The 55,515-nt window shown below is 64.2% G+C and carries 51 protein-coding genes (1 of these 51 only partly in view); 29 read left to right on the top strand and 22 right to left on the bottom strand.

What is annotated here, in order from left to right; all coding sequences use genetic code 11:
- On the top strand, positions 1-62 hold the end of the coding sequence (locus tag ACTRWG_RS07265; protein ID WP_462829181.1) for a glycosyltransferase family 4 protein. Its footprint begins 1,132 nt before the window's first position; the window shows 62 of its 1,194 coding nt (coding positions 1,133-1,194); its start codon lies off the left edge, out of view; the stop codon is at positions 60-62.
- On the opposite strand, the gene ACTRWG_RS07260 is transcribed toward ACTRWG_RS07265, so the two are convergent.
- Complete coding sequence (locus ACTRWG_RS07260) at positions 47-952, bottom strand: sulfotransferase family protein (RefSeq protein WP_462829170.1); 906 nt, start codon at positions 950-952, stop codon at positions 47-49. The two genes, ACTRWG_RS07265 and ACTRWG_RS07260, sit on opposite strands and share 16 nt — an antisense overlap.
- 18 nt (positions 953-970) lie before the next feature.
- Positions 971-1,870, bottom strand: a complete 900-nt coding sequence (locus ACTRWG_RS07255; protein WP_462829169.1) for a glycosyltransferase — start codon at positions 1,868-1,870, stop codon at positions 971-973.
- 538 nt (positions 1,871-2,408) lie between these two features.
- Between ACTRWG_RS07255 and ACTRWG_RS07250 the strand changes: the two genes are divergently transcribed.
- Together ACTRWG_RS07250 and ACTRWG_RS07245 are read left to right on the top strand one after the other, a co-directional pair.
- Complete coding sequence (locus tag ACTRWG_RS07250) at positions 2,409-3,095, top strand: sugar transferase (protein ID WP_027236010.1); 687 nt, start codon at positions 2,409-2,411, stop codon at positions 3,093-3,095.
- Positions 3,096-3,199: 104 nt separating this feature from the next.
- Positions 3,200-5,347 carry a GumC family protein gene (locus ACTRWG_RS07245; RefSeq protein ID WP_027236011.1) on the top strand — a complete coding sequence of 716 codons (2,148 nt, stop codon included), beginning with the start codon at positions 3,200-3,202 and terminating at the stop codon, positions 5,345-5,347.
- 98 nt (positions 5,348-5,445) lie between these two features.
- Here the strand turns inward: ACTRWG_RS07245 and ACTRWG_RS07240 are convergent, their stop codons facing one another.
- A complete protein-coding gene (locus ACTRWG_RS07240; RefSeq protein ID WP_027236012.1) occupies positions 5,446-5,736 on the bottom strand; it encodes a hypothetical protein in 291 nt (96 codons plus the stop codon).
- Between the two features lie 324 nt (positions 5,737-6,060).
- Between ACTRWG_RS07240 and ACTRWG_RS07235 the strand changes: the two genes are divergently transcribed.
- From ACTRWG_RS07235 to ACTRWG_RS07215, 5 genes are all read left to right on the top strand, one after another.
- Positions 6,061-8,181 (top strand): YjbH domain-containing protein, encoded by a 2,121-nt coding sequence (locus tag ACTRWG_RS07235; protein WP_084299543.1) that lies wholly within the window; start codon positions 6,061-6,063, stop codon positions 8,179-8,181.
- Positions 8,182-8,216: 35 nt separating this feature from the next.
- Positions 8,217-8,819, top strand: a complete 603-nt coding sequence (locus ACTRWG_RS07230) for a YjbF family lipoprotein (protein WP_245597367.1) — start codon at positions 8,217-8,219, stop codon at positions 8,817-8,819.
- A gap of 25 nt (positions 8,820-8,844) precedes the next feature.
- A complete protein-coding gene (locus tag ACTRWG_RS07225) occupies positions 8,845-10,224 on the top strand; it encodes a polysaccharide biosynthesis/export family protein (RefSeq protein ID WP_027236015.1) in 1,380 nt (459 codons plus the stop codon).
- A gap of 211 nt (positions 10,225-10,435) precedes the next feature.
- Positions 10,436-12,625 (top strand): dehydrogenase E1 component subunit alpha/beta, encoded by a 2,190-nt coding sequence (locus ACTRWG_RS07220; RefSeq protein ID WP_462829168.1) that lies wholly within the window; start codon positions 10,436-10,438, stop codon positions 12,623-12,625.
- On the top strand, positions 12,622-13,656 hold the full coding sequence (locus tag ACTRWG_RS07215) for an ACP S-malonyltransferase (protein WP_260002306.1): 1,035 nt from the start codon (positions 12,622-12,624) through the stop codon (positions 13,654-13,656). The genes ACTRWG_RS07220 and ACTRWG_RS07215 overlap by 4 nt, the downstream gene beginning before the upstream one ends.
- A 256-nt stretch (positions 13,657-13,912) precedes the next feature.
- On the opposite strand, the gene ACTRWG_RS07210 is transcribed toward ACTRWG_RS07215, so the two are convergent.
- The 3 genes from ACTRWG_RS07210 to ACTRWG_RS07200 all read right to left on the bottom strand — a co-directional run bounded on the left by ACTRWG_RS07210 (position 13,913) and on the right by ACTRWG_RS07200 (position 16,581).
- Positions 13,913-15,487 carry a DUF427 domain-containing protein gene (locus tag ACTRWG_RS07210; RefSeq protein ID WP_260002305.1) on the bottom strand — a complete coding sequence of 525 codons (1,575 nt, stop codon included), beginning with the start codon at positions 15,485-15,487 and terminating at the stop codon, positions 13,913-13,915.
- Between the two features lie 127 nt (positions 15,488-15,614).
- On the bottom strand, positions 15,615-16,316 hold the full coding sequence (locus tag ACTRWG_RS07205) for a winged helix-turn-helix domain-containing protein (RefSeq protein ID WP_260002302.1): 702 nt from the start codon (positions 16,314-16,316) through the stop codon (positions 15,615-15,617).
- Positions 16,288-16,581, bottom strand: coding sequence for a hypothetical protein (locus ACTRWG_RS07200; protein WP_260004281.1), 294 nt, complete (start codon positions 16,579-16,581; stop codon positions 16,288-16,290). Before ACTRWG_RS07200 ends, ACTRWG_RS07205 begins: the two co-directional genes overlap by 29 nt.
- A gap of 170 nt (positions 16,582-16,751) precedes the next feature.
- Here ACTRWG_RS07200 and ACTRWG_RS07195 point away from each other — a divergent pair, with 170 nt between their 5' ends.
- From ACTRWG_RS07195 to ACTRWG_RS07180, 4 genes are all read left to right on the top strand, one after another.
- Entirely contained in the window at positions 16,752-17,270 is a 519-nt protein-coding gene (locus tag ACTRWG_RS07195) for a hypothetical protein (protein WP_027236021.1), read from the top strand.
- 101 nt (positions 17,271-17,371) lie between these two features.
- A complete protein-coding gene (locus ACTRWG_RS07190) occupies positions 17,372-17,989 on the top strand; it encodes a ribonuclease HII (protein ID WP_027236022.1) in 618 nt (205 codons plus the stop codon).
- Between the two features lie 107 nt (positions 17,990-18,096).
- Positions 18,097-19,200, top strand: coding sequence for a site-specific DNA-methyltransferase (locus tag ACTRWG_RS07185; RefSeq protein ID WP_027236023.1), 1,104 nt, complete (start codon positions 18,097-18,099; stop codon positions 19,198-19,200).
- A 191-nt stretch (positions 19,201-19,391) separates the two neighbouring features.
- Positions 19,392-20,783: an adenylate/guanylate cyclase domain-containing protein gene (locus ACTRWG_RS07180; RefSeq protein WP_027236024.1), complete on the top strand. Its 1,392-nt coding sequence runs from the start codon at positions 19,392-19,394 to the stop codon at positions 20,781-20,783.
- Positions 20,784-20,786: 3 nt separating this feature from the next.
- Here ACTRWG_RS07180 and ACTRWG_RS07175 read toward each other — a convergent pair whose 3' ends face one another.
- Entirely contained in the window at positions 20,787-21,920 is a 1,134-nt protein-coding gene (locus ACTRWG_RS07175) for an alkane 1-monooxygenase (protein ID WP_027236025.1), read from the bottom strand.
- 84 nt (positions 21,921-22,004) lie between these two features.
- Entirely contained in the window at positions 22,005-23,069 is a 1,065-nt protein-coding gene (mutY, locus tag ACTRWG_RS07170; RefSeq protein ID WP_027236026.1) for an A/G-specific adenine glycosylase, read from the bottom strand.
- An 84-nt stretch (positions 23,070-23,153) separates the two neighbouring features.
- Between mutY and ACTRWG_RS07165 the strand changes: the two genes are divergently transcribed.
- Both ACTRWG_RS07165 and ACTRWG_RS07160 read left to right on the top strand, forming a co-directional pair.
- A complete protein-coding gene (locus tag ACTRWG_RS07165) occupies positions 23,154-23,681 on the top strand; it encodes a DUF721 domain-containing protein (protein ID WP_027236027.1) in 528 nt (175 codons plus the stop codon).
- Entirely contained in the window at positions 23,678-24,349 is a 672-nt protein-coding gene (locus ACTRWG_RS07160; RefSeq protein WP_027236028.1) for a DsbA family protein, read from the top strand. Before ACTRWG_RS07165 ends, ACTRWG_RS07160 begins: the two co-directional genes overlap by 4 nt.
- A gap of 95 nt (positions 24,350-24,444) precedes the next feature.
- On the opposite strand, the gene lpxK is transcribed toward ACTRWG_RS07160, so the two are convergent.
- The 5 genes from lpxK to ACTRWG_RS07135 all read right to left on the bottom strand — a co-directional run bounded on the left by lpxK (position 24,445) and on the right by ACTRWG_RS07135 (position 30,523).
- A complete protein-coding gene (lpxK, locus tag ACTRWG_RS07155) occupies positions 24,445-25,446 on the bottom strand; it encodes a tetraacyldisaccharide 4'-kinase (RefSeq protein ID WP_462829167.1) in 1,002 nt (333 codons plus the stop codon).
- Positions 25,433-26,626: a 3-deoxy-D-manno-octulosonic acid transferase gene (locus ACTRWG_RS07150; RefSeq protein WP_259967713.1), complete on the bottom strand. Its 1,194-nt coding sequence runs from the start codon at positions 26,624-26,626 to the stop codon at positions 25,433-25,435. Before ACTRWG_RS07150 ends, lpxK begins: the two co-directional genes overlap by 14 nt.
- Positions 26,627-26,739: 113 nt before the next feature.
- On the bottom strand, positions 26,740-27,543 hold the full coding sequence (locus tag ACTRWG_RS07145; RefSeq protein WP_462829166.1) for an inositol monophosphatase family protein: 804 nt from the start codon (positions 27,541-27,543) through the stop codon (positions 26,740-26,742).
- The gene (locus ACTRWG_RS07140; RefSeq protein ID WP_462829165.1) at positions 27,530-28,876 is read right to left on the bottom strand and encodes a TldD/PmbA family protein; all 1,347 of its coding nucleotides are present in this window, start codon (positions 28,874-28,876) and stop codon (positions 27,530-27,532) included. The genes ACTRWG_RS07145 and ACTRWG_RS07140 overlap by 14 nt, the downstream gene beginning before the upstream one ends.
- Positions 28,877-28,999: 123 nt before the next feature.
- Positions 29,000-30,523, bottom strand: coding sequence for a DUF2125 domain-containing protein (locus ACTRWG_RS07135; protein WP_462829164.1), 1,524 nt, complete (start codon positions 30,521-30,523; stop codon positions 29,000-29,002).
- 135 nt (positions 30,524-30,658) lie between these two features.
- On the opposite strand from ACTRWG_RS07135, the gene ACTRWG_RS07130 reads away from it, so the two are divergent.
- Genes ACTRWG_RS07130 through ACTRWG_RS07120 form a run of 3 tightly spaced genes read left to right on the top strand, consistent with a single transcriptional unit; the run spans position 30,659 to position 32,699 of the window.
- Positions 30,659-31,408, top strand: coding sequence for an SDR family oxidoreductase (locus ACTRWG_RS07130; protein WP_027236034.1), 750 nt, complete (start codon positions 30,659-30,661; stop codon positions 31,406-31,408).
- The gene (locus ACTRWG_RS07125; protein WP_462829163.1) at positions 31,405-32,016 is read left to right on the top strand and encodes an enoyl-CoA hydratase/isomerase family protein; all 612 of its coding nucleotides are present in this window, start codon (positions 31,405-31,407) and stop codon (positions 32,014-32,016) included. The genes ACTRWG_RS07130 and ACTRWG_RS07125 overlap by 4 nt, the downstream gene beginning before the upstream one ends.
- Complete coding sequence (locus tag ACTRWG_RS07120) at positions 32,013-32,699, top strand: VOC family protein (protein WP_462829162.1); 687 nt, start codon at positions 32,013-32,015, stop codon at positions 32,697-32,699. Before ACTRWG_RS07125 ends, ACTRWG_RS07120 begins: the two co-directional genes overlap by 4 nt.
- On the opposite strand, the gene ACTRWG_RS07115 is transcribed toward ACTRWG_RS07120, so the two are convergent.
- On the bottom strand, positions 32,696-32,989 hold the full coding sequence (locus tag ACTRWG_RS07115; protein WP_027236037.1) for an HNH endonuclease: 294 nt from the start codon (positions 32,987-32,989) through the stop codon (positions 32,696-32,698). The genes ACTRWG_RS07120 and ACTRWG_RS07115 overlap by 4 nt on opposite strands.
- Before the next feature lie 68 nt (positions 32,990-33,057).
- Between ACTRWG_RS07115 and ACTRWG_RS07110 the strand changes: the two genes are divergently transcribed.
- Entirely contained in the window at positions 33,058-34,257 is a 1,200-nt protein-coding gene (locus ACTRWG_RS07110; RefSeq protein ID WP_462829161.1) for a TIGR03862 family flavoprotein, read from the top strand.
- On the opposite strand, the gene ACTRWG_RS07105 is transcribed toward ACTRWG_RS07110, so the two are convergent.
- The 5 genes from ACTRWG_RS07105 to ACTRWG_RS07085 all read right to left on the bottom strand — a co-directional run bounded on the left by ACTRWG_RS07105 (position 34,230) and on the right by ACTRWG_RS07085 (position 39,562).
- Positions 34,230-34,820 carry a glutathione S-transferase family protein gene (locus tag ACTRWG_RS07105; protein ID WP_027236039.1) on the bottom strand — a complete coding sequence of 197 codons (591 nt, stop codon included), beginning with the start codon at positions 34,818-34,820 and terminating at the stop codon, positions 34,230-34,232. The genes ACTRWG_RS07110 and ACTRWG_RS07105 overlap by 28 nt on opposite strands.
- Positions 34,821-34,896: 76 nt before the next feature.
- Entirely contained in the window at positions 34,897-35,925 is a 1,029-nt protein-coding gene (gene holA, locus ACTRWG_RS07100; protein ID WP_435661173.1) for a DNA polymerase III subunit delta, read from the bottom strand.
- Positions 35,922-36,437, bottom strand: a complete 516-nt coding sequence (gene lptE, locus ACTRWG_RS07095; RefSeq protein WP_260028806.1) for an LPS assembly lipoprotein LptE — start codon at positions 36,435-36,437, stop codon at positions 35,922-35,924. The genes holA and lptE overlap by 4 nt, the downstream gene beginning before the upstream one ends.
- Positions 36,424-38,988, bottom strand: coding sequence for a leucine--tRNA ligase (leuS, locus tag ACTRWG_RS07090; RefSeq protein WP_027236042.1), 2,565 nt, complete (start codon positions 38,986-38,988; stop codon positions 36,424-36,426). Before leuS ends, lptE begins: the two co-directional genes overlap by 14 nt.
- Before the next feature lie 88 nt (positions 38,989-39,076).
- The gene (locus ACTRWG_RS07085) at positions 39,077-39,562 is read right to left on the bottom strand and encodes a DUF3576 domain-containing protein (RefSeq protein ID WP_027236043.1); all 486 of its coding nucleotides are present in this window, start codon (positions 39,560-39,562) and stop codon (positions 39,077-39,079) included.
- Positions 39,563-39,861: 299 nt separating this feature from the next.
- On the opposite strand from ACTRWG_RS07085, the gene ACTRWG_RS07080 reads away from it, so the two are divergent.
- Both ACTRWG_RS07080 and ACTRWG_RS07075 read left to right on the top strand, forming a co-directional pair.
- Entirely contained in the window at positions 39,862-40,866 is a 1,005-nt protein-coding gene (locus ACTRWG_RS07080) for a porin (protein WP_027236044.1), read from the top strand.
- Between the two features lie 123 nt (positions 40,867-40,989).
- Positions 40,990-41,640 carry a YggS family pyridoxal phosphate-dependent enzyme gene (locus ACTRWG_RS07075; RefSeq protein WP_027236045.1) on the top strand — a complete coding sequence of 217 codons (651 nt, stop codon included), beginning with the start codon at positions 40,990-40,992 and terminating at the stop codon, positions 41,638-41,640.
- A gap of 58 nt (positions 41,641-41,698) precedes the next feature.
- Here ACTRWG_RS07075 and ACTRWG_RS07070 read toward each other — a convergent pair whose 3' ends face one another.
- Positions 41,699-42,208 (bottom strand): L,D-transpeptidase family protein, encoded by a 510-nt coding sequence (locus ACTRWG_RS07070; protein ID WP_027236046.1) that lies wholly within the window; start codon positions 42,206-42,208, stop codon positions 41,699-41,701.
- A complete protein-coding gene (gene ribA / locus ACTRWG_RS07065; protein ID WP_027236047.1) occupies positions 42,208-43,296 on the bottom strand; it encodes a GTP cyclohydrolase II in 1,089 nt (362 codons plus the stop codon). The genes ACTRWG_RS07070 and ribA overlap by 1 nt, the downstream gene beginning before the upstream one ends.
- A 173-nt stretch (positions 43,297-43,469) precedes the next feature.
- Here ribA and ACTRWG_RS07060 point away from each other — a divergent pair, with 173 nt between their 5' ends.
- The 5 genes from ACTRWG_RS07060 to ACTRWG_RS07040 all read left to right on the top strand — a co-directional run bounded on the left by ACTRWG_RS07060 (position 43,470) and on the right by ACTRWG_RS07040 (position 47,379).
- Positions 43,470-44,156, top strand: a complete 687-nt coding sequence (locus ACTRWG_RS07060) for a response regulator transcription factor (protein ID WP_027236048.1) — start codon at positions 43,470-43,472, stop codon at positions 44,154-44,156.
- Between the two features lie 234 nt (positions 44,157-44,390).
- Positions 44,391-45,179: an exodeoxyribonuclease III gene (locus ACTRWG_RS07055; protein WP_027236049.1), complete on the top strand. Its 789-nt coding sequence runs from the start codon at positions 44,391-44,393 to the stop codon at positions 45,177-45,179.
- A gap of 416 nt (positions 45,180-45,595) precedes the next feature.
- On the top strand, positions 45,596-46,522 hold the full coding sequence (locus ACTRWG_RS07050; RefSeq protein WP_027236050.1) for a thioredoxin family protein: 927 nt from the start codon (positions 45,596-45,598) through the stop codon (positions 46,520-46,522).
- A gap of 27 nt (positions 46,523-46,549) precedes the next feature.
- Positions 46,550-47,194 (top strand): LON peptidase substrate-binding domain-containing protein, encoded by a 645-nt coding sequence (locus tag ACTRWG_RS07045; protein ID WP_027236051.1) that lies wholly within the window; start codon positions 46,550-46,552, stop codon positions 47,192-47,194.
- Positions 47,191-47,379, top strand: coding sequence for a Trm112 family protein (locus ACTRWG_RS07040; protein ID WP_027236052.1), 189 nt, complete (start codon positions 47,191-47,193; stop codon positions 47,377-47,379). Before ACTRWG_RS07045 ends, ACTRWG_RS07040 begins: the two co-directional genes overlap by 4 nt.
- 334 nt (positions 47,380-47,713) lie before the next feature.
- Here ACTRWG_RS07040 and ACTRWG_RS07035 read toward each other — a convergent pair whose 3' ends face one another.
- Positions 47,714-48,940 (bottom strand): FAD-dependent monooxygenase, encoded by a 1,227-nt coding sequence (locus ACTRWG_RS07035; RefSeq protein WP_462829160.1) that lies wholly within the window; start codon positions 48,938-48,940, stop codon positions 47,714-47,716.
- A 111-nt stretch (positions 48,941-49,051) separates the two neighbouring features.
- Here ACTRWG_RS07035 and ACTRWG_RS07030 point away from each other — a divergent pair, with 111 nt between their 5' ends.
- The 4 genes from ACTRWG_RS07030 to ACTRWG_RS07015 all read left to right on the top strand — a co-directional run bounded on the left by ACTRWG_RS07030 (position 49,052) and on the right by ACTRWG_RS07015 (position 55,493).
- On the top strand, positions 49,052-50,383 hold the full coding sequence (locus tag ACTRWG_RS07030) for an amidase (protein WP_462829159.1): 1,332 nt from the start codon (positions 49,052-49,054) through the stop codon (positions 50,381-50,383).
- Positions 50,384-50,492: 109 nt separating this feature from the next.
- Entirely contained in the window at positions 50,493-51,671 is a 1,179-nt protein-coding gene (locus tag ACTRWG_RS07025) for an aminotransferase class I/II-fold pyridoxal phosphate-dependent enzyme (RefSeq protein WP_462829158.1), read from the top strand.
- A 116-nt stretch (positions 51,672-51,787) separates the two neighbouring features.
- Entirely contained in the window at positions 51,788-54,829 is a 3,042-nt protein-coding gene (locus ACTRWG_RS07020; protein ID WP_027236056.1) for a DNA translocase FtsK, read from the top strand.
- A 79-nt stretch (positions 54,830-54,908) separates the two neighbouring features.
- Positions 54,909-55,493 carry a LolA family protein gene (locus tag ACTRWG_RS07015; protein WP_027236057.1) on the top strand — a complete coding sequence of 195 codons (585 nt, stop codon included), beginning with the start codon at positions 54,909-54,911 and terminating at the stop codon, positions 55,491-55,493.
- Positions 55,494-55,515 lie beyond the last annotated feature (22 nt).

Genomic DNA, 55,515 nt, shown 5'->3' with positions numbered 1-55,515 from the left:
CGGACCCGCTTACCATGGGGCGCCACCTGGACCGGCTGAATACGGTCTACGAGGCAATCTGATCCCGGGTGCGGGAGGGTGCCGGGCTTGCTTCGATATGCCGGCGCAAAAGCGCGATGTCTTCCTCTGCGAAGGCCGTGGTGTTCTTTTTGAACCAGACCTTTTTGATCATTCGCTTGAGCTTGATAGGCAAGAACTGCCGCAGCCGGTTTTTCCATCCTGAGCGAAGCAGCCAGACGTTGAGCCGTTCAAAGCGGACGGAATCGCCTGCGTTTTGCTCGTCCACGCTCAGATCAAACTTTTCTGGGTCGATCCCGAGGAAAGCGGCCACCTTGGCGAGCGCAGCTTCGGTATCCGCCACCATCTCCTCAAAGGTCATTTCGAGGATGTTTTCGGCAGGAAAGATGTTTTGGTAGTGCGCAATGGCGGCGTCATAGCGGCTCTGGCGGATCAGGAAACGCCCCGGCAGCGGCGTGGTGCCGTTGACCTCAAGCTCGATTTCTTCCCGCAAGCTGCGGTCCGATTGTCCCGAGCGCGTCGCCAGTTTGTAATGCGACAGCGCGCGGCCCACCGGATTTCGGGTCTGAATGATCAGCTTGGCGTCCGGGGCATACTCAAAGATCCTCTCCGCCGCGCCATCGCAATGCATATAAGTGGTGGAGCCATCAAGGCGGTAGCGCGCGTTGAGCCCCTGGAAGAGATATTCGTAGTGCGCCTGTTCGCGGAAAATCGCAAACTGCATCCGTTTGGCGGACTTGCGCGCCACATATGCCGCCGGGTCCACATCGTTAAGGTGGCGCATGGCCACGAAGTCCTCGGGGTACTCGTGCTGAGAAAAGAAATTCGGCTCTTTGATCGGGGGAATGTCAACGTCGGGATGGGATGCAAGCAAAAATGCCAGCTGAGTGGAGCCAGTGCGCGGGGCGGCGATCAAAAACAGGTTCGGTTTCATAGGTTGGGTCCGTAAAGGTTATGCAGCAGTCTCAGAGGAGGCCGCTTTTGAAAGGGCGGATTTCCGCAGGCCCGATCCGTAAAGGCGTGCCTGTAAGCTGGAAGGCATCATCCGGATCAAAGCCCGGGCAATGGCGTAGAAATATGCGGGGCTGGCCAGCCCGCGCTGAGAACGCACCGCGCGGGAATACCATTTCAATTCGGCGAGGCCGCGCCTGAGCGATGTGCGGCGCGCGTAGAAATTTGGGCCCAGCCGCCAGCTGAGCAGTCTGTCCGGGCAATTGCCAACATGGATGCCCGCCTCAAGCGCGCGCACCAAAAAGCCCAGATCTTCGGTGAGATAAGCCTCGGGGTACCGGATGGACGGGATGCGCAGCATCGCGCGGCGCATGCAGTACGCCGGATGCAGGATCGGGTTCATCTTCACGACAACAGTCTCGACGCTGGTCTGATCAATCGGAAAATCGCGTTCGCCGGTCACCGCTCCGGTCTCGTCAATGTCCCAGGCCTGGCATCCGATGAGGTCGAGGGTCGCATGGGCCTGCATATAAGCGATCTGCGCGCGGAACCGGTCCGGGTGGCAGATATCGTCGCCGTCCATGCGAAAGACGAAATCCTCGTCTTCAAGCCGCTCTATCAACCGGTTGAGCGACTTGGCGAGGCCAATATTTTCCTCGTTCCGCACGACCAGGTGAAAGCGCCAGTCGTTTTCCGACAGCCAGGTCTCATGCTCTTTGGGCAAGGGGCCGTCACAGCACAGGTAGATTCTGATCTGATCGCGCCGCAACCCGTTCTGGGTTTCCAGGCTGGCAAGCGCAAGATCGAGAAAGCTCAGATTGTCCGCCTTGTAGAGTGTCGTGATAACGGCAACTGTCACTCCCTCCAGCGTGGCAGTGTCTTGGTCGGTCTGTCCTGTCAAAGCGCTCTCCAATACCGGGGGCGGGCCTGAACGGCCGCGGGGAAATAAACAACACGAAAAGGTCTTCTGGATGATCAGCCCTAACTGGGCTTTCAACCCTGGTTGTTAATGCATGTGAGTTCGGAGTTCACCCCGTTTCAGGTCTGGTTTTCTGCGATGCTTTGGGAATCGGCGTGGAGTTGCTGCCAGCGCGGGCCTCTTGACCTGCCGGCGGATACTAAGGGGTGCCGAGAAAAGCTGGAGGCGCGGCGGATGACCGCCGGCGTGCGCCCATTTCCGGCCTGCGCGGCTATCCGATCCAGCCCTTACCCCTAGCCGCAATCAGTGCGGGATGGCGGCATCCTCCCTTGTCGGAAGCGCCCTGCAGATGCCTCCGGACCGGTGGTCTGGTGGCTCTGTAGTCACAAAGGTTAAAGAAGTCTCAAAAGTTCCGAAAATACTACTTAAGTTTATTACAACTTGGATGTAGGGAACCCATACCTATCCCATTTGTCGGGTGGGTTTTGGTTAAGACGTTTAAATCTCGGAGTGTTTGACGATGCAAGATTTTGCACTGACCGCGTACTCCATCGATGGATCTGTTGAATATCAAGGCCCTGGCTATTCTTCGCCGGGCTACTACTCCAGATCGGGTAAGCGGATTTTTGATATACTTTTTGCCCTTTTGCTGCTGCCCGTCCTTGTGCCTGTCATCCTTATTTTGTGGGGTGTTGTGCGCTTGGACGGCGGACCGGGATTTTTCGGGCATACCCGGGTGGGCCAGGACGGCAAGCTGTTCAAGTGCTGGAAAGTCCGCAGCATGGTGGTCGATGCCGAATCGCGGCTGCAGGCCCATCTGGACACCAATCCTGAGGCCGCCGCGGAATGGGAGCGTGACCACAAGCTGACCAACGATCCGCGCATCAACCGGCTTGGCCGGATCCTGCGCAAGACCAGCCTGGATGAACTGCCGCAGATCTGGAATGTGCTGAAGGGCGAGATGAGCTTTGTCGGCCCGCGCCCCATTGTCACCAAGGAGCTGCGGAAATACGGCAGCAGCGCGTCGGCTTACCTGGTTCAAAGGCCTGGAATCACCGGGCTTTGGCAGATCTCCGGCCGCAATGACATCAGCTATGATGAGCGGGTGGCGCTGGATGTGGCTTACCTGTACCGGCGCGGCTTCTTCAAGGATCTGAAAATCATCCTCCGCACAGGTGCAGCAGTGCTGGGCAGAACCGGCCGCTGAGCCCTGCACCGGTCCGCCGGACTTTCTTCTCAAAGCCCCTGCGTGTATGCGGGGGATGATGCGCGTGTGCGGCGCGCATCAATCAGTACGGTACTTGGGTATTCATGAAACAGACGCCTTTGAATGAAGCTTCCTTCCCTGTGCAGCGCCCCTCGCCCGCCGAAACTCCGGAAGACGATGCCATTGACCTTGGCGCCTTGTTCGCCACCCTGTGGCGCGGCAAGTGGATCATGCTGCTGGCGGCCATGGCGGCGATTTTCCTGGGGGGGCTTTACGCCTTTGTCGCAGCGGTGCCGCAGTACACCTCCAGCGCTGTGGTGATGCTGGAAACCAAGCAGCAAAGCGTGGTTGATCTGCAAAGTGTCGTCAGCGGCCTCTCGGGCGATTACGCCGAGGTCAACTCCGAGCTGGAGGTGCTGCAATCGCGCGGGCTGATGAACAAGGTCGTGGACGAGCTCTCCCTGATGGAGGATCCGGAGTTCAACGGGACTTTGGTTGAACCTTCGGCCCTGAGGACGCTGGTCTGGACGGTGAAATATCAAATCAAATCGCTGCTGGGACTGCACAAGCCGCCGGTGGAAATGTCCGATGAGATGGTGGAGCAGCTCATCCGGGACAGCGTGGTTTCCGCCCTGCTGGGCAAGGTTTCGGTGCGCAATGTTCCGAACACGCTGGTGTTCCAGGTCACGGTGCAGACCGAATCCGCCCGCAAATCCGCGCTGATCGCCGATACCATCGCGGATCTCTATATCCTCAATCAGATTGAGGTGAAGTTTGAGGCCACCGAGCAGGCGACAACCTGGCTGGCCGGCCGGGTGTCGGAGCTGCAAGCGGAGCTGGAAACCGCCGAGGCCAAGGTCAATGCGTTCAACGCCGATACCGCCCTGATTTCGCCGGAGGCCCTGCAGGCGCAGGAGGTGCAGCTGAAGGACCTGCGCGAGCGCATCGCTCAGGCGCAAACCGCCGAGCGCACGGCGCAGGCGCGCTATGAGGCGCTGCGCGCCGCCGAAACCCGCGAGGCGCAGGCAGAAGCTGCCCAGGACCGGCAATTGCAGCGCCTGCTGGCGCAGTCCGGAGGCACCGCCTCGGGAGAGGCCGCTTTTGACACCGCGTTCCAGCGCGTGCTGGCGCGCGCGGCACTGGAAGCCCGCCGCGCCGCGCAGCAGGTGCAGACGCTGGTGCAATCCGAAGCGGAACTGACTGAACAGACCGCACAGCAGAGCGCCGATCTGATCACCCTGCAGCAGCTCACCCGCGAGGCGGAAGCTGTGCGGTTGCTATATGAGTATTTCCTGACCCGCCTCAAGGAGACCTCTGCGCAGGAGGGCATCCAGAAGGCTGACAGCCGCATGCTGTCACAGGCGGTGATCCCGCTCCGCCCCTCGGCGCCCAGAAAATCCCTGATCCTCGCCATGAGCGGAGTCCTGGGGCTTATGACCGGGGCTGGTATCGTGCTGCTGATGGAAGCACGGCGCCGGGGCTACCGCGCTGCCCGGGAGCTGGAGCGCAAGACCGGCTACAGCGTGCTGGGGCAGATCCCGGTGTTCCCAGCCAGCGGGCGCCGCAAGGTGCTGGAGTATCTTGCCAGCAAACCGTCCTCGGCAACGGCGGAGGCGGTGCGGAATCTGCGCACCTCTCTGATGCTGTCCAACGTCGACCACCCGCCGCAGGTGGTGGTGATGACCTCTTCGCTGCCGGGGGAAGGCAAGACCACCAACGCGCTGGCGCTGGCGCAGAACTTCACCGGGATTGGCAAGAAGGTTCTGCTGGTCGAAGGCGATATCCGGCGCCGGACGATGACCGCCCAGCTCAGCAATGTGCCGCCGCAGGGCATTGTCTCGGTGCTGGCGGGAGACGTGCCGGCGGGGCAAGCCATCTTCCAGGATCCGCTCCTGGGCTGCGACATTCTGGCGGGGGAGAAGACCTCGGCCAATGCCGCCGACCTTTTTGCGTCGGAGCGCTTCCGTGACTTCCTGGAGGAGATGCGGCAGCGCTATGACGTCATTCTGATCGACACTCCGCCGGTACTGATTGTCTCGGACGCCCGGCTGATCGCCCGCAATGCGGACGCGGTGCTGCTGACGGTGAAGTGGGACGATACTGCCGAACAGGATGTGGCGGAGGCCCTGCGGTTGTTCCACACCGACAACCAGCGCCTGACCGGCATGATCCTGGGCCAGATCAATACCCGCCGGATGAAGCAGTATGGCTACAGCTATGGCGACTATGGCTCAAAATACTATGCCAACTGACGCTGCGATGCAGGAGAAACCGGTTTAAAAAATAACGGCGCGCTCCTGCTGGGCGCGCCGTTTTCCATTGCGGTCTGCGGGCCGCGGTTGCGGGTGCCTCAGTTGGTGCTGACGGTGCTTGTGGTGGACGGGGTCGAGCCGCCGCCTGCCGCGGCTGCAAGTCCGGCGGCAGCAGCGGCTGCCCCCAGCGCCGGTGCCACCAGCGGCACAAAGCCGGTGACGCCTTCCGCCTCTGCTGCGGAGGCAGCGTCTGCCAGCGCTGCCAGGCACTCATCATCGTCGGTGTTCTGTGTGTCTTCGCAGTCGTCCCGGGCGGTTGCAGGGCTGACACTTTGGGCAGCAGCGCCGGTCGCGGAAAGGGCCAGGGCCAAAAGGGTAATCCGGATCATCGTCAATCTCCTAAACCTATTCGCCGCCAAGCTATCATGCTCCGGGAGCTCTGCAAATGCTGCACTGCTGCAAAGCCGCTTTTGTGTGTCCTGAACCAGCATTTATTTGCTGCCTCCTTGCGCGGCCAGGGCCGCTGAAAACAGCAGTGGCCGCGCAGCCGGCTGTTTTGCGCCGGCAAGGGTTGCACTGCCGTCTCAAACAGGGAAAGAGACAGGCAGATTCGCCACAGCAGAAAGACATTTCCGGTCTTTCTTCCAGCCTGCGGGACAGTCCGCCGAAAAACGGATAAAGGGGCCGCAGGCCTGAAGTACATTTTTGATGGTATGACAAATTTGAATTTCCAGGGACGGCAATGGCTTTTGGCAGCCCTTACGGCTGCGGCCCCGGCACTGGCCCAGGCGCAAAGCACGTCGACTTACGGCACACCGGGATTGATCGAAACTCCTACGGCCGAAATGTATCCCGACGGCACCCTGGCTTTTACCAGCGGTATGCTGGATCAGACCCTGCGGGCCACCATGACCTTTCAGCTGCTGCCTTGGGTGCATGGCAGTTTCCGGTACGCGGTTATCGAGGATTTCGACGGTGACGGTGCCAACAACCGCTACGATCGCAGTTTCGACCTCCACTTTCTGCTGCGCGAGGAAGACGCGCGTGCTCCGGCCCTGGCCCTCGGCCTGCGCGACTTCGGCGGCACCGGGATCTACGCATCAGAGTATATTGTGGCCACCAAGACCATTCGCGACCGGCTGAAACTGACCGGCGGCATCGGCTGGGGCCGCATGGCCGGACGAGGCAGTTTTTCGAACCCGCTGGGGGTGCTGTCCAACCGGTTCAAAACCCGTGCAGATTCGAATGCCGGCGGTATCGCGGAAACCGGGCAGCTGGATTTCGGCAATTGGTTCCGGGGCGATGCGGCGCTGTTCGGCGGGGCCAGCTGGGCCTACAGCGACCGCTTGACCCTGCTGGCGGAATATTCACCCGACCTTTACACCAAGGAGCGGGACCGCATCGGTTTCGAGGTCAGCTCGCCGTTCAACTTTGGCGCCCAGTACCGTTTGAAGAACGGAGCGCAGCTGACCGCGGCCTATATGTATGGAACTACCCTGGGGCTCAGCTACAGCTATTTCATCGACCCGCGTCAGAGCGTGACGCCAGGCGGGCAGGGCGCCTCGCCGCCGCCGCTGCTGCCGATTGACCGAGTGGCGCTGGCCAGCTGGAACCTGCCTGATGCCGCCGCTGCACCGGACCGCCGGCAGCAAGTCCTGACGCGGACGCTGGAGCAGGAAGGGCTGCGGCTGGTCTACCTTGAGGATGCAGGGCAAACCCTGCGGATCGGGGTTGAAAACGGCACCTACGGCCAGGCGGCGCAGGCCATCGGGCGGGCGGCCCGGGTGCTGGCCAACACCCAGCCCGCTCATGTGCAAAGCTTTGATATCGCGCTTATGTCCAACGGTGTGCCGCTCAGCTCCGTGCGTATCAACCGCCAGGACCTCTATGAGCTGGAGCATGATCCCGACGGCGCCTGGCGCAGTTTTGCCCGGGCTGAAATTTCCGACAGCATCCCGCTGGCCGAAGGCGGTATTGCAAGCGGTGCCTATCCCCATTTCAGCTACCGGCTTGGACCCTATTTGCAGGCCTCTTTCTTCGATCCGGACGCCCCCCTGCGCTATGAAATCGGGGCCCGGCTTGGTCTCGATTACACCATTGCCCCGGGCCTCAGCCTGTCTGCCGGGCTGCGCCAGCCGGCTGCGGGCAACCTGGACGACAGCCAGCGCGAGTCGAATTCGGTGATTCAGCGGGTGCGTTCGGACTGGGGCCTTTATGCGCAACAGTCGGATCTGCGCATGGAACATCTGACCGCCGAGTATATCTGGCGGCCCGGCACCGATCTTTATGCCCGCACCACGGCAGGTTATCTGGAGACCATGTATGGCGGCTTGTCAGCCGAGCTGCTTTGGTTTCCGCCCGGCAGCCGCCTGGCTCTGGGAGCTGAGATGAATTACGTCAGGCAGCGCGACTTTGACGTGCTGTTCGGGTTCCAGGACTACTCGGTAGCGACCGGCCATGTCTCGGCCTATTACGATCTGCCCGGCGACTACCACGCGCAGCTGGACGCAGGCCGCTATCTGGCCGGGGACTACGGGGCCACAGTCACACTGGACCGCGAATTTGCCAATGGCTTCAAGGTGGGCGCCTTTTTCACCCTGACCACGGTCAGCTTCGACGACTTCGGCGAGGGGTCCTTTGACAAGGGGATCCGGCTGGAAATCCCGGTCTCCTGGCTGACTGGCCGCCCGTCGCGCGACCGGCTGGCGCAGGTGATCCGCCCGGTGCTGCGCGATGGCGGCGCCCGGCTCAATGTGCGCAACCGGCTGTATGGTGTCACCCGCGAGGCGCGGGCCCAGCAGCTGGTGCGGGGATGGGGGAGGTTCCTGCGTTGAGGCTGTTCCGCAATGCCCTGATCTGTCTTCTGCTCATGTCCTGCGGTGAAGCCCGGGATGAGTTTGAGCTTTTGCGCGGCGCGCTGCAGCCCGACGCGCCCCGGTTCCACCCGCGCGCCAATGCGCTGGCGTCGGTGCGGCCGATCCCGCCGCGGCTGGAGGTCGGTTTTCCCAGCCGCGACCTTAGCGGTGTCATGCTCTTGGAAACTGAGCGCGCAGGCGTGCAGACATGGCTTACCGCTGATGGCGCCACGATCACCCTGGAGCAAGGTTTCCTTACCTCCGCCAAGGGGTTCGGCTCCGGCCTGGCCGCCTCGGATGTGCGTCAAAGCGCGGATCTGGTACTGGCCGGGCGGGAGGGGACGGTGGAACGGTTCCACAGTTTTCTGAACGGCAACGACCAGATCGAACTGCACGCCTACAAGTGCGCGGTGACGCGTCTTGGGCCGGAGAGCATCTTTCTGCGCGGTCTGCCGGTTACCGCGCAAAAGCTGCAAGAGCGCTGCCACGGGGTAGCGGAAAGCTTCACAAATACTTATTGGGTGCGGCAGGGAGTCCCTGAGATCGTGCAATCCTCGCAGTGGACCGGCAGCTTCCTTGGCAACCTCTTTATGAAGACGGTTCCGGATGAGATTTGAATGTAAGTTGATTGGAGGACGCATCGTGCGCCGCATTTCCGTTGCCATCAGTGCTATGGCCCTGGCTGGATTGGTATCCGGCTGCTCAACTGTCTATCGCAGCCCGGCCGTGAAGGCCGGCGTGTCGGAGGCGGGCAAGGTGCGGGTGGTGGCCGTGACCCCGGAAACCGTTCTGGTCGCGAACCGCGCTGCCTATCAGCCCAAGACCCTGCCTGCCGTCTTCCAGATCTCTGCAGGCTCCGGCACCGGCGCCAGCCCGCGCGGGGCCGGCACTCTGCCCAATCCGCCCTCCACCCAGGACGGCAGCCGCCAGGGGCTGCGCCTGGATCCGCCGCCTCAGGCGGACCCCGGCCCCTATACCATCGGCACCGGCGATGTGGTGGTGCTGTCCACCCCGTCGACACAAGGAACTGTGGCGGAGCTGTCAGGGCTGCTGGCGGCCCAGAACAGCCGCAATGGCTATACCGTGCAGGATGATGGCTCGATCAACATCCCGGACGTGGGCCGGGTGCGGATTGCCGGCCTCACTGTGGACGAGGCCGAGGCGCTGCTGTTCCAGCGGCTGGTGGAGAGCCAGATCGACCCGACCTTCAGCCTGGAAGTCTCCGAGTTCAACTCCCGCCGCGTCTCCATCGGCGGCGCCGTTGGCAAGCCCGGCGTGCTGCCGATCACCCTGACGCCCCTCACCCTGGGCGAGGCGCTGGCCGCTGCGGGTTCGGTCTCGGTTGCGGATATCGACGTGAGTTCGGTGCGGATCTACCGTGATGGCCGCATGTATCAGATCCCGCTTGAGGATCTCTATTCCCGTTCCGAGCTGCAGCGCCTCAATCTGCTGGCCGGTGACTCTGTGTTCGTGGACACCGACTACGACCTCAGCCGCGCCGAACGCTTTTTTGCGCAGCAGATCCAGCTTCAGCAGACCACTCTGGCGGGCCGCCGCGCGGCGATTGATGAGCTGACCGCAGCGCTGACGCTGCGCCGCGCCGATCTGGACGAACGCCGCGAGAACTTCGCCCAGGCGCTGAAGCTGGACGCGGTGGAGCGGGATTATGTATATCTCAGCGGCGAAGTCCGCACCCAGGGCCGCTACACGCTGCCGTTCGGGCACAAGGCCACGCTGGCAGATGCGCTGTTCGACACCGGCGGCGGTATCGCCAAGGAAACCGGCGATGCCTCCGAGGTCTACGTGCTGCGCGCATCTGATGACATCCGCGAATTCGGTGCCGTCACCGCCTGGCACCTGGACGTGCGCAACGCTGCGCATCTGCCCTTGGCGGCCAAATTTGAGCTGCGCCCCGGTGATATCGTCTTTGTTGCCGAAAACCCGGTCACCCGCTGGGGCCGCACCATCGACCAGATCACGCCGTCGCTTATCACCGCGCCGGTCAATGCCTTAAGTGATTGATGCGCATGCACCCCCGCATTTCCGCGTCGTGATTTAAGGGCGGAAACTCCACCGGCAGCCCAGGGAGGCTTGGGCTGCACGTTATGTGAAGGATCGGACTGATTGAGCTGCCTGTCATTCCATTTTGGAATGGCAGCAGAACGCAATCTCATTGGCGTTGCACCAGGGTTTCGCGGATAACTGCACGCAGCCAGTGTTCCAAGGAGGCCGCATGGACCGCGCCCAGATCGTGCATCAGAATTTCCTCGACCGGGTTCAGGCTAGGACCCTGCCTGCAGGCGCTGCGCCCGCTGGGCCGCTTGCCGCGGAGGCGGCCGTTGGCACGTTCCGCGCGCAGGTCCTGAGCCGGGCGCTGGACCTGACCAGCCGGGCAATGCAAAAGGCGGGAGAGGGGTTTTATACCATCGGCTCCTCCGGGCATGAGGGGATGGCGGCGGTGGCGCGGGCGCTGCGCCCGACCGATATGGCGTTTCTCCACTACCGCGATGCGGCGTTTCAGATCGCCCGTGCCGATCAGGTGCCGGGGCAGCGGATCGCCTGGGACATGCTGCTGTCCTTTGTCTGCTCCAGCGAGGATCCGACCTCCGGCGGGCGGCACAAGGTGCTGGGCTCCAAGGCGCTGATGATCCCGCCCCAGACCTCGACCATCGCCTCGCATCTGCCCAAGGCGGTAGGGGCGGCCTATTCCATCGGCGCGGCAAAGCGGCACCAGCCGGAGCATCAAGTGCTGCCGGAGGATGCGATTGTCATGTGCTCCTTCGGGGATGCGTCGGCCAATCACTCGACTGCGCAGGGGGCGATCAACACGGCAGGCTGGACCTCGGTGCAGTCGACGCCGCTGCCGTTGCTGTTCGTCTGCGAGGACAACGGCATCGGGATTTCGACCAAGACGCCGAAAGGCTGGATCGAGGCCTCGATGGCGGGGCGGCCCGGCATCCGGTACTTCAAGGCGGACGGGCTGGATATTTACAACGCCTTTGCGGTGGCGCAGGAGGCGGCGGAGTATGTGCGGACCCGCAAGAAGCCGGCCTTTCTGCATTTACGCACCGTGCGGCTGTACGGCCATGCCGGGGCGGATGTGCCGACCACCTACATGGCGAAGGCAGAGGTGGAGGCGGATGAGGCCAACGATCCGCTGCTGCACTCAGTGCGGCTGCTGGATGAGGCTGGCGCGCTGAAGCCAGCCGAGGCGCTGAAAATCTACCAGGAGACCTGCGCGCGGGTGGAGCGGATCCGGGCTGAGGCGGTGAGGCGGCCGCATTTGAAGACGGCTGACGATGTCGTGGCCAGCCTGATCCCGCCCAAGCGGGCGTGCGCGCCGACCAACGGCCCCAGTGCCGAGGCACGTGCAGAGGCGTTCGGCAGCGACATGCGGGCGATGGAGGAGCCGCAGCCGATGTCGCGCCTGATCAACTGGGCGCTGACCGATCTGATGCTAGAGCACGGTGAAATCGTCATGATGGGCGAGGACGTAGGCCGCAAGGGCGGGGTTTATGGCGTCAGCCAGAAGCTGCAGCAGCGGTTCGGACCGGACCGGGTGATTGACACGTTGCTGGATGAGCAGTCGATCCTGGGGCTGGCGATTGGCATGGGGCACAACGGGTTTCTGCCGATCCCGGAGATCCAGTTCCTCGCCTATCTTCATAACGCAGAGGACCAGCTGCGCGGCGAGGCGGCGACTTTGCCGTTTTTCTCCAACGGGAAATTCTCCAACCCGATGGTGCTGCGGATTGCCGGACTGGGGTACCAGAAGGGGTTTGGCGGTCATTTCCACAACGATAACTCACTGGCGGTGCTGCGGGATATTCCGGGGCTGGTGATTTCCTGCCCGTCGGACGGGGCCGAGGCTGCGATGATGATGCGCGAGGCGGTGCGGCTGGCGCGCGAGGAGCAGCGGGTGGTGGTGTTCGTCGAGCCCATCGCGCTGTATCCGATGAGGGATCTGCACGAGGCCAAGGATGGCGGATGGATGCGGACCTACCCTTCGCCGGACCAGCGTATTGGCTTGGGAGAGGTTGGCGTGCATGGGGATGGCACCGATCTGGCCATCGTGACCTACGGCAACGGGCGCTACCTCTCCACACAGGCGCAAGCGGAGCTGGCGGCTCAGGGCGTGGATGCGCGGATCGTGGACCTGCGCTGGCTGGCGCCCTTGCCGGAAGCGGCGCTGCTGGAGGCGGTGAAGGGCTGCGACCACGTTTTGATTGTCGACGAATGCCGTACCACCGGCAGCCAGTCCGAGGCGCTGATGGCGCTGTTTGCAGAGCAAAGCGATATCCCCGCGGCGCGCATAGCCGCCAGCGATTGCTTCATCGCAACCGGACCCGCCTATGGCGCGACACTGCCGTCGAAGGACAGCATTGTAGCGGCTGCAATGACGCTGGCAGGAGGCAAGAAATGACCCGCACCGCTGTTCTGATCTGCCCTGGACGGGGCACCTACAACAAGGCAGAGCTGGGCTATCTGCACCGTTATCATGCGGACAAGGCGGCGCTGTTTGCGGGATTTGATGCGCAGCGGCGCGATGCCGGGCAGGAAGAGGTTACAGCGCTTGACGGGGCCACCCGGTTTTCTGTGTCGAAGTATTCGCGCGGGGATATTGCCTCGCCGCTGATCTACGCCTCGGCACTGGCGGATGCGCAGTCGCTGGCCAAGGATATCGAGGTGGTTGCGGTCACCGGCAACTCAATGGGCTGGTATATCGCGCTGGCGGTGGCGGGGGCATTGAGCCCTGAAGGCGGCTTCCGGGTGGTGAACACCATGGGCACGCTGATGCAGGAGCAGCTGATCGGCGGCCAGCTGGTCTATCCCTTTGCCGGGCCGGACTGGCAGAATGATCCCGTGCGCAAGGCAGAGCTGCTGGCGCTGGCGGCAGAGATCAATGCGCGCGAGGGGCATGATCTGGCGCTGTCGATTGATTTGGGCGGGCTGCTGGTGCTGGCCGGGAACGAGGCCGGGCTGGCAGCGTTCGAGGAAGCAGTGCCGGTGGTCGAGGACCGCTTCCCGATGCGGCTGGCCAACCACGCGGCCTTTCATACCGCGCTGCAGGCGCCGGTGGCAGCGGAGGGGCGCAAGCGGCTGGGGGCAGACCTGTTCACCCAGCCGGAGGTGCCGCTGATCGACGGGCGCGGGCAGATCTGGTGGCCGGGTGCGACGGATACTCAGGAGTTGTGGGATTACACGCTGGGGTATCAGGTGGTGGAGCCCTATGATTTCACCCGTGCGGTGCAAAATGCCGCCTGCGAGTTTGCGCCGGATTTGTTCATCGTGACCGGCCCCGGCACCACGCTGGGCGGCGCGGTGGCGCAGTCGCTGGTGCACTGCGGCTGGCAGGGGATCTCCGGAAAGGAGGCCTTCAAGCTGCGGCAGGCCGAGGACCCGCTCCTGGTCTCGATGGGGGATGAGGCGCAGCGCGGGTTTGTGACCGCCTGAGTACGGTGCCGGGTGCGGCGCTGGGGGAAGCTCCCGCGCCTGTTGCCTGCATCGAAGATGCCGGCAAAGCAGCCTTGGGCGTGGCCCTGCCCTGCGGGCAGGGTGGAAGGGGTTCTGCTGAGAATGCTTTCAGGAGCAGGTTTGCCCTGAAGGCCGGTTTCCAGCGTGGTTGATTCTCCCCGCCTCAAGGGGAAACCGCGCCAAAGCGCGGCGGCTGCGCCGCCCTTGACCCGGGGCTGAACAGGCAGGGGGGAGGTTATTCGGCCGCGGCTTGCGGTTCGGTCCTGGCGGCGAGGGCATAGCAGGTCACCGGCTGGGAAACATTGTGCAGGCTGACAGCGCCCAGCGGGATGCCCTGTGACGGGTCGCTCAGGATATCGCAGCTGACGACGACCGGGTGATTGACCGTCTTGCCGTAGTCGCCCAGCCGGGCAGCGATATTGGCGGCCTGGCCGATCACTGTGAAGTCCAGCCGCTCCCGCGAGCCGACGTTGCCATAGGTCACCCGCCCGTAGGCGATGCCGATGGCCGCCTCGCAGCGGTGGCCGTCTTCTTCGCCCGCGATCTCCTCCAGCCGGGCGATGATGGCGCGGGCGCTGTCCAGCGCCTGGGCGCGCGCCTTTTCCGGGTCGCTGCCGGCCGGGAACACCGCCAGCACAGCGTCGCCGATGAATTTCAGCACTTCGCCGCCGTGGTCATGCACAATGGTCGAGGCGGTCTCAAAAAACTGGTTCAGCAGCGCGATATAGTCCTGGCGGCCCAGTTCCTCCTCCAGCCGGGTGGAGCCGCGCAGGTCGCAGAACATGATGGCGGCGTCGATCTCGTCTCCGTCGCCCCGGCGGATTTCACCGCCCAGCACCCGGGCGCCGGTGCGTCTGCCGACATAGGTTTCCAGCAGGGACTGGGCATTTTCGCGCTGCATGAAAATCTCATAATAGCGGGCGATCACGTCGGAACATTCAAAGATCAGCCCCAGGTTGGCAGTGGAAAACCCGTTGGGGTGGTCGCTGGTCAGGGTCAGCACGTTGATGCGCCCGTCGGAGAACCGCAGCGGCATGGCGACATAATCGGTGGCGCCCTCCTTGCGCAGGTCTTCGAGGATCGGGAAGGCATCGTCGGAGCAGCAGCTGCCGAGCCGGTGCCGCACCCCGCCCAAGCCGTTGGACACATGCCGCAGGGGGCTGTTCTGGTAGGCCGGGTGGTCGTGGATCTCGTAAGACGGCGCGTAGGTGGTGACCTCGCCTGTCTTCCTTTGCCAGATATAGTTCTTGCCTGCGATCATCGGGTGCAGCGACCAGGCCATCACCGAGAGGCGGGAGAGGTGAATGCCCTGTTCCACCAGCTTTTCCGCCAAGGCGGCGGTCAGCTCCTCCGGGGCCGGAACCAATGCCGCATCGCGCAGCAGCCAGTCGATCACCGGACCGGAGATATTGCCGTAGTCCGGCATTTCCACATTGTTGCGGCCGAGGTCGAATTCAGCCTCCGCACCCGGCATGAAACCGATATAGCCGGAAATCGCCGCGGCTTCGGGCATCGCGTCCTCATAGGCCCAGACACCGTTCTGCACCCGGTCGCCGGGCAGCAGGATGTCGCGGTAGCTGGCGGTGCCCTTGAACGGGCAGAAGGTCTGCAAGGAGGTATGGCCGGAGAGCGGGGCGGTCACGTCTTCTGCCGGGAAATAAACCGCCGGGGTAAGGCGGGTTTCATACATGACCTTGGCGCGGGTGCTTTGCGCCAGGATGATGCCATTGCGCCGGGCAGTGACCAGTCCGTGCAGCGGCTCGACAACAATGCCGTAGCCCCGGTTGCGGATCTGCACCTGTGCATCCATCCCTAAGGTCCTCGTTCTTGTATGGCGTCCAGGACCGGCCGGCATGGGCCGGTTCTGATCTATCTGGGGTCTGCGGGCAGGAATTCCAGAGCGGAACACATGATGTTGAGCGAACCGGAGCAAGCAGTCAGACCATCCGGATCACGTCCTTGCTGATGGCCAGCACGTAGCCGCGCTTGGCGATGTTTTTGACCAGCAGTTCACTGACCATCTGATTGCCCAGCGTGTCCCGCAGCCGCTTGATCCGGGTGGCGCCGGCGGCCTCCTCGCAATCTGCCGACGTGCGGCCTGAGATGACCGCCTCGATCTCGGCGCCTGACAGCACATCGTCGTCCAGCCGGGCCTCGGCCAGAACCGACAGGGTTTCCATTGCGGCGGGCGTCAGCCTGAATCCCATGTTGTTGAGGTAGACAGTGTTTTCATCGCGGCTGATCAGCAGCTCATTGACCTGGATACCCGCCCGTTCGATCTGCGCCATGCGGCGGTTCAGCATCACCAGCATGCCCAGCACGGCCAGCGCCGCCACCATCATCGCGGTGGCGAATACCAGCAGCACAAAGATCACCATCCGGTAGCTGGTCAGCGTGTCGGCAAACGCGGTGCCGGACTGGGCCAGGATTTCCAGCAGCTTGATCTCGGCCTGGGCGGTCAGGTCGTTTTCGACAAACAGCCGCTCCACCCGTTGGTTGAAGGCATTGGCATCGGGCAGGGTCAGCAGCAGCACTGTGCCGGCGATCACCAGCAGCGCCACAATGGCGGCGATGCCGAAGGCGATCACCCTGCTGCCGGCGGCGCGCGCCTCAGAAACGGAGATAGTAGGATCCGGCATTGGCCCTCCTTTGCTGCAGGCCTTCGGGGCCGAACACGGACAGGACATTCAAGAGCTGCCATCCGCCGGACGCGATGCGCGCCTGGATTTCGCTTCTGGCGGCCTCTTTCTGGCAGGCGCCCGAAAGCTGGATCACGCCGTAGTGCAGACGCAACGGGTTGTCTTGCTTGGCCTTGTAATCGGCGTAGCACTCGGCGGCCTCGGCCGGAGTGGAAAGCGTCAGGAGGGCGGCCGCAAGCGCGGTGGTCAGGAGGTGCTGTTTCATAACGGCATCCTGCGGTTCTGCGGTGTGAAATTCAATAACCGCAGGGGGTTGGTCAGGCTGATATCTGATAACAACAGGCCGATATTGCCTGTCCGGAGCGGGCAGGAGCAGGCTGGGGTCATCAAGGCGCATTGGCTGCGCGACAATCTGATTTTGAGAAAGGTCCTGCTATGACCCGGACACACCGCCCGCAACCGCACCGCAAATTCATTGCTTTGATCGTAGCTGCATCCATCGCCATCACGGGTTTCTCAGCAGCCCCCGCCCGCGCCGATGAAGACGTCGCGAAGATTCTTGGCGGCCTGGCGCTGCTGGGGATCCTTGGTGCTGCGATCAAGCATTCGCGGGACAAGGATGACAATGCGGTGACGCATAACTACACGCAGCCGCACCACAACCATTCGCACGGCGGCCGCAATTACCGGGGCTACAGCCGCCATGACGGCTATGTGAAACCGCTGCCGCCCCGGGTGCGCCGCTATGACCTGCCGTCCCAGTGCCTGAAGTACTTCCCGCGCTACAGCGCCAATCATCCGCTGGTCGGCCAAGGCTGCCTCGAGCGCAGTTACGGCCACACCAAGGCGCTGCCGCAGTCCTGCCGGGTGACGTTCTGGAACGGCAAGCGCCATCGCACCGGGTACAAGCCCGGCTGCCTGAACAGCCACGGTTACCGGCTGGTGCGGCGCTGACACTGATTGCAGATTCGAGCAGCAGCAAACTGGGGGGCTTCGGCCCCCCTTTTTTTGCCGCCGCCCTTGCATAACCGGCAGGCATTGGCTTTGACGGAAGGATGACACAGCCCGACTACAGCCTTGAAGCCGCCGCCCTTGCCCAAGGGCACCTGAGGATTGCCGGAGTGGATGAGGTGGGCCGCGGGCCGCTGGCCGGGCCGGTGACGGCTGCGGCTGTGGTTCTGGATGCCGCTGCGATCCCGGAAGGTCTGAACGACTCCAAGAAACTGAGCCTTAAGAAGCGCGAGGCGCTGGAAGGCAAAATCCTGTCCTCCGCGCAGACGGCCATTGCCCATGCGACGGTCGAAGAGATTGATTCCCTGAACATTTTGCGCGCCTCCCACCTGGCGATGGAGCGTGCGGTGGCGGCGCTGGATCCGGCGCCGGATTACCTGCTGATCGACGGCAACCTGATCCCCAAGGGGCTGGTCCTGCCCTGCGAGGCGGTCGTCAAAGGCGACGCCAAATCGCTGTCGATTGCGGCTGCGTCGATCATCGCCAAACTGGCACGCGACCGGATCATGGTGGATTTGGCGCAACAGTTCCCCGGTTACGGCTGGGAGAAAAACGCAGGCTATCCCTCGAAACAGCACCGGGACGCTCTAGTTCAGTTGGGAGTGACCCCACATCATAGGCGCTCCTTTAAGCCGGTACACAATATCTTGTATCAAGAGTGAACCGTAGGGCGTTGTTATAATAAACAAATTGACCTCGAATCCGCGATGACTCATCCTGTGGACAACCAAATGAGCGCAAAAATGCGCCGCGGTTATGAGGCAGAGCAATGAATAAAACCATGACAAAGGGCGCGGCAGCGCTCCCTTTAAACACGATTATTGGCGGGGACTGCGTCGAGGCGATGAACAGTCTGCCGGCCAATTCGGTCGATCTGATCTTCGCGGATCCGCCGTATAACCTGCAGCTGAAAGGCCAGTTGCACCGTCCCGACAACTCCAAAGTTGATGCCGTGGACGATCACTGGGACCAGTTTTCCAGTTTTCAAGCATATGACCAGTTCACCCGCGAGTGGCTGAAGGCGGCACGCCGGGTGCTGAAGCCGAACGGCTCGATCTGGGTAATCGGCTCCTACCACAACATCTTCCGGGTCGGCGCAGTGCTGCAGGACGAAGGCTATTGGGTGCTGAATGACGTCATCTGGCGCAAGTCGAACCCGATGCCGAACTTCCGCGGCAAGCGGTTCACCAACGCGCATGAAACGATGATCTGGGCATCGAAGTCCGAGGGCGCGAAATACACCTTCAACTACGAGGCGCTGAAGGCGCTGAACGAAGGCATCCAGATGCGCAGCGACTGGGTGCTGCCGATCTGCACCGGCCATGAGCGGATCAAGGACGAGAACGGCGACAAGGCGCACCCGACCCAGAAACCGGAATCGCTGCTGCACCGGATCCTGGTTGGCGCGACCAACCCGGGCGACGTGGTGCTGGACCCGTTCTTTGGAACCGGCACCACCGGCGCGGTGGCCAAGATGCTGGGCCGCGAGTTCATCGGCATCGAGCGCGAGGAAGCCTACCGCAAGGTGGCGGAGAAACGCATCAAAGCAGTGCGCAAATTCGACCGCGAGGCGCTGGAGGTTTCCGCCAGCAAGCGCGCGGCGCCGCGGGTGCCGTTCGGCCAGCTGGTTGAGCGCGGTATGCTGCGCCCGGGCGAGGAGCTGTACTCGATGAACCGCCGCCACAAGGCCAAGGTGCGCGCAGACGGCACGCTGATCGGCGACAACATCAAGGGCTCGATCCATCAGGTGGGCGCGCATCTGGAAAACGCGCCCTCGTGCAACGGCTGGACCTACTGGTGCTTCAAGCGCGATGGCAAAACAGTGCCGATCGACGTGCTGCGCCAGCAGATCCGGGCCGAGATGCAGAACTGACGGCCACGGTTTCAGAACACAACAGTCTATTGCAGGCGCCTGTGCTGAATGCGCAGCCGCACACCTTGCCCCGCCTGCCCAAGGCGGGGTTTTTTGCGCCTGTGCGGCCCGATGCGCTATTCCCTGTGCATCGCAGGGCATTTATCTGAAGTGCCGGCGCTGCAGCAGCCAGCGCGCAGGAGGGAAAGCCAATGACCGATACCGCCTTTGCGTCCGGATCCAGCGCAGTTCAGGCGGCGGAGCGCGGCAGCTTGCAGCAGGCCGCATCCGCCGAAAGCAAGTTCGCAGAGGCGGCACTGGATGCGCACAAGCGGCGCGGCCTGCAGCTGGCGGTGCGGGCCCGCTGGATCGCGATGCCGGTTATCGGCGTGTTCCTGATTTTCATCAATCCGGCTTGGGAGATGCTGTACTATCAGGGGATTTTGCTGCTGTTGTGCCTGAACGGCTGGTTCATCAGCCGCGCCGGACGGGTCGGGAGGTCACGGGTGGAGCTGGCCCTGATCTTTGCCGATCTGCTGATTATGACCGTCGGCATGGTGGTGCCGAACCCGTTTGCCAGCCAGGAATTTCCCGTGGCCATGCAGTACCGGTTCGACAACTTTCAGTATTTCTTTGTTATTCTGGCGGCCGGCACGATGGCCTATTCCTGGCGCACGGTGATTGCGATGGGCGTCTGGACAGCAGCGATGTGGCTGGGCGCGCTGGCGCTGGCGTGGTGGTTTTCCAGCCCGCTTCCCGGTCTGAGCGAAGCTGCCCGCGCAGCTTTCCCCTGGGATCCGCATCTGCTGGCGTTTTTCGACCCCAATGATTTTGTCGTGCGGCTGCGGGTGCAGGAGGCCGTGGTCTTTGTGCTGGTGGCGGTGACGCTGGGTTTCTCGGTGCGCCGGTTCAACGGGCTGCTGCGGCGCAATGCCAGCCTGACGCGGGAGCGGGCGAACCTGTCGCGCTACTTTTCGCCAAATGTGGTCGAGCAGCTGTCGCAGAACGACGAGCCGCTGAAACAGGTGCGCAGCGAAAATGTCGCGGTGCTGTTCATCGACATCGTCGGCTTTACCCGGCTGTCAGCGGAGATGGATCCGCGGGTGGTGATTGATCTTTTGCGCGAATTCCACGGGCGCATGGAGCGCGAGGTGTTCCGCCATCACGGCACGCTGGACAAGTATCTGGGTGACGGGCTGATGGCGACCTTCGGCACGCCGGTGTCGGGTGTGCGGGATGCCAGCAACGCGCTGGCCTGCGCCCATGCCATGCGGGACTCGCTGGCGAAATGGAACCGGGAGCGCGCGAAACAGGGCAAGCCGGAGATCCGCGCCGGAATCGGCATCCATTATGGCGAGGCGCTGCTGGGCGACATTGGTGCCAACCGGCTGGAATATGCAGTGATCGGCATGACGGTTAATGTTGCCGCCCGGCTGGAGAACCTGACGCGCAAGTTGCAAGCCAGGATCGTAGTCAGTGAAACGCTGGCGGAGCAGGTCAAGGCGGAGCGGGCAGAGCCGGAGCTGCTGGATGGCGCCACCCGCCACCCCGGGCAGGAGGTCCGCGGGCTGGATCAGCCGATGACCGTCCTGGCCTGGGGCTGAGCCTTAGCGCGGCAGCGGGTTCTGCGCCTTGTTATAGGCGTGCCAGTCGGTGATCTCGGGATAGTACCGCTGCCGCCAGCGCCGCACGCGGGGGTTCATCACCCGGCGCCACAAGGGCGGAATCATCGCCGCGATGGTCATCACCGGGTAGCCATAGGGCAGCTGCGGCGCGTCAGCCTCGGTATAATTTTGCAGCAGCGGAAAGCGCCGGTTCGGCTTGTAGTGATGGTCTGAGTGGCGCTGCAGGTTGATCAGCAGCCAGTTCGACGCCTTGTGCGCCGCATTCCAGGAATGCCGCGGCTGGACGGGCTCATACTTGCCATCGCCCAGATGCTTACGGGTCAGCCCGTAATGCTCGACGTAGTTGACCACCTCCAGCTGCCAGATGGCGGTGCCGGCCTGCACCAGGAACAACAGCACGCCGGTTACCCCGCCCAGCAGCAGCGCCAGAAGCAGCATGGCCGCCTGCAGCGCCCAGTAGCGGAAGAACGGGTTGGAACGGTCGGTCCAGGGGCGGTTTTTCTTCGCCAGCTTTTCCTTCTCGGCGCGGAAGGCGGAATGCCAGCACTGCCGCAGCACCCGTGGATAGAAGCGGTGGAAACCCTCGTTGTAGCGCGCGGTGACCGGATCGCGCGGGGTGCCGACATAGCGGTGATGCACCAGCAGATGCTCAGACCGGAAATGCGAGTACAGCACCATCGCCAGAAGGATATCCCCCAGCCAGCGTTCCACCCGGCTGGACTGGTGCATCAGCTCGTGGCTGTAGTTGATGCCGACGGCGCCGGTCACCACGCCAACACCAAAGAAGGCGGCGAATTTCTCAAAGCCGTTCAGGTGATCCGCGCCGCTGACGTACCAGATCAGGCCGAACAGCGTGAGGAATTGCAGCGGCACCCAGGCCGCGGTCAGCGCCTTGTACCATTTCAAGTCGCTGTCCGGCGTCTGCGGATCGGCGTTTTCCAGATTTAGGCCGAACATCCCGTCCAGCACCGCAAACAGATGCCAGGTCACCAGCGGCGGCAGCAGCAGCGCCCAGCCCCCCTGCAGCGCGGCAATCCAGACCAGCGGCAGCAGCAGAAAGGACATCCAGAACGGCAGGGCGCTTTGCCAGCGGGCAAGGGTTTCGGGGGCAATCATGCCGGTGTCTCCCAATCAGTCAGCGCGCGTTTGCGCCGACCCTAGGCCCAAAGACCTGAAAACCCAAGAGCCGGGCAGCCTGACCTAACGCCCCTTGTAAAGGTCGAAGGCCTTGCGCATCACCGTGGGCAGGCTGGCAGGGCGGAAGTCGTGGCGGGGGAACAGCTCCTGATCCGCGGCGGGGTTGAACCCTTCGGGCAGTTCAGCGGTCATCACCTGCAGGATCAGGTGGAAGTGGGTGAAGGTGTGGCGCACCTCGCCGCCCAGGTCCTGCCAGTCCGCCGCAAAGGGGGGATTGGGGGCAGGGGCCTCATTCCACTCCGACCCCGGCCAGCCCAGCATGCCGCCCAGCAGCCCCTTGTCCGGGCGCCGTTCCAGCAGCCAGGTGCCCTGCGCGGTCTTGGCCAGGTAGACGATGCCGTACCGGGTGGGTTTCGGCTTCTTCGGTGTTTTCTTGGGCAACTCAGGGGCCGTGCCGGCCACCCGCGCCGCGCAAGGGTCCCGCCAGGGGCAGATGCCGCAGGCCGGGTTGCGGGGGGTGCAGATGGTGGCCCCCAGATCCATCACCGCCTGGGCATAGTCGCCGGGCCGCTGGTCCGGGGTCAGCTCTGCCGCGCGCTCTTTCAGCACGGGCTTCGCGTCAGGCAGGGGTTCGTGAATATCATGCAGCCGGGACATCACCCGCTCGACATTGCCGTCCAGCACGGTTTCCGGCCGGTCAAAGGCGATCGAGGCGATGGCAGCGGCGGTATAGGGGCCGATACCGGGCAGCTTGAGCAGCCCCTCATAACTGTCCGGAAAGACCCCCTCCCGCTCAGCGGCCACCGTGCGGGCGCATTTCAGCAGGTTGCGGGCGCGGGCGTAATAGCCAAGGCCCGCCCACTCGCTCATCACGTCGGCGTCCTCTGCCGCGGCCAGATCCAGCACCGTCGGCCAGCGGCTGGTGAAGCGCAGGAAATACTCCCGCACCGCGGCCACGGTGGTTTGCTGCAGCATCACCTCGCTCAGCCAGACCTTGTAAGGATCAGGACGGATTCCGGTGGCGCGCTCTGCCGGGCTGACGCGCCAGGGCATTTCGCGCGCGTGGATATCGTACCAGGCCAGCAGCTCTCCGCTCATTTCCCCGGCATTGCTGTTCAAGTCACGCATTCGTTATTCCCTGGCTTTCGGTTAGGCTGGCACCTGTACTCGGGCTCTTTACAATAGGGTACGCAGTCGAGCAAAAGCTAGATCATGGCATTCAGGCGCAGCACAACACGCGGGTTCGCACGAACCTCCAAGCTCCTCAACGAGCAGATCCGCAAGGCGGGAGAAAGCCGGGGATTCGCGGTGTCCCGGCTGCTGACCCATTGGGAAGAGATCGCAGGCCCGGATATTGCCGCCATGGCGCGGCCTGTGAATGTCGGTTATGGCCGCGGTTCCTTTGGCGCCACGCTGACGGTTCTGACGACCGGGGCCAACGCGCCGATGCTGGAGATGCAGAAGGAACGCCTGCGCGAGCGGGTGAATGCGGTTTACGGCTTCAACGCCATCTCGAAAGTGCGGATCACGCAAACGGCACCGACGGGATTTTCCGACGGCCGCGTGGAATTCAAATATGCCCCCAAGGTGCAAGCGCCGCTGCAGCCGGACCCGCAGGACGCTGCGGAGGCCAGCAAGGCAGCCGAAGGGGTGGAAAACGAAGAGTTGCGCGCCGCCCTGGAACGCCTGGGGCGCAATGTGCTGACAAAACAGAAAACGCAAGGAAAGGGGTTCAAATGACCCGTCTCATGTCTGGTGTGTTTGCCGCAGTTGCGGTGGTTGCGGGCGGTTATGCCCTTTCCGGGTTCAACGGCCAGAGCAAGCTGCCGGAAAATCCGCTGGTCGGCGCTGCCTTTGCGCAAGAGGCCGAAGTGGACACCTCGACCATCACCGAGATGACCCTGGGAGCTGAGGACGCGCCGGTCACGCTGATCGAATACGCGTCCTACACCTGCCCGCACTGCGCCAATTTCCACAACACGGTCTTCAAGCAGCTGAAGGAAGACTACATCGACACCGGCAAGGTGAAATTCGTCTACCGCGAGGTCTACTTTGACCGTTACGGACTGTGGGCGTCGATGATCGCGCGCTGCAACGGGGCGGAGAAGTTCTTTGGCATTTCCGATCTGATCTACAAGGGCCAATCTGAGTGGGCGCGCGCCGGCGGTGCATCTGAAATCGTTGATGAGCTGCGCAAGATCGGCCGTCTGGCGGGTCTGGAGAACGAGCAGCTGGAAGCCTGCCTGCAGGACGGCGAAAAGGCGCAGACCCTGGTGACCTGGTATCAGGAGAACGCGACCGAGCACGGCATCGAGTCGACGCCGTCCTTCATCCTGAACGGCGAGAAGATCTCGAACCAGTCGTATGAAGAGTTCAAAAAGCTGCTGGACGCAGAGCTGGAAAGCTAAAGCGCTCCGCTGCAAATATGGAAAGCCCGGGCCGTGTGCCCGGGCTTTTTTCTTTTAGCGGCCACAGCGAATCCTGCGGCTAACCCCGGTGCGGGTCAGGGCGCGGGCGCAGCTTTCCGCAACAGGTCTCTCAGCGCGTCATCCCCGGCAACCCGCAGTCTTACAGGCAGGGTGATCACCTTGCGGCGGAAGCTGTCGGGCAGGCGGACGGCATCCTTTTCCGTTGTGACCAGCTGAGCATTCCGCAGCTTGGCTTCATTCTCCAGCCGGTTCAGCAGTGCCGGGGTCAGCGGCTGGTGATCGTCCAGCGCCTCGGCCCGGGCAATGTCCGCCCCAAGGCTGCGCAGGGTGTCGAAGAATTTCTGCGGATGGCCGATGCCGGCAAAGGCCAGAACGCGGGTGCCGATCCAGGGCATACCCGTTTGCAGAGGCTCCAGCGCGCCGGTGAAATGCGGCAGGCCCTGCAGCTGGCTGCCCCAGGCGGCGGCGAATGCCTGCTGGGCCGCCTCCGGCCCGATCGACAGAACAGCATCCGCGCGTTTCAGCCCGTCGGCCACCGGCTCCCGCAACGGACCGGCCGGCAGGCAGCGGCCGTTGCCGAACCCATGCTGCGCATCCACCACGATCAGCGACAGATCCTTGGCCACCGAAGTATTCTGAAAGCCGTCGTCCAAAATGATGACCGTCGCTCCAGCTGCGGCAGCGGCACGGGCGCCAGCTGCGCGGTCCTTGGCAACCCAGACTTCGCCAAAGGCGGCCAGCAGCAGCGGCTCATCGCCCGTCTGCGCAGCCTCATGCTTGCCGGGAAGCACCTGCACCGGCCCCTCCAGCGTGCCGCCGTAGCCGCGGGTCACCACATGCGGCTCATGCCCCTGGCTGCGCAGGGTTTCGAGAAGCCAGATCACCGTGGGCGTCTTGCCGGTGCCGCCGGCGTTCAGGTTGCCGGCGCAGATAACCGGCACGCCGGGTGCGGCTGGGCTGCCCTTGGCGATTCTTGACGCGGTGGCGCGCGCATAGGCCCATCCAAGCGGCGCCAGCATGGCGGCCCGCACATCGAATTCGCCCGGCGGCTTATGCCAGAAATCAGGTGCCCGCATCGGAATCCTCGCGCTGGTCCAGCAGGTCCTGAACCTTTTCCAGAAGTGTGTCGGTCGTGGCCGCGCTTTCGGTCACGCTTTGCCAGCCGGCCAGCGCCATCTCTGCCGCCTTGTCCGGCGCCGACATTGCGACCACGGCATCGGTCATTTCCTCCTGCGTCCGCACCGGCCGGGCAGCGCCGGCCTTGGCCAAGCGCTCGTACAGGTCGCGGTGGGCGTGGATGCCGGGGCCGTGCAGCAGGGCCGAGCCCAAGGCAGCAGCATCCAGTGGCGACTGGCCCTGGGCCGCGGGGTCCAGGCTGCTGGCGATCAGCGCAACCGGAGACAGCCGGTACCAGAGGCCCAGATCCTCGCCGCCGGTCAGCAGCACCTGCGTGAAATCCTCCGGCTCGCCGCCGGTCTCCCAATCGGCGAAGGACAGCCCGCTGTCCTGCAGCAGGCTGCGGGCGGCGTCCAAGTCCGCGTGATCATCCAGCGCGATCACCAGCAAGAGCCGGTGCAGCAGCCGCAAGGCGCCCCGGTGGGCGTCCAGGATGCCGGCCAGCTCGCTCAGCTTGACATGGGCGGCCAGCCAGACCGGGCGGCTGCCCAGGGTCTGCTGCATCGCGGCCAGTTCATCATCGTTGCAGCCGGGCGGAATAGCGGAAACCCGCAGCTTGCCGGCCAGCTCTACCCGCTCCGCCGGAAAGCCGGTCCGGACCAGCCGCGCCTGCACCGCCTTGGACGGGGTCAGGATGCAGGACAGGCCCTCCAGCAGGCGCCGCCGCTGGTCCGGCAGCCAGCGGCTGGCCCGGTTCGGGACTTCATCCTCCAGCAGGTCGGCCAGCAGAACCCCGGTGCCCTGCTCGCGCAGCTGCCGCAGCATCACCCGGCGGGCGGGGGGGCCGGTCCAGATGCAGGCGTCAGGCTGCCAGTGGCTCAGGAAGTCCCGCGCCTCCGCCGGGGTGTCTTCAGCCAGCGGGCCGACGGGAACATCGCAGCCGACGGTGCCGGTCAGCCGCAGGTCCGGCTCCCAGCTTGCCAGAACCGACAGGTCCGGGCGCAGGTTCTTGAGACGGCGGCCGATATCGCACAGCGCCAGGTAGCGCTCAGGCGTGGTTGCGTGCACCCACAGCAGCTCGCCGTTGGGACGGGGCTGCAGCACGGATTGGCGGCTGGGAGCTGTGGTTCGCCGTTGCATCTGGTTCGATCTGAAATTTCCGGCCCAAGGTATCGGCAACATGCGGGTTTGTCTGTGAAAAACTTGTCGGTGCTGCGGCCGCGGCTGCTACCGCGGCTTAAGGCCGCGCGCTGTCAATGTCCAGTGATGCCGGGGCTGTCCGGGTCCAGCGCGCTCAGCAGGGTCCGGTGCAAGGCGCGGCTGCCGGCCACCACGCCGTTCAGGCGCGGGGCCGGGTTGTTGAAGCGCAAGGGGGTGCCGGTCCTGTCGGTGATGGTGCCGCCGGCCTCGCGCAGCAGCAGGTCGCCCGCGGCGATGTCCCATTCCCAGCTGGGCCGCAGCGTCAGCATCGCGCCGAACCGGCCGTCCGCCACCTTGGCCAGCCGGTAGGCCAGCGAGGGGCGGTAGCTGCGGATGAACGCGGGCGGGGTGCCGCCCAGCCAGTGATGCGCTTGCAGATTGGGCTTGGCGGCCAGCACTTCCGTTGCGGCCAGATCAACGGCGGCGGACACTTGGATCGGGGCGCCGTTGCAGGCGGCGCCCTGGCCCTCGGCTGCGGTGTACATCAGCTCCCGCTGCGGCAGGTAGATCACCGCCGCGGTCACAACGCCTTTTTCCGCAACCGCAATGGAATGCGCCCAGGTGCGGGAGCCTTGGGCAAAGCTGCGGGTGCCGTCGATCGGGTCGATGATGAACACCCGGTCCCGTGTCAGCCGCGCGGCGGTGTCCTCTGTCTCCTCCGACAGCCAGCCGTAACCGGGGCGCGCGTTTTGCAGCATGTCTTCCAGCATGGCGTTCACGGCCAGGTCTGCTTCGGTCACCGGGCCTGCGCCGCCGGGCTTGTCCCAGCTTCTGGCCTCGGGACCTGTGAAGCGGCATGCGATGTCTCCGGCCAGTTCCGCCGCTTTTACAAGCAGGGGAAGGTCAGTTGCCGGCAAGTGTCATCCCCTCGACCAGCAGCGACGGCACCACGGTGGACAGATACGTGCGCGCGTCATTGGCCGGAACAATCCGGCGCAGCATGTCGTGCAAGTTGCCCGCGATGGTGCATTCGTTCACCGGATAAGCGATCTCGCCGTTTTCCACCCAGTAGCCTGAGGCGCCGCGGGAATAGTCGCCAGTGTTGGGGTTGATGGTGGAGCCGATCATCGAGGTGACCAGCAGGCCGGTGCCCATCTGTGCGATCAGTTCCTCGCGGCTGGCCCCGCCCTGGGTCAGCGCGATGTTCCAGGTCGAGGGCGAGGGCACCCCGCCGATGCCGCGGGCGGCGTTGCCGGTGCTTTCCAGACCCAGCTTGCGGGCGGAGGCAAGGTCCAGCGTCCAGCCGGTCAGCACGCCGTTGTCCACCACAGTGCGGCGGCGGGTCGGCAGCCCCTCGCCGTCAAACGGGCGGGAACCGGAAATGCGCGGGCGGTGCGGGTCCTCGATGACCGAAAGCGTTTCGGGCAGCACCTGCTGGCCCAGCGAATCCTTGAGCCAGGAGGAGCCGCGGGCAACGGCCGCGCCGTTTGCGGCCGACATCAGATGCCCGATCAGGGAGGAGGAGATGCGTTCGTCAAACAGAACCGGAAAGCTGCCGGTCTTGGGCTTGCGCGCGCCGAGCCGGGCAACGGCCCGTTCGCCGGCGGTTTTGCCAATGTCCTGAGCGCTGCGCAGATCCGCCTGGAAGGTGCGCGAGTCGCCATCGTGGTCGCGCTCCATGCCAGTGCCGGTGCCCGCAATCCCGGTGCAGGACAGCGACCGGCCAGTGCGCTGGTAGCCGCCGGAGAATCCGTTGGTGGCCGCCAGATGCACCGCATGGCGGCCATAGCCCGCCGCGGCGGATTGCACTTGGGTGATGCCGTCAATGTCATGGCAGGCAGCCTCTGCGGCCAGGGCATCTGCCTGCAGGGCGGCGGGTTCCGGCTCGCCGCTGGGGTCTTCAAGCTCCAGCGCGCCCAGGTCCCAATCCTGCGCCAGCTGCGACGGCTCGGCGAGGCCGGCATAAGGGTCTTCCGGTGCTTCCCTGGCCATCGCCACGGCCCGTTCGGCCATGGCAGCGATGGTTTCCGGGCGCATATCCGACGACGATACCAGCGCCTGCCGCTTGCCCACAAACACCCGCAGGCCCAGGTCGGTGCCCTCAGAGCGCTCCGCATGCTCCAGCTTGCCCTCGCGCACTTCGATGCTGAGAGAGCTGCCCTCGGCAGCCATGGCATCAGCGGCATCCGCGCCGGCCTTGCGGGCGGCGTCAATCAGGGCGTGGCAAAGCGCTTCGGGGGACTGGGTCATGGGCACCTTCTGTTCTGCTCTGTAAAAGAGCTATCCAGTGAGGCGGCCTGCCGCAAGTGCGGGCTGTAAAAAAGGGGGCTGCGCATGGCAGCCCCCTTACAGATCCCGTCAGGTATTTGACGGTTATTTAATGCGCTGGCCGTTGGCGTGAATCTGGCCGTCTTCGGAGATTTCGATCTTCGAGGTCAGCGTGTCCTCACCCTCGCCCGGCACTGCCAGCATACCCATCATCATCCGTGCGCCCATGGCGTCGCCCTCGGTCATCAGGCCCATCTGGATCAGCTTGTCGATCAGGGTATTGGCACCGGTCAGCTTGAGGTTGGCCTCGCCCGAGGGGGCGGGCATGCCGTCAAAGCTGGTCAGGTCCTCGTTGTCGAAGGTGAAGTCGCCGGTGCCGGTCAGCTCAGCGCCTGCGGCAGAGACCTGCAGCTGCTTGACGGTCAGCGCGTTCAGTTCGCCGGGCTGTGCCTCGCCTGCTTCGACAGATTCCATCGCTTCCGGGTCAAACATGTCAAACAGCACCTTGCCCTTGCCGGCCAGGTCCAGAACGACGGTGGCCGGGTCATGCGGCAGCTGGCCGGTCGGATCGACCATGCCCCACAGCATCTCCGGAACCGCAAAGTCGCGCAGGGTGACGCCCAGGGCGAAATCCTGCTCTTCCTCGGATTGGGCAAGCGGCATCATCAGCTTGAACCCGGCTTCCGCCATGCTGAGCGCCAGCGGGAAGGGGATCTCTGACCCGGTGATGTTCACATTGGTGCCGCTTTGCGACAGGTCATAGGTCAGGTGCTGGTTGTCCATCGCCACCGCGACCGAGCCGCCCTCGGAGCTGCTTTCCATGGCAAAGGTTTCGCTGCCGTCCTGGCCGGAAATCGAGCCGTTGCCGCCGGCAAAGGTGAAGGTGCCGTCAAAGGCAAAACCGGCCTCCAGCAGCGCCGCCATGTCGGGGGCGTCGAGACCGGCCGGAACGGTGCTGGTGCCCTTGAAGCTGAGCCCCTCCAGCGCGCCCTTGAAAGACCCGTTGCCGTTGCTTTCCGGGTCCTTGAAACCCATGTCGTAGCTGAGGCTGGAGGCGGACAGCGACTGTTTGTAGGTGCGCACATCCGCGATCGTCATGTCGGTCGTGGTGGTCACATCGTTCAGGGTGACCAGGACATTCGCCACGCCGTCCGGCACGGCCTCACCATCGGCGGCCAGCTCTGCCAGCGTCATGGTGACCTTGGAGGAGCGGTAATCATAGCTCATGTTTTCGGTGTCGCCGGCCACCGTCATCGGCGCGCCGTCGTGAGTATAGATCAGCTTGCCCGAGAATGTTTCGCCGTCGCCTGAGAATTCGAACCCTACCGGAAATTCCGCAGGCAGCAGCAGGTTCACGGTGCCATCGCCGTTTTCCACGAACTGAATTTCCGGGAGGCTGACGGTGCCGGACCCGTCCTCTTCGGGGATCGGCATGACCATCGACACATCGGAGACGGTCAGGGTGCTGCCGGAAACGGATTCGGTGCCGGACACGGTATAGCCGGTGCTGGTCAGATAGGCTTTCCATTCGGCCCAGACATCCTGAGCGCTCAGATCGGCCAGGGCGCCCTGCGCTGAAACAACCAAAATTGCCGCTGCGGCACCGCCGCGCGCAAAAATTCGGGACATTAGAGAACCTTCCTCTGTGAGATAATTGAAATCATCGTCGGCCCGGCGGGCAGTGCCGTCAAGGGGGCCATGGGCTGGACCGTTCCCCGTAACCGCTTTACCACTTGGGTCAGCAGCCACTTGGAGGGACAGCGGATGGATTTCAATGGAAAAACAGTTGCAATTACCGGGGCCAGCCGGGGCATCGGCGCGGATGCAGCCCGGGTCTTTGCCGCTGCCGGGGCCAATCTGGTCCTGCTGGCAAGAAGCGGCGGGGCGCTGCAGGACCTGGCGGCGGAGATCGGCGGGAATGTGCTGACCTTCGCCTGCGATGTGGCTGACTATGCCGCGGTGGAGGCGGCGCTGGCTGAGGCGCACCGGAAATTCGGCAGCCTCGATGTCCTGATCAACAATGCCGGGGTGATTGAGCCGATTGCCAGGCTGGAGGCGGCGCAGCCCGAAGACTGGGGCAAGCTGATCGATATCAACGTCAAGGGCGTGTTCAACGGGATGCGGGCAGCGCTGCCGCTGATGAAGCCCGCAGGCGGCGGCACCATCATAACCGTCAGCTCCGGCGCGGCGCACCGGCCGCTGGAAGGCTGGAGCGCCTATTGCACCTCCAAGGCGGGGGCGGCGATGCTGACCAGCGCGCTGGATCTGGAGGAGCGCGGCAACGGCATCCGCGCCATAGGCCTGTCACCGGGCACGGTGGCCACCCAGATGCAGCGCGAGATCAAGGCCAGCGGCATCAACCCGGTGAGCGAGCTGGAGTGGGAGGACCACATTCCCGCCGAATGGCCCGCCCGGACGCTGATGTGGATGTGCACAGCCGACGCGGACGATTATGTCGGCGAGGAAGTCTCCCTGCGCGAGGACAGCATCCGCCAGAGGGCCGGTTTGGTATGATCGGTCTGGACATAGCGGACAGCGGCCTGTGGACCATCACAATCAACCGCCCTGACAAGGCCAATTCGCTGACGGAAGCGATGCTGACAGAGCTGGCAGAGATTGCTAAACGCGCGCAGGAAGCGCGCGGGCTGATCCTGACCGGCACCGGCAAGGTCTTCAGCGCCGGTGCAGATCTGGACGAGGCGCGGGCCGGTCTGGCGACTTCTCCGGTGTGGGAGCGGCTGTCGAATGCGATGGCCGCTGTGCCCTGCCTGAAGGTGGCCGCCCTGAACGGAACCCTGGCAGGCGGCGCCAACGGCATGGCGCTGGCCTGTGATATCCGCATTGCCGTGCCGTCAGCCAAATTCTTCTATCCGGTGATGAAGCTCGGCTACCTGCCCCAGCCCTCGGACGCGGGCCGGATGGCGGCGCTGATCGGGCCTGCCCGCACCAAGATGATCCTGGCGGCAGGACAGAAGATCACCGCGCAGGAGGCCTATGATTACGGCCTCGTCGACCGGATCGTGGAGCCGGAGGCGCTGATGGCCACCGCGCATGAGCTGCTGGCGCATTCGCTGGAGGCCAGGCCGGAGACCGCCGCCGGGATCCTGAGGATGTGCCGGTGAAGCGGCTGTCCGGCGTTCAGCTGCAGGTGCAGGATCCCGAACGGCTGGCCCGGTTCTATTCGGATGTGCTGGGCATGACGGCGCGCAGCGAAAACGGCGGCTGGCGCGCAGGTTATGCAGGGGCGGACGCCGATCTGGTCCTGCAGCCGGGCGGCCGCCCGGTGCAGCATTCACGGGATGAGCGGTATTGGAAAATCGGCATCTGCCTGCCCGATCTGGACACCGCCTGCGAACAGCTGCGGCAGAAGGGGATAGAAGTTTCTGCCCCGCACCAGTTCCGCAACATCGGCTATATGGCGCATCTGCACGATCCCGAAGGCTTTGCCATCGAGCTGCTGCAGCACGACTTCCAGGGCCAACGGCCTGACGGGGCAGGCGATCCGGCGCTGCCGCTGGGCGGCGGGGCGCATCTGGGTCAAATCACCCTGCGCACCGGCGACATTGCCGCCGAGCTGGCCATGCGCGCGGACATGACGCTGCTGTCGGTTCAGGACGTGGCTGAGTTCGGCTTTGACCTGCACTTCCTGGCCTATACGGACGAAACCCCGCCGGATCCGGATCTGCAGGCTGTTGGCAACCGGCCGTGGCTGTGGAAGCGGCCGTATACGACGCTGGAATTCCAGCATATTGCCGGGGCGGACTTGCGCGACAGCCCTGCCTTTCTGGGGCTCGAAATCACTTAACGCTTACGCCGCTTGCCAGGCACGCGGGAGCGGAAGCCCGGTGGGCGTTTCTGCACCCAGGCAATGAACTTGGCCAGCCGCGGGTGTGTTTTCAGCGCTTCGGGGGTGCTGTATTCGCGGGCCAGCTCCGCCTCGGTCAGCGCCGCATGGATTTCGCGGTGGCAGATATCATGCAGCAGCACGGTCGGCCCGCCCTTGCCTCCTTTCAGTTTTGGGATCAGATGGTGCAGGCTTTGCGGGACACCGTCTGGGATGGGACGGCCGCAAAGCGGGCAGACCGGATCGGACATGTGCGGGCCTCTTGCGGTTTCGTGCGGTGAATAGACACGCTGGCGGCAGGGGCTGGCAAGGGGATGGTATGACGGAAACGTGGGACGCAGTGGTGATCGGCGCCGGGCCTGCGGGGCTGATGGCGGCAGAGGAGCTGGGCCGCGCCGGGCACCGGGTGCTGGTGATCGAGGCCAAGCCGTCGGTGGCGCGCAAGTTTCTGATGGCGGGCAAATCCGGCCTGAACCTGACCAAGGACGAACCTTTTGAACAGCTGATCACGCAGTATGGCGGCGCGGCGGGCTGGCTGGGCCCGATGATCCGCGCCTTTGATGCGCAGGCCGTGCAGGACTGGGCGCAGGGTCTTGGGAGCGCGTTGTTCACCGGATCGACGGGCCGGGTGTTTCCCACGGTGATGAAGGCCTCGCCGCTGCTGCGTGCATGGCTGGCGCGGCTTGACGGGGACGGCGCTCAGATCCGCACTCGCTGGCGCTGGAGTGGATGGGACGGTCCGGCGCTGGCCTTTGAGACGCCGCAGGGCCCGCAACGGATCGAGGCCGGGGCCGTGATTCTGGCGCTGGGCGGCGCCAGCTGGGCACGGCTGGGCTCGGACGGGGCCTGGGTGCCGTATCTGCGTGAAGAGAGCGTGAAAATCGCGCCGTTCCAGCCAGCCAATACGGGGCTTCTGGTCGAGTGGTCCGCGCATATGAAGCCTCAGTTCGGCCAGCCGCTGAAGGGTATCGCGCTGCGCGCCGGCAGTCTGGTATCGCGCGGCGAAGCGGTCATTTCAGAACGCGGCTTGGAAGGCGGCGGCGTTTATTCCGTCTGCGCGGCGGTCCGGGAGGGCGCCGTATTGCACATGGATCTGCTGCCGGACCTGGACGCGGCGGAGATTGCCCGCCGTCTGTCCCGCCCGCGCGGCAAGGCGAGTTTTTCTAACCATTTGCGCAAGGTGCTGAAGCTGGGGCCTGCGCGAACGGCGGTGTTGCAGGAATTCGGACGCCCGCTGCCGCAGGAGGCGCAGGCCCTGGCGCAGCTGATCAAGGCGCTGCCGGTAAAGCACGCAGGCCTGCGCCCGATGGATGAGGCGATCTCCACCGCAGGCGGGGTCTGCCGGGATGCACTGGATGACACCCTGATGCTGAAACAACTCCCCGGAACATTCTGTGCCGGGGAGATGCTTGATTGGGAGGCGCCGACGGGCGGCTATCTTCTGACCGGATGCCTCGCGACCGGGCGCTGGGCAGGGCGGGCTGCGGCGGATTATTTGGCCAGCGCTGCAACCCGCTGAAACGCCTCGCGCTCCCGCATCCGCTTGCCGTAGTCCTGCAGTTTCTCCCCCTCGACAGGGAACTTGGCGCTGCGGGCCCAATTCAGGCAGTGGGTGCAGATGATGTCGGCTATGGTGAAATCCTCCCCCATCAGGAAGGGACCGGCCATATTGCTTTCGAGCCGCGCCAGATTGTGGCCGAATTCCCATTTCAGGCTGCCTTTCACCTCCGGCACCCGCTGCTCTTCGGGCAGGATAAAGCTGTGGCGGGCCGCAGCCCACAAGACGGCGTCGATTTCGTCCAGCAGCAGATGAGTCATCGCGTCCTGCTTGGCGCGGGCCACGGTTCCGGCGGGTGCGGTCAGCGCACCGTGTTTGTCAGCCAGATAGGTGATGATGGCGGTCGAATCGGTGATGACCTCACCCTCCGCCTGCAGCACCGGCACCTTGCCCGAAACATTCAGCGCCTGAACTTCCGGGCTGCGGGGGCCGTGCTGGCTTAGCTCGTAAGGTTGGCCAAGCTCTTCAAGGGCCCAAAGCACCCGGAAGGTTCGGGTGAGCGGGGTGCCGGTGACGGTATACATCGTCTTTCTCCTGTTCTTGTGCTGTTAAGATGGGCAGCAGACCAAGGCGGATCAAGCGGGACGGTGCGTAGCCAAATCAGCGGGCGCGGCCCAGCATTGCCAGCCGGATCAGCGCCCGTTCCATCAGCGCCAGCGCCGGCGCGGTCTGACCGGCAGAGCGCAATGCCAGATCGGTGTCGGTGATGAGCGTCAGCGCGGTTTCCAGCCGGTTCGCGCCCCAGTTCTGCGCCTGCCGCAGCATCCGGTCGCGGCGCTTGCCATACAGCGGCGGACGCAATTGGCCGATGCCCTGTGCGGGGCCGCCGGGGGCAGAGGCGATGGTGTAAAGCGTGCGGAAATGCCGGGTTGCGCCGATGCACAGCGTCACCGCGTTGGTGCCTTGCGCCTGAAGGCGGCGGATCAGCGGGCCGATTTCGGCGCTGCGCCCTTCGGCCACCACGTTCAGCACATCATCCAGTGCGGCTTCGGTCGATTGCGGGGCAACGGCGCTGATATCCTCCAGCGACAGCGGGCTGCTGTCGCCGTGTTTATAAAGCGCCAGTTTCTCGATCATGCGGGAGAAATCGCCGGGGCCGATGTCATTGGCGATATCCGTCAGCGCCGACATGCTGTCGCCGGGCACGTCGCGTATGCCGGCCTCGCCCAGGATGCGTTCGATCTCGGCCCTCGAGGGCGGGTCGTCGTAGATGCCAACCGCATAGGCGTTGCTGTGGCCTTCAAATGCCTTGCGCAGCTTGGAGGAGGCTTTCAGCTGGCCTGCGGTGACAACGATCTGCGCGTCGCCCGGCTGCCATTCCTCCAGCGCTGCGGTGATGGCGGGCGTGGCCGTGTCGTTGGCGCCCTCGACAAAGACCGCCCTGACGCCGGGAAAGAACCCCACTGCCTTGACCGCGTCCAATAGCTGGGCCGGATCCTTGCGCAGGTCGCTGCCGGGCAGGCGGCTCAGGCGCATCTCTTCCTCGGCGCCGGGGCCAAGCAGTGCGGCCAGCACCTGCTGCCGCTTGAGCGACACGCGCATGGCGTCGGCGCCATAGATCAGGATGCCGGTCTTGCCCGGATCGGGCTTGGCGAAATAGCCGTCGGCCTCGCGCGGGGAGAGCTTCATTCTGCCGGAGCGGAGAGGTCCGCCGTTGCCAGAATCTGGGTGGTGATCTGGTCCGCCAGGATCACCATCAGCCGCTCATGCGCGTCCCGCTCGCCCGCCAATGTTTCCACGGTGGAGCCGGTGGCCGAGTAGCCGGTGAAGTTGCGCACGGTGCCGCTGGAGACGATATTGCCAGCTGACAATTCCGTTAGGGAATAGTTAACCGTTCCGATCACCGAGTAGCGGGTGATCTCGTTATCCGCGGTAATCGCCTGGCCTTCTTCCTGGGTGCTGAGCGTCAGATCCAGCTTGTAGGCTGCGCTGCCGCCGCGGCCCAGCCGCTGTTCCAGGTTCTGCACCAGGAAATAGGCATCGGTGCCAGTGGCGCCCTTGATTTCCTCCGGCGCCAGAACCGCGATCCGCCCATGCAGCGCGGACCCGGTGCCGCCGGGGGCGTACACCGGGGTAAAGCCGCAGGCCGCTGCCAGCAGGGGCAGGGCCAGCAGCAGGGTTCTGCGGTTAAGCAACGACATTCACAATCCGGCCCGGCACCACGATCACCTTTTTCGGAGCGCCGCCATTCAGCGCCTTTTGCACAGCTTCATGCGCAAGGGCCAGTTTTTCAACCTCTGCCTTGTCCAGATCCTTGGCGACCTCAATCTCGCCGCGGCGCTTGCCGTTGATCTGGATCGGCAGGGTGACGGTGTCCTCGACCAGCATCGCCTCGTCCGCAACCGGCCAGGGCGCGGTGGCGCACAGGCCTTCGCCGCCCTGATGGTTCCAGATGTCCTCCGCCAGGTGCGGGGTCATCGGGGACATCAGCTGCGCCAGGGTCATCACGGCCTCGCGCTGCACCTTGTAGCTGGCCTTGGATTTCGACAGCGTGCCGGTGAAGGCATACAGCTTGGCGATCGCGGCGTTGAAACCGAAGGAATCGATGCCCAGCGTCACGTCGCGGATGCATTTGTGCATCTCGCGCAGAAGGTCTTCATCGCCTTCACCTTCTGCGTTCCGGTCCATCTCTCCGATCCGGTCGCACAAGTTCCAGACCCGGGTCAGGTGCTTGTGCGCAGCCTCGGCGCCAGACGCGGTCCATTCGACGTCCCGCTCGGGCGGCGAATCGGACAGCACGAACCAGCGCGCGGTATCCGCGCCGAAGGACGAGATGATGTGCAGCGGGTCCACAACGTTGTTCTTGGACTTCGACATCTTGGCGGAGGGGATGATCTCCACCTCTGTGCCGTCCTTCAGGAAACCCTTGCCGTCTTTCAGCTCCACTTCCTCGGGGTAGTGGTAGACCGGGCGGTGGTTCTCACCTGTGGTCTTGTAGATCGCGTGGGTCACCATGCCCTGGGTGAACAGCGCGTCAAACGGCTCCTTCGATTTCTCCGGAAGGTGGCCGCAGATGTGCATCGCACGGGCGAAGAAGCGCGAGTACAGCAGGTGCAGAATCGCGTGCTCGATGCCGCCGATGTACTGGTCGACGTTCATCCAGTATTCGGCCTCGGCCATGTCGGTCGGGGTTTCGGCGCGCGGAGCGGTGAAGCGGGCGAAATACCAGGACGAATCCACGAAGGTGTCCATGGTGTCGGTTTCGCGCTGGGCCGGCTTGCCGCAGGACGGACATTCGCAGTCGCGCCAGTCCGGGTGGCGGTCCAGCGGGTTGCCCGGCACCGAGAAGTCGATCGGCTTGCCGCCCTCATCATAGGGCAGGGCAATCGGCAGGTTCTCTTTCTTCTCCGGCACCACGCCGCAGGCTTCGCAATGGACGACAGGGATCGGGCAGCCCCAATAGCGCTGGCGGCTCAGCCCCCAGTCGCGCAGGCGGTATTTGGTGACACCCTGGCCCCAGCCGGCTTTTTCCGCGAAATCGACAGTGGCGTTGATCGCTTCTTCGCCAGTCGCCTCGGTCAGCCCGGCGAAGTGGTCGACCCAGCGGACCTTTTCGGACTTCGGCGGCACCAGAGCCTCGGCCGCGACCGGCGCGTCCTCATCCAGTGCAAAGAAGGCGTTGGTCACCGGCAGATCATACTTGCGGCAGAAATCCAGGTCGCGCTGGTCATGCGCCGGGCAGGCGAAGATTGCGCCGGTGCCGTAATCCATCAGGATGAAGTTGGCGATCCAGACGGGCAGTTCCCATTCCGGATTCAGCGGATGCTTGACGCGGATGCCGGTGTCATAGCCCAGCTTTTCCGCCGTCTCGATGGCTTCCTCGGTGGTGCCGCCCTTGCGGCACTCGGCGGCAAACGCCGCAACCTCTTCCGATTCGGCTTCCAGCGCCTTGGCGACCGGGTGGTCGGGCGAGATGCCGACGAAGGACGCGCCCATCAGCGTGTCAGGGCGGGTGGTGTAGACTTCAATCGGCTCACCGCCATCGGTGCGCTCAAACGAGAACTGCAGGCCGCGCGATTTACCGATCCAGTTTTCCTGCATCAGGCGGACCTTTGCGGGCCAGTTTTCCAAGCCGTCCAGCGCCGACAGCAGCTCTTCGGAGAAATCGGAGATTTTGAAGAACCATTGCGTCAGCTCGCGCCGCTCCACCAGCGCGCCGGAGCGCCAGCCGCGGCCGTTCTCGACCTGCTCGTTGGCGAGCACGGTCATGTCAATCGGGTCCCAGTTCACCACCGCGTTCTTGCGGTAGACCAGGCCCTTCTCCAGGAAGTCGAGGAACAGCGCCTGCTGCTGGCCGTAATACTCCGGATCGCAGGTGGCAAACATGCGGCTCCAGTCCAGCGACAGGCCCAGCGGTTTCATCTGCTCCACCATCGTGTCGATGTTCGAGTAGGTCCAGTCCTTGGGGTGCCCGCCAGAGGCCATCGCGGCGTTTTCGGCGGGCATGCCAAAGGCGTCAAACCCCATCGGGTGCAGCACGTTATGGCCGGTGGACAGCTTGTAGCGCGCGATCACGTCGCCCATGGTGTAGTTGCGCACATGGCCCATGTGCAGCTTGCCCGACGGGTAGGGGAACATCTCCAGCACGTAGTACTTGGGCTTATCGCCGGTTCGCTTGGCCTGGAAAATTCCGGCCTCGTCCCAGGCTTTCTGCCATCGTGCTTCGATTTCAGGAGCTATGTAACGCGGCATCAGAGCGGTCCTTTGCATGAAAACGCCGGGCAGGGGGCCCGGCGCATCTGATAATGGTGTTTGGCAGGTGATTCCAGTGCGCAGCGGGTCAGAGTTTCTTGTCCGCGATGCGTAGCTGGCGCGCGCGGGAAAGAATCGCGTCTTCGACCGCCCGGGTGGTGCCGGCGCTGACCGGGCCGCCCTTGGACTGCAGCGCAACATTCAGCGAACGCGCGTCCAGCGCCGGGTCCTTGATGTGGATGGTCGCCCGGTAGGAGCGGCCGCCGCCCGGCGGGGTGCCGTATCCCGTCACGATCACACCGGTGAACGGATCGACCGACTGCACCGGCAGGAAGGACAGCACATCCAGGCTTGCAGTCCACAGGTAGCGGTTCACCTGAACGGTCTGGTCCGGCTTGGCGTTCAGGAAGTCAAAGACGGAGGACTTGGTCGCCGCGCCCTGGACCTCTTCCTTGTGGCTGATTGTCCGGGCCGTGCTGGCAGGCGCGTCGCCGCCTCTGTTGCCGCCGCAAGCCGCGAGGCTGAGACAGATCGCACCAACCAAAGTTACCCGCAGGGTCTTTCCGTATTCCATAACCGCTCCCGGAGCCATTTTCTGCGCGAACACCTAACGCAAGCCAAGCCGGCGGAGCAAGGGCTTTGGCTTCTATAGTGCTGCGCTGGCGGGCGTTTGTGCCGTAAGCCGGGGCTTATCCGGCTGCCCCGGGCGCCGGGGGCGGGCAGACTGTGGCAAAGCTGCACCATCCGGGCCCGCATCGTTTCGCCTGACTTTCCCAACACTTGCCAAAACGGGGCCGAAAGAGCGAAACCCCTTGGCATACCCACGCCGGATTCCCCGGTTTGGGCTGAGGAATAGAAAACCGAGGGAAAAACATGAAAAAGGTTCTCTTCGCGACTACCGCGCTGATCGCCACCGCAGGCATGGCCGCGGCGGAAGTCAAAATCTCCGGCTACGGCCGTTTCGGCCTGGACTGGAACGAAGCCAACAGCGCTGTTGCTGGCACCGCCGAAACCAACATCACCAGCCGTTTCCGTCTGACCTTTGACGTGTCGACCGAAACCGACGGCGGCGTCACCGTTGGCGGCCGTATCCGTGCCCAGGCTCGCAGCCGTGACGGTGCACCGGGCACCGCTGCATGGTCCGCACCGCAGTTCCACGTCGCTTACGGCGGCCTGCGTGTGAACGTTGGCAACATCTGGGGCGCGATCGACTCCGCACCGGGCCTGTACCTGAACACCACCTCGGTTGGCACCGGCATCGACGGCATGGGCTTCAACTCCCTGGCCATCGGCAACGGCTTTGACTGGGATACCTTCACTTCCGCAGGCGCTGGCCGCAACGGCATCGAAGCTCTGTACTCCGCAGGCGGTTTCTCCGGCCACATCTCCTACTCGCAGTCGAACGGCGGTACCGTTCTCGGCGAAGCAAACGGCCTGGAACGCGCAGCAATCATGCTGAGCTACTCCTTCGGTGACTACTTCGTGACCGGTGCATACCAGTCCGAAGACAACGGCCGTGCGATCACCAAAAACGGCGCAGCTGTCAGCGCAGGCGACGACCTGATGTTCTTCGCTGCTGGCGCAGACTTCGGCCAGTTCGGCGCGACCCTGTCCTATGGTCAGACCGAAGAAGCTGACGCTGTGACCCTGGCTGGTGAAGCTGAAATCGGCGCAGCCTCGACCGTTGTTGCATGGGTGAACTCCACCGACATCGACACCGGTGTGACCGCTGGCCAGACCCGTCTCGACGGCACTGCCTTCGGCATCAACTACGAGTACGACCTGGGCGGCGGCGTGACCTTCGTTGCTGGCTACGTGAACACCGCAGCCAACACCAACGAAAACTCCGTTCAGGCAGGTCTGCACTTCAGCTTCTAAGCTGAAGCACGCCTAGCGTGACTTTCGGGGCGGGTTCCTTCGGGTCCCGCCCTTTTCTTTTGGCTCTTAACATTTGCAGGCAAACAGTGTTTTTTGCGGCCAAACAAAGATGAGGCCGGACCCATGCCGCTAGAAGAGATCAAATCCAGGATTGCCAAGGCCGAAGCAAAGGCGGGCCGCGCGCCGGGCAGTGTGCAGCTGATTGCGGTCTCCAAGGTGCAGCCGAACGAGCGGGTTGAGGCTGTGCTGGAAGAAGGCCATCGCTGTTTTGGCGAGAATAAGGTGCAGGAGGCCGCAGGCAAATGGCCTGATTTTGCCGAGCGATTCGACGGTATCGACTTGCACCTGATCGGCCCCTTGCAGACCAACAAAGCCCGCCAGGCGATGGAGCTGTTTGACAGCATTCACTCGGTGGACCGTCCCAAGCTGGCCAAGACCCTGGCCCGGCTGGCGCAGGAGCTGGGGAAATGCCCTGACCTGTTCATTCAGGTGAACACCGGCGAAGAGGAGCAGAAGGCGGGCGTGATGCCGGCGGATGCGGATGCTTTCATCGCTGAATGCCGCGCGCTGGATCTGCCGGTCAAGGGGCTGATGTGCATCCCGCCGGTGGATGAGGAGCCCAGCCTGCACTTCGCGCTGCTGGCCAAGATTGCCAAACGCAATGGCCTGCAGGGGCTGTCGATGGGCATGAGCGGCGATTTCGAGACTGCAATTGCACTTGGCGCGACCCATGTCCGCGTTGGCTCTGCCATTTTCGGCGCCCGAACCTATTGAGGCGCAAAAGTTCTGTGAAAACTTTCACCCAAGACTTTTTGGAAAAGTCTTGGGTGCGTCAGGCGCTGCCCAAGGGCGGCACAATGAGCCGGGTGCCCGGTTGGGTCCGGGCGGCCAGCCAGTGCAGGTGCGAGCGGGAAAAGGCGATGCAGCCCTCGGTGGGGAACCCCGGACGCCGCCACTGGTGCAGAAAGATCGCTGAGCCCTTGCCGGGCACGGCCTCCGGCCAGTTCCAATCCGTGATCAGGACCAGGTCATACAGCGGATCGGCACGGCGCAGCTTTTCGTGGCTGAACGCATAAGGCGCCCGGACATGATGGTTGTAGGCGCTGTGGCCTGCATCGTCCGACCACAAATCGCCTGGGCCGATCGGCTGTGCCCAGGGGGCAGGGCGGCTGAGGCGGTCCGGGCGGTAGAGCATGCCCGCAATCCGGTGGGTGCCAACGGGTGTGGCGCCATCGCCTTCGCGTTTGGCGCGGGACAGCCCGCCTTTGCCGATGGAGCAGGGCAGCATCCGGCCCAGGAAACGCACACCGCGCGGGGTCAGGACCAGATCGGCCGGCGTCATTACAGCATGTGCCCGGATTTGCGGGCCTTGGTGGCCAGATAATGCTGGTTGTGGGCGTTTTCACCGACTTTCAGGGCCACCCGTTCCGCGACATGAACGCCGGTTTTTTCCATCATCGCGATCTTGTTCGGGTTGTTGGTCAGCAGCCGCACCTGGGAAAATCCCATCTTTTGCAAAATGGCCGCCCCCAGGCGGAAATCACGCTCGTCATCCTCGAAGCCCAGGCGGTGGTTGGCCTCCACCGTGTCAAAGCCTTGATCCTGCAAGGAATAAGCGCGCATTTTATTGGCAAGCCCGATGCCGCGGCCCTCCTGATTAAGGTACAGCAGCACACCTGCGCCTTCTTCGCCCATCTGCGCCAGTGCGCCGCGCAGCTGCGGGCCGCAATCGCATTTGAGCGAGCCCAGCACATCGCCGGTGAAACAGGCGGAATGCAGCCGCGCCAGCACCGGTCTGGAGCGGTCGGGACGGCCGATTTCGACGGCATAATGCTCCTCGGCGCCGTCTTCGGGCCGGAAGATGTGCAACCGCCCGGCCTCGGCGGCGTCCATAGGCAGACGTGCGGCGGCAACCGGGTGCAAGGGCGAGCTTTCGCTGAGCAGCGGAGCTGCGGCAGTCCGCGAAATAGTGGTCAGCCCGTGATCCGCCGCAAAGGCGGCTGCACCGCTGAGCGGCACCAGCGCCGCGGCCGGCAGCAGACGTGCGGATTTCACCAGCGCGATTGCCAGCCGGTGCAAGTTTGCACTGCCGCCGCGCTGGCTGGACAGCGGGCCCTTCATCGGCGTGTTCAGGTCGTCCGCCGGGTCCGCCAGCGCCTGAATCCAGTCCAGACCTTCGGTGTCCGGGACGGTTACGCGGGCGGTGTCCTCGTCGTAAACCCGCGCTTTCAGCGTATCCGCCCTCCGCGCTGTCAGAGCCAGCGACAGATCCCCCAGCGCCCGCAGGTCCGCCAGGCGCGCCTCGGTCAGGGATTCGACAGCAATCGCCAGCGCTGCCTCATCGCCGCAGGTGAGCACCACCGGCAGGCCCATGCGCAGATCGACCCGGGCGCGGGCCAGCAATTCGATCATGGTGGGCATCAGGCTCATGCGGGGTATCCGGTGTTATTCTGTAACAAAGGCTCGCCGTCTTTACGCCCAAATGCAACGGATGTGAAACATTTTCCATGTCATGGACACGTCGGCGTGAGAGTTTTGCAGCAAATCTTGCCGCGGGCGCAAGGGATGCGCATTTGTGGTTCTAAGAACAGGAGGGTTAGCCGATGGCGCAACTGAAGAAAATTCTGCTGGTTGATGACGACGAAGACCTGCGCGAGGCCTTGAGCGAGCAACTGGTGATGACCGAGGACTTCGATGTCTTTGAGGCGGAGAACGGTCAAAGCGCGATGGAGCGCGCCAAGGAAGCCCTCTATGACCTGATCATACTGGATGTCGGCCTGCCGGATACCGACGGGCGGGAGCTGTGCCGCCTGATGCGCAAGCAGGGGGTAAAGGCGCCGATCCTGATGCTGACCGGCCATGACAGCGATGCCGACACTATCCTTGGGCTGGATGCCGGCGCCAATGACTATGTCTCCAAGCCGTTCAAATTCCCGGTGCTGCTGGCGCGGATCCGTGCTCAGCTGCGCCAGCATGAACAGTCCGAAGACGCGGTCTTTGCGCTGGGGCCGTATACGTTCAAGCCCGCGATGAAGCTGCTGATCACCGAAGACGACCGCAAGATCCGGCTGACCGAGAAAGAGACCAATATCCTCAAGTTTCTGTACCGCTCCAGCGATGGGGTGGTGCCGCGCGACGTGCTGCTGCATGAGGTTTGGGGCTACAATGCGGGTGTCACCACCCACACGCTGGAAACCCATATCTACCGGCTGCGGCAGAAAATTGAGCCCGATCCGTCCAATGCGCGCCTGCTGGTGACGGAATCAGGCGGATACCGGCTGGTCGCCTGAGGCATGGCGTTGAGCCAGATCAAAGAAGACAGTAGAGTTCATCTTTAGACTGTATTCGATCCCGCGCATATCCGGGTTACGATATGCACCTCCCTGTTGGACTTGGCCGGGCCTCGAGCCCGGCCTTTTTTTGGCGCTGGACCGCGCGGCGCCTTTGCGCAATTCATCTCTGGCCCTTCCTGGCCGGGGCGGGCAGTATCGCGCCCGAATCCGGATTTCATGATGAGGCGCGCGATGCCATTTACCCTTGCCACCTGGAACATCAACTCGGTCCGCCTGCGCGAGCCGATCGTGCAAAAGCTCTTGCAGGAGGAAGGGCCGGATGTGCTGTGCCTGCAGGAGTGCAAAAGCCCGGTGGAGAAGATCCCGGTGGAGGGGTTTGCGGCGCTTGGTTATGGCCACATGATCGCGCGCGGGCAGAAGGGCTATAACGGCGTTGCGATCCTGTCGCGGCTGCCGATCGAGGATATCGGCGAGCAGGACTTTGCCGGCCTGGGCCATGCCCGCCATGTGGCCGGACGGCTGGAAAACGGGGTAGTGATCCACAACTTTTATGTGCCGGCGGGCGGCGATGTGCCGGACCGGGACGTGAATGAGAAGTTCGGCCAGAAGCTGGATTACCTGACGGACATGCGCGACTGGTTCCATGCGGAAAAGCCGGAGAAATCCATTCTCGTCGGCGACCTGAATATTGCGCCGCGGGAGGATGACGTCTGGGATCACAAGAAGCTGCTGAAAGTGGTGAGCCACACGCCCGTAGAGGTCGAGCATCTGGCCGATACCCAAGAGGCCGGCGGCTGGGTCGACATCACCCGCCGGGATATTCCGGAGGGCAAACTGTACAGCTGGTGGTCGTACCGCGCGCGCGATTGGGACGCCGCGGACAAGGGGCGGCGGCTGGATCATGTCTGGGCGACGCCGGATATCGCAGGGGCGGGCCATTCCAGCCGGATTCTGCGCGATGCCCGCGGCTGGGAAAAACCCAGCGACCATGCGCCGGTGTTTGCAACCTTCGACCTGTGACGGAGGGCGGGGGGCTCCCGCCTGATCCGGGCCCTCCGGGGGAGGGCCCTCCTCAGTTGGGCCAGGCACTGCGCTGGCGCGCAGTGCGGGCACGCCGCGCGACAGCGCGGCGCGCGGCCCAACGCCGCCAGGGGGCTGGCGCAGCCAGGGCCCGCCAGCGGGGGCGGGAGAGCACCCGGTCAGCGCAGCCGGAACCGGAGCCGGACGGGCAGGCTCATCAGCGGCAGCGCCTGCCATGCGGCTGTAAACGCTCCAAGGATTGGCGTGCCGGTCCCAGGCGGCCTCGTCCGCGCGCATCAGCCGTTCCGGCGCGGCAAAAAGGCCAAACCGCGGCCGGGCCATGGGCAAACTCCTCTCTTGGTTTCCGGCGCACAGGATTCCATATAGGGGGGAAGTTCCAAGCGGAGAACAAACTGATGAGCGATATTATTGGCAGCGCCGCACCGGCGGGCGATCTGATCAAGGACGTGACCGAAGCAACCTTCATGCAGGACGTTGTCGAGGCGTCGATGCAAGCTCCGGTGATCGTGGATTTCTGGGCGCCCTGGTGCGGCCCCTGCAAGACCCTGGGCCCGATGCTGGAGGCCGCCGTCACCAAGGCCAAGGGTGCTGTGACCATGGCCAAGATCAATGTGGACGAAAACCAGCGCCTGGCCCAGGCGCTGGCGCAGCAGGGGCTGCCGCTGCAATCCATCCCGACCGTTGTCGCCTTTGTGCAGGGCCGCCCGGTCGACATGTTCCAGGGCGCCCTGCCGGCGTCGGAAATCGACGCCTTCCTGAAGAAGGTGATCGAGGCCGCGGGCGGCACCGCGGACGGCGGGCTTGGCGAAGCGCTGGAAGCCGCGGAGCAGATGCTGGCCGAAGGCGCGGTTGCGGATGCGGCCCAGACCTTTGCCGCTATCCTGGGCGAGGATGACAAGAATGCTGCGGCTTATGGCGGTCTGGCGCGGGCTCATATTGCGCTGGGCGAGTTGGATCAGGCCGAAGCGGTTCTGAACGGCGCGCCGGCGGAAATCGCCGAAGCCGCGGAAATCGAAGCAGCTTTTGCGCAAATCGAACTCGCGCGGCAGGCGGAAAATGCCGGCCCGGTGGCTGAGCTTCGGGCCGCTGTGGACGCAAACCCCGGGGATCATCAGGCCCGCTTCGACCTGGCGCAGGCCCTGCATGCATCGGGTGACACCGGGGCTGCCGTCGACGAGCTGCTGGAGCTGTTCCGCCGCGACCGGGAGTGGAATGACGGTGCCGCCAAGACGCAGCTCTTCACCATCTTCGACGCGCTCAAGCCGAACGACCCGGTGGTTCTGAACGGCCGGCGCAAACTGAGCTCAATGATATTTGCCTAAGATCGGGGCAGCACTACACTCTGTCCTATGATCCAGCCTGCTGATCTGCCGGACACGATTGCCGTGTTTCCCTTGCCCGGGGCGCTTTTGCTGCCCCGCTCGCGCCTGCCGCTGCACATCTTTGAGCCGCGGTATCTGCAAATGCTTGAAGACACGCTGAAAACGCGGCAGCGGCTGATCGGCATGGTGCAGCCTTGCCCGGGCCCGAACGGGCAAGATGAGGATCTGCATGCGATCGGCTGCGCCGGGCGGGTCACCCAGTTTTCCGAGACCGAGGACGGGCGGTATCTGGTCACGCTGTCAGGCGTGTCCCGATTCCGCGTCACCCGCGAGTCCAGCGGGTTTTCCCCGTACCGGCGCTGCGATGTCAGCTGGGCGGGCTTTGAACGGGACCTGGGCCGGTCGGAGGCGGATGAGACGCTGGACCGCCCTTCATTTCTGAATCTGCTGGAGCGGTTCTTTATGGCGCGCAGCCTGTCGACGGACTGGGAGGCCCTGAAAGAGGCTGAGGACGAGCTGCTGATCAATTCCCTGGCGATGCTCCTGGAGTTCGACCCTGAGGACAAACAGGCCTTGCTCGAGGCGCCTTGCCTTGCGACAAGGCGGGAAACGCTTGTCACTTTGATTGAATTCGCCCTGCGCGGCGGCTCTCAGGAGGAAACCCTGCAATGACCGAACCACAGGCGCCTGCCTTTGACCGGCGGATGCTGGAAGCGCTGGTCTGCCCGCTGACCCAGACGGTGCTGGACTACGATGCCCAGGCACAGGAGCTGATCTCGCGCGCGGCCAATCTTGCCTTCCCGATCCGCAACGGTATTCCAGTGATGCTGGTGGATGAGGCACGCGAGCTGGACTGAGGCCGGTCTCAGCTTGGAACGGTCCTGACAGCCGCAACCGGAGGGCTCCCGCGCCTTTGAAGTGCGCCGGCTGCACCGGCGGCCCTTGCAAGGCTTGGGCCCGGCGCCGCGCTGAGGCGCGGCGCGGTTGTTCTGCCCGCGCAGCGTTTCGGGAATACTGGAAGGCAGTGCCCCGCGGCGGCGAAGTCCAGTCAATAGCCGGAACGCCGGAGCCTGTCCGCGCCGCAGCAGTGCGCGCCAGCGCGGTGCCACGCCCAACTGTGCAGGGGCACCCCCGCGGGATGTTCCGGAGCAGGCGGGAGCACCCCCGCCGTTACCTTCTGCGCGACGCGACCTAGATCGCCCGGCCTTTCAGCAGCCGGGGCAGGTCGCCGGTCAGCCCGGCCGCCTCGCGCACGAAATTGCGGCGCAGCCCGGGGATCGTGCCGGCCACGCCCATGCCGATGTCCCGGCCCAGCCGCAGAAGCGGGTTATCATTTGAAAACAACCGGTTGAACACGTCCGTCGCTGCCGCCAGCGAGGCAGTGTCGAACCGGCGCCATTGCTGATAGCGCTCCATCACCAGCGGCGAGCCGATATCTTCGCCCCGCCGGGTGGCCTCGGTGATCACCTCGGCCAGCGCTCCGACATCGCGCAGGCCGGCGTTCAGGCCCTGACCGGCAATCGGGTGCATACCATGCGCGGCGTCACCGACCAGGGCCAGGCGGTCACCGATAAAGCTGTTGGCGATGGTCAGGTTCAGAGGGTAAGTAAAGCGCTTGCCGGCCAGGGAAATCTCTCCCAGGAAATCGCCGAACCGCGGACGCAGCGCTTGGATGTACTCCGCATCGCCCAGTGCGTGGATGGCCTTGGCGGTTTCGGTCCGCTCGCTCCACACAATTGACGACCGGTTGCCCGGCAGCGGCAGGATCGCCAGCGGCCCGGGCGGCATGAAGAACTGGTGTGCGATGCCGTGGTGCGGTTTTTCGTGGTCGATGGCGCAGACCAGCGCGGTCTGGCCGTAGTCCCAGCCGGTGCGTTTGATGCCGGCCCGCTGGGCGGTGCCGCTGCGGCGCCCGTCGGAACCGACCAGAACCTGGCCGCGCAGCTCTCCGCCGTCATCCAGCGTGACGGTCACGCCGGTCTGGTCCGGAGCCTGTGCGGTCACGGTCCGTCCCGACACCAGGGTAATGCCAGGAGCATCTTCCATCACCTCCAGGAAGGCGCGGCGCAGGAAGCGGTCCTCGACCATGTATCCCATCGGGCCTTCTTCCAGCTCGGCATGGTCGAAGTGGATAAAGAACGGCGAGGGCCCGTGGCCTGCGTGCCCGTCCGTCACCTTGATCTCCAGCATCGGCTGCGCATTGTCCCCGACATGCTGCCAGACACCGGTCTGCTGCAGCAGCCGCTGCGAGGCAAGCGCCAGCGCATAGCCGCGGCCGTCGAACCCCTCATCGGCCAGTTTGTCAGGGGTCAGCGAGTCGACCACGGTGACGCTGTGGCCGGTCTGTGCCAGGGCCAAGGCCAGTGCGGGACCGTTCAGCCCGCCGCCTACGATCAGGATATCGGACGCATTTTTCATGCCCCGCAATATGCGCCTGCTGGCGGGATTGTCCATGCAGGAAGCGCGGGATTGTGCCTGCGTCCTGCTGCCGCTACCGTCACCCGCAACTGCTTATGGGGAGACGGGCCTATGCAAGACTGGCTGACGATGACGGCCGCCGATCTGGGACGCGGGATTGAGGCGGGTGAAATCGGCCCGGTGGCGCTGACCCGCTGCTATCTGGAGGCGATCGAAGCCGATCCGCTGAAAGACCGGATTTACACGCAGGTGACCCATGATCGCGCCATCGCCGAGGCCGAAGCGTCGCAGAAGCGTGCTGATCTGGGACTGCGCCGCTCGCTGCTGGACGGGGTGCCGGTCAGCTGGAAAGACCTGTTCGACAGCGCTGGCACGGCGACCGAATCCGGCTCTGACCTGCTGAAAGGCCGGGTGCCGGATCAGGATGCGGCTGTTCTGCGCAACGCAACCCTGATGGGCACGGTCTGCCTGGGCAAAACCCACATGAGCGAGCTGGCCTTTTCCGGTCTGGGCTTCAACCCGGTCAAGCAAACGCCGCCCTGCGTGAATGACCAGGCGGCGGCGCCGGGCGGGTCGTCCTCCGGTGCCGCGGCATCAGTGGCCTTTGGCCTGGCGGCGGCTGGTATCGGCTCTGATACGGGCGGCTCGGTGCGCATCCCCTCTGCCTGGAACGACCTGGTGGGGCTCAAGACCACATCGGGCCGGATCACGCTGGAGGGCGTGGTGCCGCTGTGCCTGAAATTCGACACCATTGGCCCGCTGGCCCGCTCGGTGGAGGATGCGGGGCTGCTGCTAGGCGTGCTGGAAGGTACCGCGGGTCCTGACCTGCGCCATCCCGCTGGTTTGAAAGGGCGCCGTTTTGCCGATCTGCAGAACATCGTGCACGATGATCTGGACCCGAAAATTGCGGCGGCCTACCAGGAAACGCTGGAGAAGCTGAAGGAGGCTGGGGCGCAGATCGTGCCGCTGGAGGTGCCGGAGCTGGAAGAGGCGATGGGCCTCAGCCCGATTCTCTACACCACCGAAGCCTATGGCCTGTGGAAAGACGTGATCGAGGTATCGCCGCAGCTGATGTATCCGGAAATCCTGGAGCGTTTCCGCACCGGTGCGCAGTTCAGCGGCCCGGATTATGTTGCGGCCTGGGCCAAGCTGGAACGCTGCCGGATGGCCTGGGATCAGGCTGTGGCCGGCTTTGATGCGGTGCTCAGCCCGGTTTCGCCGAACCTGCCGCCGAACCTGGAACGTCTGCAAAGCGACCACGACTATTACGTGCAGTCCAATCTGCTGGCCCTGCGCAATACGCGGGTCGGAAACCTGATGGGCGTTTGCGCGCTGTCGCTGCCCACCGGCACGCCCAGCTGCGGCTTGCAGGTGCTGGGCCAGCCGGACTGCGAAGAGTCGCTGCTGCGCACCGGTTCTGCGATTGAGGCCGCCTTGGCCTGAAAGCCACATTCGGCCCAGCGGGACACTCACCGGGTGGACGCACCCGCCCGCCATCTGTAACCTGAGGCGCAAACGGGGCGCCAATGATCCCGTGACTGAGGCATAAGATATGGATTTTCCTGAGCGGTTTTCGAACCTGCCAGCCTATGCGTTTCCGCGCCTGCGGGCGCTTTTGGACCATCACACCCCCGGCGGGGATGTGGTGCATATGACCATTGGCGAGCCGAAACATGCTTTTCCGGCCTGGGTCACCGATGTCATCGCGGAAAACGCCGCCGGGTTTAACCAGTACCCGAACAACGACGGCACGCCGGAACTGCGCGGTGCCATTTCGGATTGGATCAGCCGCCGTTACGGCGTGAGCGCGGATCCGGAGACGCAGATCATGGCGCTGAACGGCACCCGCGAGGGGTTGTATAACGCCGCCATGGCACTGTGCCCGGAGCAGAAGAACGGCCAGAAGCCGGCAGTGCTCATCCCGAACCCGTTTTACCAGGTCTACATGGTCGCGACGATTTCGGTCGGCGCAGAGCCTGTGTTTGTCCCCGCGACGGCAGCCACCGGTCATCTGCCGGACTATGAAAACCTGCCGGAGGACGTGCTGAACCGTACTGCCGTCGCCTATATCTGTTCCCCTGCCAACCCGCAGGGCGCTGTGGCTTCGCGCGACTACTGGACCCGGCTGATCCAGCTGGCCGAGAAATACGATTTCCGCATCTTCGCAGATGAATGCTATTCCGAGATCTACCGCGATGAGGCGCCCGTGGGGGCGCTGACCGTGGCAAAGGAACTGGGCGCCGATCCTGAACGCGTGGTGCTGTTCAACTCGCTGTCCAAGCGGTCGAACCTGCCGGGCCTGCGCTCTGGCCTGATTGCGGGCGGGCCGGAAACCATCAAACGCGTCAAGCAGCTGCGCGCCTATTCCGGGGCTCCGCTGCCGGGTCCCTTGCAGGCTGCCGCCGCCAGGGTCTGGGCGGATGAGGCGCATGTGGCGGAGAACCGTGCGCTTTATCAGGAAAAATACAAGATCGCCGATGAGGTCTTTGACGGCCTCGACGGATATATGGCGCCCGAAGCGGGCTTCTTCCTGTGGCTTCCGGTGGAGAATGGCGAGCAGGCCGCGCTGAAGCTGTGGACGGAAACCGGCGTGCGGGTGCTGCCCGGCGCTTATCTGGCGCAGGGCGAACCTGGGCAGAACCCGGGCGAGAGCTACATCAGGGTGGCGCTTGTCGCCCCCGCCGAGGACACCCGCAAGGCGCTGAGCACGCTGCGCGGCTGTCTTTACTGAATTCTGCTGCGCGGCGCCTGGCTGGGGGCCGCACAGCCAAGACCAAAAAACGGACAGGCGCGTGACCCCGCGGTGAACAGCGGGGCACGGGCAAAGGAAACGGAACTGAGGTAGGCATGGCATTTCAAACCCGCAGCCGCGATCCGCTGCTCGACAGCAATATGCAGGCGGCCATTGAAAAGCGCGGCAAGGAACTGATCGGGATCGCCCTGATTCTGGTGGGGCTGATGGTTGCGGCCATGCTTGGCTCCTACACGCCGGAGGATCCGAACTGGACCGTTTCCACTGACGCGCCGGTGCAGAACTGGCTGGGCCGCCCGGGCGCTTCTGTCTCCTTCATCCTGATCACCTTGTTCGGCAAGGCCAGCTGGGCGCTGCCGCTGTTCCTGTCGGCTTGGGGCCTGCGGTTTGTGCTGCACCGGGGCGAGGACCGGGTGGTCTGGCCGCTGCTGCTGTCGGTGCCTTGGCTGCTGATCGTGGCGCTGCATATGGAAACCCTGAATGCCAGCTCTACTTGGCAGCAGAACTATGATTTCGGCCTGGGCGGCATGGTGGGCTACACCTTCCTGGGCGCGCTCTTGGCGCTGCTGCCGGTCAGCCTGCATTTCATGGTCAAGATCATGTCGCTGCTGAGTGCGGCAGGGATGCTGGCGCTGGGCTGCGCCGTGCTGGGCTTTACCTGGCTGGAGGTGAAGAAAGGCCTGCACAAGGTCATGGTCGGGCTGATCCTGGGCTATGGCGCGGTTGCCGCTCTGCTGGGCCGCGGCGCCTCCAGCGGGCTGCAGGCCGCGATGACCTACCGCAAGGAGCGGGCCGGACGGGCACCAGAAGCCGATGAGGCTGCCGCCTATGCAAGCGAAGACCAAGGCCCGGAGATGTTCGAGGACTATCCCGAAGAGCCCTATGGCGATTATATGGATGAGGCTGCCCGGGCAGAGCCGGCAGCGCCGGCCAAGGGTGGGCTGCTGTCCCGAATGCCGGGGCTGATCCGCCGCGCCGCGCCTGCGCCGGCGGCAGAACACGCCCATGCGGCAGAGATGCAGGCAGCGGATGACGCTGAAACTTTGCCAGAGGGAGAGGCCGGCGAGGACCGGATTTCCCAGAAAATCGCCAATGCCGTCCGCATCCGCCGTGCCGCTGATGTGCCGCCGGAACAGGATCCGAACCTGCCGCTGACCAAAGGCCGCGGTCAGCGCCCTGCGCCGCTGATCTTCAATCCGGCAGCCGCCCAGGGCGGGCTGCCGCCCGAGCCGCCGCTGACCGCAGCGCTGAACCCGGTGCCGCCGCTTCCGGACGAGCCGCCCCTGGTCTGGCAGGCGCCTGCGGAGGAGGCTGCGATCCCCGAAGCGCCAGTTGAAGCGCCAGTTGCAGAGCGGCACGAAGATCCCGACTCCGGCGGCGATGCTCCCGGTCCCGATACGCTGACCCCGGACCACGTGCCCTCCGAAGCGCTTCCGCTGTCCGCCGCGCCGGCTTCGCCCGCCCCGGAAAAAACCAAGGCAGGGCCGCGCCTGACCGTTGACCTGCCGGTGGCAGAGCCGCGCAAGGCAGTTGTTGAAAAGCCGGTGCGCAAGACTGTGCAGCCGTCGGCGCGCGCCAAGGCCGAGGCCCAGCCAAATCTGGCCTTTGACGACAGCAGCAGCGATTTCGAGCTGCCGCCGCTCAGCCTGCTGACCAACCCGGCAAGCATCGAGCGCCACCACCTCAGCGATGAAGCGCTGGAAGAAAACGCCCGGATGCTGGAAACGGTGCTGGACGACTATGGCGTCAAGGGCGAGATCGTCTCGGTCCGTCCCGGCCCTGTGGTGACCATGTATGAGCTGGAGCCGGCGCCGGGCCTCAAGGCCTCGCGTGTGATCGGCCTGGCGGATGACATCGCGCGCTCCATGTCGGCGCTGTCGGCGCGGGTGTCCACCGTGCCCGGCCGCACCGTGATCGGCATCGAACTGCCGAACGAGAACCGTGAGAAGGTGGTGCTGCGCGAAATCCTGTCCTCCCGCGACTTCGGCGACGGCAACCACGCGCTGCCGCTGGCGCTGGGCAAGGATATCGGCGGCGACGCCATGGTCGCGAACCTGGCAAAGATGCCGCACCTGCTGATCGCGGGCACCACCGGCTCCGGTAAGTCGGTGGCGATCAACACCATGATCCTGTCGCTGCTGTACAAGCTGACCCCGGATGAATGCCGCCTGATCATGATCGACCCCAAGATGCTGGAACTGTCGGTCTATGACGGCATCCCGCATCTGCTGTCCCCTGTTGTGACCGACCCGAAAAAGGCGGTTGTGGCCCTGAAGTGGGTCGTCGGCGAGATGGAAGACCGCTACCGCAAGATGTCCAAGATGGGCGTGCGCAACATCGCGGGCTACAACGGCCGGGTGAAGGATGCGCTGGCCAAGGGCGAAATGTTCTCGCGCACGGTGCAGACCGGATTTGATGACGACACCGGCGAGCCGGTGTTCGAGACTGAAGAGTTCGAACCCAAGGCACTGCCTTATATCGTCGTGATCGTTGACGAGATGGCCGACCTGATGATGGTCGCGGGCAAGGAGATCGAGGCGTGTATCCAGCGCCTTGCGCAAATGGCGCGGGCCTCCGGCATCCACCTGATCATGGCCACCCAGCGTCCCTCGGTCGATGTGATCACCGGCACCATCAAGGCAAACTTCCCGACCCGGATTTCCTTCCAGGTGACCTCCAAGGTCGACAGCCGCACCATTCTGGGCGAGATGGGCGCTGAGCAGCTCTTGGGCATGGGCGACATGCTTTATATGGCAGGCGGCGCCAAGATCACCCGCTGCCACGGCCCGTTCTGTTCGGATGAAGAGGTTGAGGAGGTGGTAAACCACCTCAAGCAATTCGGCCCGCCGGATTACGTCGGCAGCGTGCTGGACGGCCCCGACGACGACAAGGCCGATAATATCGACGCGGTTCTGGGGCTGAACACCGGCGGCAACACCAATGGCGAGGATGCGCTCTATGATCAGGCTGTTGCCATCGTGATCAAGGACCGCAAGTGCTCCACCTCCTACATCCAGCGCAAGCTGGCGATCGGGTACAACAAAGCGGCCCGTCTGGTGGAGCAGATGGAAGAAGAGGGCGTCGTCTCTGCCGCCAACCACGTTGGCAAGCGGGAAATTCTGGTTCCCGAACAGTGAGCTGACAAAATTCTGCCGATGCCGGATCCTCGCGGGTCCGGCATCTTCACATCTGCAATGCCGCACCTATGTTGGACTCATGAAACGGATTGCACTTGCCATTGCGCTGACCCTCGCCGCGCCGGCGTCCTGGGCGGCAGAGAAATTGAGCCTGAACGAGATTTCCAGTTATCTGAACGGGATCTCCACAGCGTCTTCACCCTTCACCCAAATCAACGATGATGGCAGCCTGTCGACCGGTAAGCTGTATATGCACCGGCCGGGGCGGATGCGGTTTGAGTATGACGGCAAGGGCGGCGGCACGGTGGTGGCCGGCGGCGGGGCGGTGGTGATTCACGACCCCAAGTCGAACCAGCCGCCAGAGACCTATCCGCTGAAACGGACGCCGCTGTCGATTATCCTCGACCGCCGGGTGGATCTGGGTCGCGCCAACATGGTGGTGGGGCACAGCTTTGACGGAACCTCGACCATCGTGCGGGCGCAGGATCCGGAGCATCCGGATTACGGCAGTATCGAGATGATGTTCACCGGTGATCCGGTGGAGCTGCGCAAGTGGGTGATCCATGACAGCGCAGGGGGCAAGACAACCGTCATCCTGGGCGCAATGACAACCGGCCAGAAGCTGTCTTCCAGTCTGTTCGCCACCAGCGGCAGATCCCGCTAAGGCACGTCCCACAGCGCAACGG

Source organism: Leisingera sp. G5_S3_59_S7, from assembly GCF_054968485.1.
Note: the sequence above shows the minus strand (reverse complement) of the source record. Positions and strands in the feature narration are given on the sequence as shown.

What these genes read in the sequence shown, in the direction of transcription:
- ACTRWG_RS07260 (WP_462829170.1), bottom strand. Translation starts at nt 952, where the DNA reads ATGAAACCGAACCTGTTTTTGATCGCCGCCCCGCGCACTGGCTCCACT.
- ACTRWG_RS07200 (WP_260004281.1), bottom strand. Translation starts at nt 16,581, where the DNA reads ATGAAACAGCACCTCCTGACCACCGCGCTTGCGGCCGCCCTCCTGACG.
- ACTRWG_RS07240 (WP_027236012.1), bottom strand. Translation starts at nt 5,736, where the DNA reads ATGATCCGGATTACCCTTTTGGCCCTGGCCCTTTCCGCGACCGGCGCT.
- ACTRWG_RS07250 (WP_027236010.1), top strand. Translation starts at nt 2,409, where the DNA reads ATGCAAGATTTTGCACTGACCGCGTACTCCATCGATGGATCTGTTGAA.
- ACTRWG_RS07055 (WP_027236049.1), top strand. Translation starts at nt 44,391, where the DNA reads ATGCCATTTACCCTTGCCACCTGGAACATCAACTCGGTCCGCCTGCGC.
- ACTRWG_RS07030 (WP_462829159.1), top strand. Translation starts at nt 49,052, where the DNA reads ATGCAAGACTGGCTGACGATGACGGCCGCCGATCTGGGACGCGGGATT.
- ACTRWG_RS07075 (WP_027236045.1), top strand. Translation starts at nt 40,990, where the DNA reads ATGCCGCTAGAAGAGATCAAATCCAGGATTGCCAAGGCCGAAGCAAAG.
- lpxK (WP_462829167.1), bottom strand. Translation starts at nt 25,446, where the DNA reads ATGCGGGCACCTGATTTCTGGCATAAGCCGCCGGGCGAATTCGATGTG.
- ACTRWG_RS07140 (WP_462829165.1), bottom strand. Translation starts at nt 28,876, where the DNA reads ATGACCCAGTCCCCCGAAGCGCTTTGCCACGCCCTGATTGACGCCGCC.
- ACTRWG_RS07045 (WP_027236051.1), top strand. Translation starts at nt 46,550, where the DNA reads ATGATCCAGCCTGCTGATCTGCCGGACACGATTGCCGTGTTTCCCTTG.
- ACTRWG_RS07015 (WP_027236057.1), top strand. Translation starts at nt 54,909, where the DNA reads ATGAAACGGATTGCACTTGCCATTGCGCTGACCCTCGCCGCGCCGGCG.
- ACTRWG_RS07180 (WP_027236024.1), top strand. Translation starts at nt 19,392, where the DNA reads ATGACCGATACCGCCTTTGCGTCCGGATCCAGCGCAGTTCAGGCGGCG.
- ACTRWG_RS07060 (WP_027236048.1), top strand. Translation starts at nt 43,470, where the DNA reads ATGGCGCAACTGAAGAAAATTCTGCTGGTTGATGACGACGAAGACCTG.
- ACTRWG_RS07175 (WP_027236025.1), bottom strand. Translation starts at nt 21,920, where the DNA reads ATGATTGCCCCCGAAACCCTTGCCCGCTGGCAAAGCGCCCTGCCGTTC.
- lptE (WP_260028806.1), bottom strand. Translation starts at nt 36,437, where the DNA reads ATGTCGTTGCTTAACCGCAGAACCCTGCTGCTGGCCCTGCCCCTGCTG.
- ACTRWG_RS07050 (WP_027236050.1), top strand. Translation starts at nt 45,596, where the DNA reads ATGAGCGATATTATTGGCAGCGCCGCACCGGCGGGCGATCTGATCAAG.
- ACTRWG_RS07215 (WP_260002306.1), top strand. Translation starts at nt 12,622, where the DNA reads ATGACCCGCACCGCTGTTCTGATCTGCCCTGGACGGGGCACCTACAAC.
- ACTRWG_RS07185 (WP_027236023.1), top strand. Translation starts at nt 18,097, where the DNA reads ATGAATAAAACCATGACAAAGGGCGCGGCAGCGCTCCCTTTAAACACG.
- ACTRWG_RS07245 (WP_027236011.1), top strand. Translation starts at nt 3,200, where the DNA reads ATGAAACAGACGCCTTTGAATGAAGCTTCCTTCCCTGTGCAGCGCCCC.
- ACTRWG_RS07020 (WP_027236056.1), top strand. Translation starts at nt 51,788, where the DNA reads ATGGCATTTCAAACCCGCAGCCGCGATCCGCTGCTCGACAGCAATATG.
- ACTRWG_RS07105 (WP_027236039.1), bottom strand. Translation starts at nt 34,820, where the DNA reads ATGTATACCGTCACCGGCACCCCGCTCACCCGAACCTTCCGGGTGCTT.
- ACTRWG_RS07025 (WP_462829158.1), top strand. Translation starts at nt 50,493, where the DNA reads ATGGATTTTCCTGAGCGGTTTTCGAACCTGCCAGCCTATGCGTTTCCG.
- ACTRWG_RS07070 (WP_027236046.1), bottom strand. Translation starts at nt 42,208, where the DNA reads ATGACGCCGGCCGATCTGGTCCTGACCCCGCGCGGTGTGCGTTTCCTG.
- ACTRWG_RS07220 (WP_462829168.1), top strand. Translation starts at nt 10,436, where the DNA reads ATGGACCGCGCCCAGATCGTGCATCAGAATTTCCTCGACCGGGTTCAG.
- ACTRWG_RS07165 (WP_027236027.1), top strand. Translation starts at nt 23,154, where the DNA reads ATGGCATTCAGGCGCAGCACAACACGCGGGTTCGCACGAACCTCCAAG.
- holA (WP_435661173.1), bottom strand. Translation starts at nt 35,925, where the DNA reads ATGAAGCTCTCCCCGCGCGAGGCCGACGGCTATTTCGCCAAGCCCGAT.
- ACTRWG_RS07040 (WP_027236052.1), top strand. Translation starts at nt 47,191, where the DNA reads ATGACCGAACCACAGGCGCCTGCCTTTGACCGGCGGATGCTGGAAGCG.
- ACTRWG_RS07115 (WP_027236037.1), bottom strand. Translation starts at nt 32,989, where the DNA reads ATGTCCGATCCGGTCTGCCCGCTTTGCGGCCGTCCCATCCCAGACGGT.
- ACTRWG_RS07205 (WP_260002302.1), bottom strand. Translation starts at nt 16,316, where the DNA reads ATGCCGGATCCTACTATCTCCGTTTCTGAGGCGCGCGCCGCCGGCAGC.
- ACTRWG_RS07080 (WP_027236044.1), top strand. Translation starts at nt 39,862, where the DNA reads ATGAAAAAGGTTCTCTTCGCGACTACCGCGCTGATCGCCACCGCAGGC.
- ribA (WP_027236047.1), bottom strand. Translation starts at nt 43,296, where the DNA reads ATGAGCCTGATGCCCACCATGATCGAATTGCTGGCCCGCGCCCGGGTC.
- ACTRWG_RS07110 (WP_462829161.1), top strand. Translation starts at nt 33,058, where the DNA reads ATGACGGAAACGTGGGACGCAGTGGTGATCGGCGCCGGGCCTGCGGGG.
- ACTRWG_RS07195 (WP_027236021.1), top strand. Translation starts at nt 16,752, where the DNA reads ATGACCCGGACACACCGCCCGCAACCGCACCGCAAATTCATTGCTTTG.
- ACTRWG_RS07235 (WP_084299543.1), top strand. Translation starts at nt 6,061, where the DNA reads ATGACAAATTTGAATTTCCAGGGACGGCAATGGCTTTTGGCAGCCCTT.
- ACTRWG_RS07035 (WP_462829160.1), bottom strand. Translation starts at nt 48,940, where the DNA reads ATGAAAAATGCGTCCGATATCCTGATCGTAGGCGGCGGGCTGAACGGT.
- ACTRWG_RS07160 (WP_027236028.1), top strand. Translation starts at nt 23,678, where the DNA reads ATGACCCGTCTCATGTCTGGTGTGTTTGCCGCAGTTGCGGTGGTTGCG.
- ACTRWG_RS07230 (WP_245597367.1), top strand. Translation starts at nt 8,217, where the DNA reads ATGTCCTGCGGTGAAGCCCGGGATGAGTTTGAGCTTTTGCGCGGCGCG.
- ACTRWG_RS07150 (WP_259967713.1), bottom strand. Translation starts at nt 26,626, where the DNA reads ATGCAACGGCGAACCACAGCTCCCAGCCGCCAATCCGTGCTGCAGCCC.
- ACTRWG_RS07135 (WP_462829164.1), bottom strand. Translation starts at nt 30,523, where the DNA reads ATGTCCCGAATTTTTGCGCGCGGCGGTGCCGCAGCGGCAATTTTGGTT.
- mutY (WP_027236026.1), bottom strand. Translation starts at nt 23,069, where the DNA reads ATGCGTGACTTGAACAGCAATGCCGGGGAAATGAGCGGAGAGCTGCTG.
- ACTRWG_RS07085 (WP_027236043.1), bottom strand. Translation starts at nt 39,562, where the DNA reads ATGGAATACGGAAAGACCCTGCGGGTAACTTTGGTTGGTGCGATCTGT.
- ACTRWG_RS07210 (WP_260002305.1), bottom strand. Translation starts at nt 15,487, where the DNA reads ATGGATGCACAGGTGCAGATCCGCAACCGGGGCTACGGCATTGTTGTC.
- ACTRWG_RS07125 (WP_462829163.1), top strand. Translation starts at nt 31,405, where the DNA reads ATGATCGGTCTGGACATAGCGGACAGCGGCCTGTGGACCATCACAATC.
- ACTRWG_RS07190 (WP_027236022.1), top strand. Translation starts at nt 17,372, where the DNA reads ATGACACAGCCCGACTACAGCCTTGAAGCCGCCGCCCTTGCCCAAGGG.
- ACTRWG_RS07130 (WP_027236034.1), top strand. Translation starts at nt 30,659, where the DNA reads ATGGATTTCAATGGAAAAACAGTTGCAATTACCGGGGCCAGCCGGGGC.
- leuS (WP_027236042.1), bottom strand. Translation starts at nt 38,988, where the DNA reads ATGCCGCGTTACATAGCTCCTGAAATCGAAGCACGATGGCAGAAAGCC.